The following is a 55,396-nucleotide window of genomic DNA, read 5'->3' on the forward strand; positions in this document are numbered from 1 at the left end:
GCCTGCGCTCGCGCGGAGTGAAGGTCGCGCTGCAGACGGGCTACCCCGCCGAGATCGCCGACGCGATCCTCGAGGGCCTCGGCTGGCGCGTCGGCTCGGGGGGCGAGGCCACGGTCGACGCCGTCGTCACCTCCGACCGGGTCGCGGCCTCGCGGCCGGCGCCGTACCTGGTCTTCCACACGATGGAGGCGACCGGCGTCACCGACGTACGTCGCGTCCTCGTCGCCGGCGACACCCCCAACGACCTCGGCGCCGGCACCCAGGCGGGCGCGGGTTTCGTCGTCGGCGTGCTGTCCGGCTCCTTCGACGAGACCGCGCTGGCCGCCGAGCCGCACACCCACGTGATGGCCTCCGTCACCGGGATCGCCGACCTGCTCTGAGCCCGGCGGGCTCGCTTCCCACGACGAAGTCGCACTTCCCACGGTGGGTACGCCGTGGGAAGTGCAAGCTCGTCGTGGGGAGTGGCGGGATCAGGTCGCGCCCCTCGCGGGAGCCACCCAAGGCCCGAGCAGACAGGCACATTGACGATTCTCCTGAGTGAGGACAATCGCTCGAGTACCAGCGCCTAGGGCTGCTGGATGCTGACGCGGAAGACGACGCTGGTGAAGTCGGGGTCGTAGCCGATGTCGTTGCACCGGTAGCGGCGTGACCCGTCGGGCAGGTCGTCGATCAGCACCCCTGAGGTGGCGCTCTGCGACTCCATGCCCTTGCCGCGGTCCGAGTCCCAGATGTTGTGTACGACTACCTGTCCTTTGGTCTGGAGAACGTCGATCTCGATGGTCTCGGGCGACGTGTCGCTCCACAGGCGAAAGGCGCGCGCGATCGTTCCGTTGGTCTCCAGCTCGCCGTTGGTCACTACAAAGACGCCCTGTCGCCAGCGGTCACCGACCGATTCGAACGTAATCTGAAGCCTCGATCCCGCCGAGACACCTAGCGAGTCGACGTTGAATGCTGGCTCGCCGTCCGGTCCGGCTACGCGAGGGTTCTCGGTAGCTGGCGGTAGCCACGTATCGTCTGATTGCTCCATTGCTTCCCTCGCGCCCGCCTCAACGGGCGGACGTGGTCCGGTGTGGTGATGGAAACGGTCGTGAGTGACCGCTAGGTGCTCTGCGCGAACGCTCGGGGCGATCGGTGCTTGCCAAGTTGAACGTCCTGGTCGCGGGAGCCACCCGAGGCGCGACCAAACAGGCACATTGATGATCCTCCCGAGTGAGGACGATTGCTTCATGTGCCAGCGATGCCGCTCCAAGCCAGATGGTCGGCCCGTGAAGTGTGGTCTACGGCTGCTGGACGCTGAGGCGGAAGACGACGCTGGTGAAGTCGGGGTCCCGCCCGATGTCGTTGCACCGGTGGCGCCGCGACCCGTCGGGCAGTTCCTCGATCAGCATGCCCGAGGTGTAGCTCAGCGACTCGCGTCCCTTTCCCCGGTCGGAGTCCCAGACGTTGTAGACCAGCACCCTTCCCACCGACTCGCGGGCGAATATGTCACCGCCCAGGGGTTGCTCGTCGGCCCAGATGGTCACGATGCGGTCGGCAATACCGTCGATCTCCAAGACGCCGTTAGTCGCTATGAGCACACCTTGGCGCCACCGAGGTCCGACAGACTCGAAGGCGATCGAGACCGTTGACCCGTCGGCGACGTCGAGGGAGTCCATCTTGATTGCTGGTTCGCCGTCGGGGCCGCGCAGGTGTGAGTTCTCCGTGCGTGGCGGCAGCCAGGCGTCTGTCGAGTGACTCGTCAATTGCTTGCTCCTACCCAGCAGATGGGCCTTCGAGCGATCTGGAATGTCCATTGTCACGTCTGCGCGCGGGTGGATCGAATTCACGCCGGCGGTCGCGTCTGCACGGTTCGGCACCGCACGAACCTGCAGTCGTTTGGCGTGCGGAGTTGTCCACAGGCGTGCTGGAACTGATTGCCGTGGAGGTCGCCGGCGTCGCAAGATGTCCGAATCGTCGAGGCGTACGGCGCTACCGCTCGGGAGGTGGTCGTGTGAGCAGTCAGTCGGTGGCACGCCGCCGCGGTGCTCCGCCCGCGTCAGCGGTGGGGGTGGCGTCGGCGGAGCTGGTGGAGCGCCTCGACGGTGCGGTGCGCGAGCTGGTGCGCCGTGACGGCGTCGATCCCCAGCGTGACCCGGGCCTGGTGCGCCGGTTGGCCGAGCAGGTGGTGCGTGGTCACGACGAGCGGAGCCTGACCGGGCAGGTCGCGCCGGTGGAGGACGTCGAGGCGCTGGTGGGCGAGATCGTGGCCAGGGTGTCGGGGCTGGGGCCGTTGCAGCCCTACCTGGACGACCCGGAGGTCGAGGAGAACTGTACGCCCCAACTACCTCGGAGTCCGGGCTCAGAGACAGCGGCGAATCAGACCGTTGGCGTTCACCGTGGTTCGACCCAGTCCTCCCAGCCAGGAGGATAAAGAAGTCCGTCGCGCCGGGCTTCTACCCAGTCTCGGAAGTAGCGAACGCCCGGATAACCGTTGTCGGTGCCGAAGTCGAAGCGACCGGGCGGCCTCGGTGAAATTGAAAGAAACTCTTGCACCGAGATGCCGAGGATCATTGCCGCCTCGTTCTCGTCTATGTAGCAATAGGCCCACTCCCGCTCGCTGACTACGCCAGCGCTTCGTCGTGCTGCCCTCAGGTCCTCGGCTAGCCAGTCGACCCGGACGCCGGACACCTCGGTCAATTCATTTCCCATACTTGAGTGCGATAGTCCCGGCTCATGTTCAGAGGACAGAGAGCGCCACTTGTTACCCGCCCGGTCAGGCGCGCCGCGCGCGGGAGCGTCCCAGTGCTCGACGTACTCGCGCCACGCTCGGAGTTCCTGCTGCTGGCGGAAGGGAGGCATCGCTTCGCCGCGCTGTTCGAGCACCCACGCAGCCTTTAATGCTTGCCGCGCGGCGAGAACGAAGAAGGCCAGATCGTCGTCAAACTGTTCTTGAAGATCTGTGACGGATTCCGGCAGGAACCGTGGAACTCCGGCGTCGACCACTCTTTGTAACTCCGCGTGTTGTGCTGAGTAGGCCGTCTGAAGCCGATCGTGTTGTCGGAGCGCCCGGTCTATCCGTGCTATGCAGACGTTGGCCCATCTGAGAGATGTGGCGAGCGGCTCGGCCATCCCTAGACCGTAGTTGCAAGAGGTCCCGATGACGTGCGCTTGGGTGACCGTGCCGCGTGCGGGGCGGCGGTCCAACGGCCGGTGATTCGGTCGGGTACGTTGCGTGAACCCTTGGATCCAGTGAGGAGGCTGAGCCGAGTTGAGCCAGCCGTTCTTGCCTATGGACGTACCTGCCGTCCGAGCGCAAGGCAACAACACGACGACCTTTACCGACAACATGCGTCTGCCGGTGCACCGCTGGTTCCGCTATAGCGCGGGCTTCTCGGCCGGCTGGGCCGAGACGGTTGTCGAGGCGACAGAGGCGCGTCGCGTTCTAGACCCGTTTGGTGGCTCTGGAACGACGGTGCTTGCGGCAGAAGCGGTGGGCGCGGAGGCAGTGGGCGTAGACGTTCACCCGTTCGTGACCCGGGTTGCGCGCGCGAAACTCGCATGGCGTTCGGACCCCGAGGTGCTCCTCATGAGGGCGGCCGATGTGCGGCTGGAGGTGAAGCAGCAGCGCGCTGTTGCCGAGCCGACCTCCCCTCTCGTGGTGAAGTGCTTTCCTGATCGCGGTGCGCTGCTCGATCTACTTCGCTTGCGTGACGCGGTGGAGCGGCTGCGCCAGGGCGACGACTACGACGAACTTCTCTGGCTGGCCTTCATCAGCATTATCCGTGCGTGCTCACCCGCAGGTACCGCACAATGGCAGTACGTGTTGCCGAACAAAACGAAAGCCCGGGTCGCCGAGCCCGTGTCGGCGTTCGAATCACGTGTGGAGTTGTTCGCCCAAGACATGTTTACGATGCGCGACCACGTCGGCTCCCCACGAGGGCAAGTTTACGAGTCTGATGCGCGAACGCTGGACACTTTGAACGACGGTTGGGCAGACCTAGTGCTCACGTCCCCCCCGTACGCGAACAACTTTGATTATGCAGATGCGACCCGCCTAGAGCAGTCAGTTCTTGGTGAGGTCAATGGGTGGGGCGACCTAAAACCTCTTCGCAAGCGGCTGATGAGATCAGCCACTCAGCATATGAGTGGGTGGGACGCCGCGGAGGCACTCGAGTCACCCCTGCTGCAAGCAGTCCGAGGCGAGTTGACGCAAACTTTCCAAACGCTCGCGCAAGTCAAACAAGAGAGAGGTGGAAAGAAGGCGTACGATCTGATGGTCGCAGGCTACTTCTTCGACTCGGCGCAGATATTTCAGGCGCTACGTCGCGTCAGTGCGCCAGGCGTGACCGTCTGCTATGTCGTGGGGGACTCTGCTCCGTACGGTGTGCACGTCCCGGTGGAGCGCTGGCTGGGCGAACTAGCGCTTGCTTCGGGCTTCCGTAAATGGCGTTTCGAGAAGGTGCGCGACCGTAATACCAAGTGGAAAAATCGCAAGCACACGCACCCGCTTCACGAGGGCCGACTTTGGATCGAGGGCTGAGGTTTGGCTAGAAGTCCGGCGCACCGCATCGGCCAGATCATCGGCTACGCAATGGAGCAGTCTGTAGAGCCCTTGCTACAAGCGGTCGCGGAAGAGCATGGCTTGTACCTTGACACCATTGGTCCGCGCCCTGCGCGAGACGGTAAACGCCTTGTCACTTGGGAAAATGACTCTGGCGGTAAGAACAATCTCGACTTCGTTCTTGAGCGGGGTGGCACACCCGAGAATTTCGGGGAACCGGTTGCCTTCATCGAATCGGCATGGCGTCGTTACACAAAGCACTCGGTCAACAAGGCAGGTGAGATCACGGCGGCCCTCTTGCCACTGCTTCAGCGACACTCGCGCTCGCGGCCGTTTCTTGGGGCGGTCGTCTCTGGAGTGTGGACCGAGGGCGGGATAGGCCACATGGTGGGGCAAGGGGTTCGGGTACTCCATATCCCACGCGAGGTGATCGTTGATTGCTTCGCGAGGTTTGGAATAGATGCTGACTACGACGAGCACACGACGATCGACCACCTCCAAATGCAGGTCGACGCGTGGGACGCGCTGAGCGATTCCGAGCGACAGTCGCTGTCTCGGTCGCTTATGCAGGAAAGTCCAGATCGATATGCCATATTTCGCGAAACGCTCGACCGTCACCTACGCCGCCGCGTGAGCCGCGTATTGATTCTCGCTCTGCACGGTGAGCAAGCATTCTTCAACACAGCGGCAGAGGCTGTGCAGAGTCTACGCGAATACGAGAACACGACGCACGAGCCGATGCTTCTCGCTCGAATCGAAGTGCAGATCTACTACACAAACGAGGACCGGATCGAGGCGCAATTTTCCGAGCCGGTAGAAGCGATCGCGTGGCTCGAGAGCCAGGCGTAATCGCGAGTCGAGAAGCGATGCCGGGCGTGAGTGGCGCACTGTTTCTCGCCCGGCTGCCTAACTAGGCGTCATGCGGTCCGCGCGGCGCTCGGCATGATCCCGCACCTCGGTCACGCAGGCCCCCGTTTCGTCATGTCCTGTTTCATGCGCGAGCGAACTCGCCGCCGCTGAGGCGTCGCGCAAGCCGCAACGGGGCACGATCAAATTCTTACGCACTTGTTCGCGCTGGTCAGAGCGTCGCTGGGATTCTTACGGTTCTCTCCTCTTGACCGAGGCCGGTTGTGGGCTAACGGTCTCCCCATGAATGCATACGAGACTGCCACAAATCGGACCGCCGAGATCCTTCACGCCGCGATCGGGGAGGCTGTGGAGGACGTCGCCTTCGCGGACCTTGTCGACTCGGTCGTCGACGCGAACGCGGGCGCGTTCCTCGACCCGATCGAGCCGGCCCTCCGGCTCGCCAGCCGGGTAGCGGCACGCACAAGAGCCCCGGTCCCTCGCGAGGAGGGCCGGGGCCTCGTCGTGCTCAGGTGAGCGTGTCGTAGGCGATCGCTCTCGCGACTGCCTGTTCGCGTTCGCGGAGGGCGGCCTCGTCGACGTCGACGTCGCCGTTAGCGTGGTCGAGGATCTCTTCGTCTACCGGGGGTAGGCCGAGCCGCTCGCGGATGTCGTCCTCGATGAGGCATGCGGCGCGGAAGATGACGTCGGCGTACTCGCCGCCGGGCTCCAGACTGAGCGCGTCGGCGTAGGAGGTCGCCTTCTCCGAGATCGTGGCGCCGAGGAGTGACTCCGGATCGAAGCGCGGGTAGCCCGGGAGACCTTCGTCCGCGAGGTCGAGGCGACCGCTGCCGGTCGCGCTGTGCTGTTGCTTGCGTCGGGCCATACGCTCAGCGCCTCCCGTTCGCGGCGCCCCAGCGGGTTCGCGCGGCCTTGCGAGCAGCGCGGGAGACGCCGGTACCTCCGGCGGAGGGGCGCTCGTCGTCGTCGGTCGGGAGGTCAAGGAGCCCGAGGAGCCGGACGAGGATCGCGCGCTGCTGCCGTGCCTCGACGACCGCAGGAGAGACCTTCCCCGCGTCGGTGACGTGTCCGTCACGACGGACCGCCGCGTCGAGCGCGGCCAGGGTGTCCAGGGTCCGCGCGACCTCTGCGAGCGCGGGCTCCTCGACGGCGCCGAGGTCGAACTCCTCCGCGACGCGGAGCCAGTACGTCCGGCCAGCGTCGCCTAGGTCGGCCGGAGGCTCCGGCCGGGTGTCTTCTTCGGTCTCCGTCATGCGGGAGACCTCCTCTCAGGGTGTTGAAACGTCGTGAGCGGGCCGGGTCCCGTTGAACACGGCATGCATCCAGACCGCGTCGCGCTATGCCTCCCGGGCTTGCGGGGGAGAGGGGGAGGGGGAGTCCCTCCCCACCCCATCCCGTCGCGAGGATCACCCGATTGAACCGGGGTGCGGACGTCAGGGTCTCCTGCGCTGTTGCGTACACGCTCATCGTCGCTCGGCTGTGACGCTCGACGATGCTCGGGCCGCTGTGGTCGCACGCGCGCCGAGCCGTCGATCGTCGTGGACTCTCGCTCGGTCGTGGGCGTGTCGACCAGCACGAGGACGAGGTCGCGTGACGGTAGCCCTGCCTGTGGCTCGTGCGGCATGCGCTGTGTAGTGCCTGTCTGCCCGACCACGGGTGCGCCGAGGGCGAGCGATCCACCGGCACGCCGGGCACGAGAGACAGTGCCCGCGTCGGGGTGCAGTCGAGGAGACCCCCGGTGGTCCTAGACGAGCGAGCCGAGGGGGCAGGGTGCGCGAGGACACGGGGCCGGGAGGGTCGTCGTCGACTTGACCCGGGCCGTGTCCTCGCGCCCTGTCCGCCGCTGCTACTCCTCGTCGGCGCCCTCACGCTGGCGGGCTGCCTGTGAAGAGATCGCGTCGAGGGTGCTGCCGACCGGATCAGCGGGATCGAAGCGGGGCCGGTGTGCTGCTTTCCCGCTCCTGCCGATCCGGCGTGCGCCTGTCCGTGCGCGCCTGTCCCTGCCCGTAGGACTGTTCACGATGTAGTCGGAGGCCGGTCGTATTCCGGGGCCGGTCACGTGTCTTCACGGTCCTCGACCCGCTCAACGGTGCCGTGAGGCTCGCCGGTCGACTCCTCGGAGAGTCCGCCGATCTCGCGTACGAGCCATGCCGGGAGCCGGTCCGGCGGTAGTGCTCGCGGCATCATGCCCTCCCTTGCTGGCGCCGGATCTGCTCCAGGATCGCGTTCTCGTCGGCGTCACGCTGGATCAGTTCGGTGGCCGCGCTCGCGACGTCGTCGTCTTCGGATCGTGAGAGTTCGACCAGTACGAGATCGTGGATCGCTTCGCGCTCCATCACTTCTCCTCGCTTGTCTCGTCGGCGCGCGTCCAGGTGGCGTCGTGGGTCCGGGTTCGGGTGTCGCAGATCATCGCGGCCCGCTTCTCGGTGGTGAAGAAACGGCCGAATGTGCCTGACGTGGCGCGTACCTCGACGAGCCCGGCATCGGTTCCCGCGACCTCGACCATCCACGGTGTGTTCTCGCGGTCGGTGTCCGCGAGTAGGTCAGCGACACCGACTGCGCCGAACTGCCCGCTCGCCGGATCCCACGGAGACTCCATCCGGCTCGGGGGCGCGCTGAGCCCGCCGGGGTCGTTGTTCTCCGCCTCCAGCGCCAGGATGAGTGCGTCGACCTTCGCCGCGTGCGCCTCCAACATGAGACGCGCCTCGACTGCGCGGATCTCCTCGTGAGCATCCTCTATAGCCGAGAGGAACTCCTCAGCGGCTCGTCGTGCTGCGCTGGACGCACGCCCCGCAATCGCCCTCTCCTCCCGCGTCGCTGCCTCGATCTCTAGGCGCCGGTCCTCGCTACCCCGTGCGCGGGTCGAGTGATGTCCGGCGACGCTCTCTGCGCGGGAGAGGGCGTCCTGAGCGGCCTGAGACTGCTCGTTCGCCGTGTCGAGTGCCTTCGCCGTCTTCTCGACGCTCTTGGGGAGGGTCTTGTCCGAGAGCACTCGGTAGCCCGGCGCGTCCTCCACGATCGTCTTACACGAGCCCTGTCCGCGCCCGCGAAGCCTCATCTTCTGCATCTCTGATTCCTTCTCTTCAGTCGGTGGTGTCGGTGGTGTCGTCGAGGTCGAACCGGGGGAGACGTTCGGCGTGGTCGACCTCGCAGCGGATCCGCTCCTGGACGTCGCCGGGAATACCCGTGCTCTGCGCCGCCCGGCAGGTATCGACCGCCGCCCGCGAGTGCGCCAGCATCGCCGCATGCGGGGTCCAGCCCATCCCGATAGCGGAGATCGAGGAGTAGAGCGCGGCCCTGTACCGCGCGCGGTACTCCTCGACCCCGCCACGCGATGCCGACCCGAACGGGATCGGACCTGCGACGTCGGAGGCTGCGTGCCTGCCCGAGCGGCGACCAAGCGCATTAAGGGCGTCGCGTCGAGGTCCTCGCCGGGCATGGTTGCCACTCGCGGGGCCGCGCTCCCGTGGCCGTGAGGGTCGTGACGTCGAGTCCATAGGCTCGACCTCCTTATGAGCCGCCGCCGAACGATTCGACGTGCGGAGTCCTGCACCGCACGCGCTCTAGGTCGAACACGTCCGGAAGAGATCCCCGACCGGGCACGGGCGCGCGGTGAGCGCGCTACTCGCCAGCGCCGCGCCTACTGAGAGCGCGACTAGACGAGCCCAGGGCAGTGCCCGGCCAGGGGGAGACCGCCGGGAGCCACGCGTCCGGACCTGAATCCGAGGTGCTCGACCAGGCAGTCAGCCCCGCTCGATTCCGGAAGCAGGACCGGGACGAGCGGGAGATCAGATATCAGCTGGAAAGGGTGCGCGGCTCACCCGCGCCGCCTACGCGGCTGCGCCGCGAGGTCGAGAGCGACTCCAGGCGGGTCGCGTGCAGCCCGCGACCGCCGCGCCGTGCGTCGGCCCCCAGGCCGTACGCCGGGGCGGGTTGGCAGGGCCCGGCCATGTGGATAGGAAGGTCTCCAGGCCGGGTCCTGCCGATCGGGGGTCGGACAGCCGCGCAGGCGGGCGCGCTCGACTCGACGCGAGCCAGATGCGGCGGAGCCGCTAGACCGCGCGGGCGAAGTCGACCGCGACGACGTTGTCCGGCAGCGGCTCCGCACGCCGGGGGAGTCGAGCGGTAGGTGCCGGAGCCGGAGCCGGCGACTCCGCTCGGACGCGCCGGGCGAGAGCATCTGAGACGGTCCGCGCGAAACGCGAGTCTCGCTCGATCCGCTCCGCCGCGAGCGCGAGCCGTGCTCCGGCCGCGCGGCGGTCCGCTTTGGTCGCGGTGTGTGCCGTCTCGTGGACGAAGTAGCCGAGCGTGAGCCGGAGGTCTTCGCCGTCGAGGTCGCGGGTCGCGGTGTGCGCCTCGCGGTCGAGGACCTCCGCGACGTCGTCCGCGCTCAGGGTGTGTCGGTCGCCGTGAACGATCATGCGCTCTTCCTCTCCTCGTGCGGGTCGGTGGTGGTTGTCGCTTCGTCGTGGATCCACGACGGGACCGCGTATTCGCGATCGCGGATCCGGGGACCGATCGAGTCCTCCAGGAGTCGGAAGAAGTCCGGCTGTGGCAACGCGCGAGGAGTGTCGCGGTAGGCGAGCCAGACGTCGGAGGACTTCACTCGTCCGCGCGGGCCAGAGCCCCAGCCCTCCGCGCGAGCGGTCTGCGCGAACCATGCGCCGACGTGCTCGACCAGCGCGGTCGACGGCAGACCGAACCGGTCGGGGTCCTCGCGCAGCACGCGCGCGGTCTCCCCGAACCGGGACGGTCCGCCCGCGAGGAGCCCGGAGAGCGACGAGGCGGACGCTTTCACCGCGCCGCGCCGGATCTGCTCCTCCTCCGCCTGCTGTAGTCGGGTCCGGTGGTGGCGTAGCGGTGGCTCTTCGGCGCGGATCGCGAGGACAGTCGCGTTCGACTCGCGCGCCAGGCGTTGCGCCTCGACGAGGAGTGCGTCCGCGACCTCCGAGAGTGCCGTCACAACCTGTCCGAGCGAGACCGGAGCCCAGGGCTCCGAGGCCTCAGAGCGAGCCCACCATCCGGCCGAGCGCGCGGAGTCGTTGCCGCGCGGGCGTCCGTCGTGTGCGACGCGGCCACTGAGGAGCGGCTCCAGGTAGCGCGCGAGCCGGACCGGCTTCGGGAAGCCGCGCGCCTTCCGGAAGACGCCGAAGTCGTCGTCAAAGGAGATCGCCTCGCGCCAGGCCGGGCCGTAGAGGATCGCCGGGACGTCGTGGGCGGGGTCGGCCAGGCCGACCGCGAGGTCTTCGTAGTCGTCGGTATGCAGGAACGAGAGCATCGGGAAGTCTTTCGTCGTCGGTGTCGCTGTCAGGTTGAGAGCCGGGGCCGTGCGGCCGGGTTCAGTGGTCGCGCGGGAGGTTCAGGGGCGGGGTCGCGGGCGGTGCCCGCCCCGGTCCAGGCCCGCGCGTGGCGGGTGAACCGGGGCGGGATGCCTCGACGACGCGGACCGGGGAACCAGGCCGGTCCGTGCTCACCGCGAGGACTCTCGATCTCGCGGAAGATCAGGGGGACGGGGAGAGCGTCGGGATCCGTGTAGACCTCTCTCCCCGCGCAAGAACATCAATCGAGAAGAGGGTCACTAGCGACACTCCCGTCACGGTCCAGGCGCTCCAGCGTCACGATCCGTGTAAGGGAGCACGGATCTCGTCAGGTTGCGGGCTCCAGGCTCGCGAGGATCGTGCCGTGCGTCTCGCGGAAGGCCGGGACCGTGGCGACGAGCGCCGCGTACGCCGCGCGCTCTTCGGCCGTGCCGTGCTCGCGGACCAGGTCCTCGAAGGTCGCCAGCGAGTCGCGCTCGCGGCGCGCGCAGCGGTCACGCGAGAGAGCGACCCGGCATCGCGGCGAACACGTCCGTCGATCCGACCGAGCACCCGGGTCGAGGAGACCCCCACACCACGCGCACACGCGCCTTCGTCTCGTACTGCTCACGGGCTCTCCTCTCCTCGCATCATTCCCGGCCGGGACGGTCCCGGACACGGGTCGCGCGCTAGGCGCTTCGTTGCGTGTACTGAAGGTGGAGTCGGCCTGAGACCCCCTCGCTGCTCACTCACCAGCCGTCGGGATTCGTGTAGACCTCTCTCCCCGCGCTAGAACATCAACCGAGAAGACGGGTACTGCCGTCACTCTCGTCACGGTCGGGCCCGCGAGACCGAGACCGCGAGCGCCTCCAGGAGCGCCCGAGAGGAAGCGACCGGGCCCGGGAGGCTTGGCTCTGCTCAGCGCGCCTCAGTGGAAACGAGAGGGCCCCACCGGAGGAAGTCTCCAGCGGGGGCCCGCGAAGGTCGAGGCGATCAGTCACCCACCCAAGACACGCGCATCCGACTCGATGGATCGAAGCGCGTCCCTCGCTTCGGTGCGCGGCTGACTTCGACCCTCTCGATCGCGAGGCGAAGCAGATCGCGCTGCTCCGGAACGCTTGCGGTCGTGAACGCCGGGAGCGACAACTCCGGATCGAGGAGTGCGCCGAGATCCGCCTCCGGCTGAGGTAGTTCGGCCAGCCGAAGCACGAGACGCGCGCGCTGCTCTTCCAGTCGCGCTGAGACGCGTGCGTACCGCTCTATGTCGAGCGTGGCCTTGACGTAGTGGTCGTCATCCGCACTCGCGAGACGCGTCTTGACGTCCTCCAGGTCGGACCGAAGCCGCTCGCGCTCGCGCAGCGGAGCCGGGTCGAACTTCTGCAGCCAGCGGTCCGCGACCGCCGCGAGCAGCGGGGACTCCGGCTCGTCGTGGAGTTGCGCCAGACGCCCCACCCAGGCACGGACGACGGCCTCCTCGACGGCCTCGACCGACACGCTGAGCGGGGCTGCACAGTCGCTCGCGTCGGCCTTCCACTTCCGGCATCGGTACGAGTTGCCGAACGTGTGCGCGGTCCGACCACATGAAGCGCAAACCAACAGCCCGCCGAGGAGGCTCTTCGGCTGCCGTACGGGGCGCGAGCCCCGCCCGTACTGGCGAAGCCGCGAGTCCATGACGGAAAGGAGTCGAGCCTGTTCGGCCTCGCTTGCGATGGGCTCGCGGCCCGGTGCCATGAGCGAGACGGTCTCGCCCGTGTCTGGATGCCGCCAGGCGACTACTGCGGCCTTCCATCTACCATGCTCATCGGTCGTCTTCTCCGGCATGAGGCCGGCGAGTCCCGGGGAGCGGAGCGCGGCGGAAAGCGCGGACGGTCGCCAGAGGCTCTCCTTGCATGGCTTCTCATCCGTCCCGCAGTCGCAACCCGGCCCGGGGAGCCGGTCGCGCTTGGCCAGGTGCTTCTTCGCGCGCTGCGTCAGGACGCCGCGCTCGTTGAAGTCGCGGCAGATCGTCATGAGCGACTCGCCCTCCAGCACCCGCCACACGACCTCGCGCATAGACGAGAACTCAGGCTCCAGCGGCACGAAGTGTCGCGCGTCGTCGACTGCGTACCCATACGGCGGAAGACCGCCGAGGTATTGCCCGGCGAGGCGGTCCGTGTGCTTGCGACTCTTCACCCGAAGTGACGTGTTCGCACTCTCTGCGCGAGAGATCTCGCTCATGGTGACGATCGGGAGTCGTGAGGCGTTGCCGCTGCTCGTGTCCAGCCCGTCGCGGAGAAACACGAGGCGACCGCCGACGCGTTCGACGTCGTCGAGGACTACGCCGATCTGTCCCGCTCCGCGCCGCGAGAGACGATCGAGTTTCCAGACGGCAAGTGTTCGGACCTCTGCATTTGCGAGTGCAGCGAGAGCGCTCTCGAAGCCCGCGCGTTTGACGTCCCGATAACCCGATCGACCCGCGTCGCTCCAGACTTCGCGGACCCTGAGCCCTTCACGATCCGCCCAGGCGCGGAGGTCCCGTTCCTGACGTTCGATCGAATCCGCGCCTTCAGCGTCAACACTGAGCCGCAGGTAGAGGTCGACTTCTTCGCCGGTCGTGCTCTTGTCCATATGTCCTCCTCGTTGGTCGGGGAGGGAGTCGGCCGGGCCATGCCCTATTGCTCACCGAAGTTCGGCGCAATGTCCACTCCCGCGAGGAGATCTGGATCAACGATCCCTCGCGGGTCTTCGTGGCCCGGGCGGGCCGGCACGAGCTGACCTCCACGATCCTGACCAGTGGCCAGGTCGCGGAGCTGGTGGAGCGGATGCTGAAGACCTCGGGTCGGCGCATCGACGTCAGCCAGCCGTTCGTGGACGCGATGCTGCCCGACGGGCACCGGTTGCACGTGGTGCTGGAGGGGATCTCGCGGGGGTTCTCGGCGGTCAACATCCGCAAGTTCGTGCTCCGTGCGGCGCAGCTGGGTGACCTCGTACGCCTGGGCAGCCTGACCCAGCAGGCGGCGGACTTCCTGTCCGCGGCGGTGCTGGCCGGGCTCAACATCCTGGTCGCGGGAGCCACCCAAGCCGGCAAGACCACCATGCTCAACTGCCTCGCCGCCGCGGTCCCGGGCGGCGACCGCATCGTCTCCGCCGAGGAGGTCTGGGAGCTCCGCTTCGCCCACGCCGACTGGGTGCCGCTCCAGTGCCGGCAGGCCGGGCTCGAGGGCACCGGCGAGGTGACCCTGCGCGACCTCGTGCGCGAGGCGCTCCGGATGCGACCCACGAGGGTGATCGTCGGGGAGGTGCGCTCGGCCGAGGCGCTCGACCTGATCCTCGCGCTGAACTCCGGGCTGCCCGGCATGGCCACCATCCACGCGAACTCCGCCCGCGAGGCCCTGGTGAAGCTGTGCACGCTGCCGCTGCTGGCCGGCGAGAACATCTCCTCACGGTTCGTCGTCCCCACCGTCGCGGCCTCGACCGACATCGTCGTCCACCTCGGCCTCGACACCCGCGGGGTGCGGCGGGTCAACGAGATCGTCGCCGTCCCCGGCCGGGTCGAGCACGACATCATCGAGACCGAGCCGCTGTTCGTCCGGGGCGCCGAGGGCCTGGTCCGTACCGCAGGGATGCCCGGGCGGCTGGACAGCTTCGAGCGCGCCGGGATCGACGTCCACGCCCTGCTGCACGACGAGCGCGTGCGCTGATGGGCGTCGTCGTCGGGCTCGGGCTGGGCACCGGGCTGCTGCTGATCTGGTCGGCGTTCGTCGTACCGCTCACCCGGCAGGAACGTCGTACGAGGGGCCGCGTCGACGAGCTGCTCGCGACCGCCGGGCTGGGCGGGGTCTCGGCAGCCAGCTTCGTCGTGCTGTGCGCGATGTGCGGGCTCGTGGCGCTCGCGGCGGTGCAGGTCGCCTCACGGACGCTGCCCGTCGCGGTGGCGTTCGGTCTGATGGGTGCCTACCTCCCGGTCGCGATCGTGCGCGGCCGGGTCCGCCGCCGTCGCCGGGAGTTCGCCGAGGTGTGGCCCGAGGCCGTCGACAACCTGGCCAGCGCGGTGCGCGCGGGGCTGTCGCTGCCCGAGGGGCTGGCCGCGCTCGCCGTACGCGGACCCGAGCCGCTCCGCGAGTCGTTCGACGGGTTCGCGCTGGACTACCAGGTCACCGGCCGCTTCGGGGAGAGCCTCGACCGGCTCAAGGACCGGCTGGCGGACCCGGTGGGGGACCGGGTCGTCGAGGGGCTGCGGGTGGCGCGCGAGGTCGGCGGGGGAGACCTGGGCCGGCTGCTGCGCAACCTCTCGGCGTACCTCCGCGAGGACGCCCGCACCCGCTCGGAGCTGGAGTCCCGGCAGACGACGACCGTCAACGGCGCTCGGCTCGCGGTCGCGGCACCGTGGCTCGTCCTGCTGCTCCTGTCGTTCCAGGGCGACGTGATCCACCGGTACGCATCGGCGGGCGGGGTGGTGGTCCTGGTCGGCGGAGCGGTGGCGTGCGCGGTCGCGTACCGCCTGATGCTCTGGATCGGCCGGCTCCCGGCGGAGCGGCGGGTGCTCGGATGAGCCCGGCGCTGTGGGGAGCCCTGCTCGGCGGGTCCTTCGGGCTCGGGGTGGTGCTCGTCCTGCAGCGACGGCTGGCGGCGCGTCGTACGCCGATCGACCTGCGGGTGCTGCCGTACCTCCGCGACCTGCCGCAGCTCGGTGCGGTGCGGTCCACGACGCCGGAGACCTCCGCGCTGGTCGGCGTGTTCGGCCCGTTCCTGCGCGGCGCGGCGGACCTCGTCGAGCGGGTCCTCGGTGGCTCGGCGTCGATCCGACGGCGGCTGGAGCGCGCCGACCTCGAGCTCTCCGTCCACGACTTCCGGGTGCAGCAGGTGGTCTGGGGGCTGTCGGCGTTCGCGCTCGCCGCCGTGCCGTCGCTGCTGATCTCGCTGCGGGCACCGGACCGAGCCGTACCGCTGCTGATCTTCTGCCTCGCCGCGCTGGCGACCGGCGTCCTCGTCCGCGAGAACCGCCTGACCGCGCAGGTCGCCGCTCGCGAACGACGCATCCTCGAGGAGTTCCCGACCGTCGCCGAGCTGCTCGCCCTCTCGGTGGCGGCCGGGGAGAGCCCCGTCGCCGCCCTCGACCGCGTCGTACGACGCACGCGCGGCGCGCTCACCTCCGACCTCGGGCGGGTGCTCGCCGACGTCCGGACCGGTGTCCCCGTCACCCACGCCTTCGACGCCCTGGCCAGCCGGACCGGAGTCCCCGCGGTCGCCCGGTTCGCCGAAGGGCTCGCGATCGCGGTCGAGCGCGGCACCCCGCTCTCGGAGGTGCTGCACGCGCAGGCCGCCGACGTCCGCGAGGTCGGCAAACGTGCGCTGATCGAGGCCGGCGGCCGCAAGGAGATCGGGATGATGGTCCCCGTCGTCTTCCTGGTTCTCCCGGTCACCGTCGTGTTCGCGTTCTGGCCCGGGCTGGTCGGCCTGCGGTTGGTGAGCTGATCCGAAGAGACCTGACGAAGGAGACGAGGATGATGTGGATGTGGGCGCGCTGGCTGGACCGGCGCGACGATGAGAGCGGTGACGTGCCCGGCTGGGTGCTCATCACCGTGATGACGGCCGGTCTGGTGGGCGTGCTCTGGGCGATCGCCGGCAGCCAGCTGAGCGCGATGCTGCGGCAGGCGCTGCAGTCGGTCTCCGGCTGAGGATGTCCGAGCGCGCCCGGCGTCGCGACCGCCGCGCCGAGGAGTCCGGGGCGGCCGTCGTCGACTTCGTGCTCGTCAGCCTGGTGCTGATCCCGCTCGTGCTGGGGATCATGCAGGTGGCGCTGGTGATGTACGTCCGCTCCACGCTGGCCTCCGCCGCCGCGGAGGGCGCGCGCTACGGCGCCACCATCGACCGCGGACCGGGTGATGCCGTCGTACGCACCCGCAGCCGGATCCGTGGAGCGATCGCCGACCGGTTCGCCGGCAACGTCAGTGCCGACCGGGCGCGGGTCGACGGGGTGGCGACGATGGCCGTCCGGGTCAGGGCGAAGGTGCCCGCGCTGGGCCTGTGGGGCCCGGGCGTCTCCCTCGACGTGCAGGGGCACGCGGTGCAGGAGGTCGTGCCGTGAGTGCCGTACGCACCCTCGTGCGGCGGCTGCAGGAGCGTCGTACCGACGAGGCCGGCACCGCGATCGTCGAGCTCGTCTGGCTGGCGATCCTGCTGCTGGTGCCGCTGGTCTACATCGTGGTCGCGGTCCTGCAGACGCAGCGGGCCTCGTACGCCGCCACGACCGCGGCTCGCTCGGCCGGACGCGCATTCGTCACCTCCGAGACCGAGGCGGCCGCGCCGGGACGCGCCCGTGCCGCTGCCGCGCTCGCCTTCCAGGACCAGCACGTGCCGTCCGGGCGGATGCGGCTGACCCTCACCTGCCGGCCCGATCCCGCCAACTGCCTGGCGCCCGGCTCGGTGGTCCTCGCCGATGTCCGTACGTCGGTGCTGCTGCCGCTCGTGCCCGACGCGCTCGGCGGCAACGCGCCGCGCATCCGGGTCGAGGCGAGCAGCCGCTCGCCGTACGGCACCTTCCGCGAGGACCGGCCGTGACCGGCCGCTCGACCAGGAGAGGCGACGAGGGCGGCAGCGTCACGCCGCTGATCATCGGCTTCGCGCTCGTGCTGGCCGTGCTGGTGGCCGTCGTGGTCGATGCGTCGGCGGCCTACCTGCGACGGCAGAGCCTGGACCACCTGGCCGACTCCGCGGCGCTGGCGGCCACGGACGGCATCCAGGGACGCGAGGTCTACACCGGTGGTCTGGGGGCGGTCGCCGAGATCGACGAGGCGACCGCGCGCCGCTACGCCGCCGCCTTCGTGGCCGCCTCGGGTGCCGAGCGGCGCTACCCGGGACTCCGGATGAGCGTGACCGCGCGGGACGACGTCGTCGTCGTACGCCTCGCCGCGCCGATGGACCTGCCGCTGAGCGTCCCCGGCGTCAGCACGCCGAGGGTCACCGGGTCGGCGTCCTCCGAGGTCCGGGTCGCGCCGTGATCAGGGACCCCCGGCCGGGCGCTGCGGGTGCTCGTCCTCGTCGGGCTCCTCGGGGTCCTCACCCTCGCCACGTGCTTGCGAGCCCTTCTTCTCCTGGTCCTGGGTCAGCGAGGTCCGCGCCCGGTCGGCGCCCGGGTTGAAGATCGCGTCCATCGCCCCCAGCGCGTTGCCGCCGGCGCTCGCGCCCCCGCCGCCCTTGGTCATCCGGTCGGAGAAGTACGGCAGTCCGAGCACGATCAGGACGACCACGATCACGGTCCCGACGACCCAGGCCAGAGTTCCCACACGGCCCAGTGTGCCCCAGCGCACCCGAGCCTCCTCGCGGGCGCATGAACGCACGCGCTGCGGGTACTTGTCTTGTGCACAAGATATTTCGCCGACTCGAGGAGAGCTGATGACCGACGTATCCGTCGCCCCGAACCAGAACGTGCACGTCGAGGACACCGGCGGTGCCGGCCGCCCGGTCGTGCTCATCCACGGCTGGCCGCTGTCCGGGCAGGCGTGGACGGACCAGGTCGCCGCACTCACCGCCGAGGGGTTCCGCGTGATCACCTACGACCGGCGCGGCTTCGGCGACTCCGACGCGGGCGGCCCGTACGACTACGACACGCTCGCCGCCGACCTGCACACCGTCCTCACCGACCTCGACCTCACCGACGTCACGCTCGTCGGCTTCTCGATGGGCGGCGGCGAGGTCGCCCGCTACGTCGGCAACCACGGTGAGGACCGGCTGCACTCCGTGGTCTTCGCCAGCGCGGTGCCGCCGTACCTGCTGCAGAGCGACGACAACCCCGACGGCCCGCTCACGCAGGACGCCGCCGGCGACATGAGGGGCGGCCTCGAGGCGAGCCGCGAGGAGTTCTTCCCGGGGTTCTGCGAGGGCTTCTTCACCGCGGGTGAAGAGCTGAAGGCCACCGACCAGCAGGTCCAGGACGCGGTCGCGCTGTGCCACCGGTCCGACCAGGACGCCGCGCTGGGCTGCATGGACGCGTTCGGTACGACCGACTTCCGCGGCGATCTGCCCAAGATCACCGTGCCGACGCTGGTCCTGCACGGCGACTCCGACGGCATCGTCCCCTTCGAGGGGTCCGGTCAGCGCACCGCGGCGGCGATCGCGAGCAGCGAGACCCACGTCATCGCCGGCGCCCCGCACGGCTGCAACACCACCCACGCCGAGGAGTTCAACGCGGCGCTGCTCGCGTTCTGCGCGAAGTAGACGCGTCATGATGGCGGCATGAGCGACCGATCACCGACCGGCCACCCCGTCGCCGCCTGGCTCACCGACATGGACGGTGTGCTGGTCCACGAGGAGCACGCGATCCCGGGGGCCTCGGACTTCATCGAGGCGCTGAAGGCCTCCGGGACCGCGTTCCTCGTGCTGACCAACAACTCGATCTACACCCCGCGCGACCTGCGCGCGCGGCTGCTGGCCAGTGGGATCGACGTCCCCGAGGAGCTGATCTGGACCTCGGCCCTGGCCACCGCGCAGTTCCTCCACGACCAGCGGCCCGGCGGGTCGGCGTACGTCGTCGGCGAGGCCGGGCTGACCACCGCCCTGCACGAGGTCGGCTACGTGATGACCGAGCGCGAGCCGGACTACGTCGTGCTGGGGGAGACGCGTACGTACTCCTTCGAGGCGATCACCCGGGCGATCCGGCTGATCGAGGGCGGTGCCCGCTTCATCGCCACCAACCCCGACGTGACCGGTCCCAGCCCGCAGGGCTCGCTGCCCGCGACCGGGTCGGTGGCCGCGCTGATCACCGCCGCCACGGGGCGGACGCCGTACTACGTCGGCAAGCCCAACCCCCTGATGATGCGCAGCGCGCTGAACCGGATCGAGGCGCACTCGGAGTCCGCGGTGATGGTCGGGGACCGGATGGACACCGACGTCATCTCGGGGCTCGAGGCCGGGCTGCGGACGGTGCTCGTCCTGTCCGGGTCGACCCGGTCGAGCCAGGTGGAGTCCTTCCCCTACCGGCCGACCCACGTCGTCGACTCCATCGCCGACCTCGTCGACGCCGCCGGGCAGGCCGACCCGGTCTGACCCGCCTTGGGGGTCCTTGTCACGGTATGGGCTTCGTGGTGCGATGAGGCATGGACCGTCGCTCCTTCCTCCGCTCCTCTCTCGCCGTGCCCGCTGCCGGAGCCGTCGCGCTCGCCGTCGAGTCGCCGGCGCGTGCGGGCATCGCCACGCAGACCACCCTCGCCTCGGGGATGACCATCCCGTGGGGGCTGGACTTCCTTCCCGACCACTCGGCCCTGGTCACCGAGCGCGACTCCGCCCAGGTCTTCCGGATCCTCCCGTACGGCGCGAAGCAGGCGGTCGGGTCGGTGCCCGGGGTCCAGCACGGCGGCGAGGGTGGGCTGCTCGGGCTGGCGGTGTCGCCGACGTACGCCCAGGACAAGCGGGTCTACCTCTACTACACGACGGCCTCCGACAACCGCGTCGTGTGGACGACGTACGACGCGGGGCGACTCGGCACGACCTTCACCCCCGTCGTCACCGGCATCCCGCGCGGCACCATCCACAACGGCGGCAGCCTGCTGTTCACCTCGTACGGCTCGCTGCTGGTCGGCTGCGGTGAGACGGGCAACCGGGCGTACTCGCAGAATCTCGGCTCCCTGGGCGGCAAGATCCTGCAGGTCACCCGGGACGGGCGCGCCTGGGGCAGCAACCCGCTGGTCGGCCGGGCCGGCGACGACCGGATCCTGACCTGGGGACACCGCAACCCCCAGGGCCTGGCACAGAACACTGACGGTCTCCTGTGGTCCGCCGAGCTCGGCCAGGACACCTACGACGAGCTCAACCAGATCCGTGGCGGGCGCAACTACGGCTGGCCGAACGCGGAGGGCTCCGACGGGAAGGGCGGCTACACCGACCCGCTGGCGCAGTGGACGACCGCCGAGTGCTCGCCGAGCGGGGTCGCCTGCCTCGGCGGCCGCGCCTGGATCGGTGGGCTCCGAGGGCAGGCGCTGTGGTCGGTCGACCTCGGGGGAGCGCGCCGCGGCCGCAAGGTGCGCTTCCTGCAGGGGACGTACGGGCGGATCCGCAACGTCAAGAAGTCGTGGGACGGCGCGCTGTGGATCACCACCTCCAACGGCGGCAGTGCCGACCGGGTGGTCCGGCTGGCGTTCTGATCCCGCGTAGGGTTGCTCATCGTGGCAGGCCCCGACTTCGGATCAGAGATCAAGCAGCTCACGGCGACGATGGGCACCATCGGCAAGGTGCTCGACGTCGAGGAGATGCGGCGCGAGATCGCCGACCTGGGTGAGCAGGTGGCGGCCCCCGACCTGTGGGACGACCAGGCCAACGCCCAGAAGGTGACCGGTCGGCTCTCGATGCTGCAGGGCCAGCTCGAGAGGTTCACCTCGCTGAGCAGTCGGATCGAGGACCTCGAGGTGCTCGTCGAGCTCGCGCAGGAGGAGGGCGACGAGGAGTCGCTGGCCGAGGCGGCGACCGAGCTCGAGCGGCTGCACAAGTCGACGGAGTCGCTGGAGGTGCGCACCCTCCTGTCCGGCGAGTACGACGCCCGCGAGGCGCTGGTGACGATCCGCTCGGGTGCCGGTGGGGTCGACGCCGCCGACTTCGCGGAGATGCTGATGCGGATGTACACCCGCTGGGCGGAGCGCAACAAGTACTCCGTCGAGGTCTTCGACACCTCGTACGCCGAGGAGGCCGGCCTGAAGTCGGCCACCTTCGCCGTGCACGCGCCGTACGCGTACGGCACGCTGAGCGTCGAGGCCGGGACCCACCGGCTGGTGCGGATCAGCCCCTTCGACAACCAGGGTCGCCGGCAGACCAGCTTCGCCGCCGTCGAGGTTGTGCCGGTGCTCGAGCAGACCGACGAGATCGACATCCCCGAGGAGGACGTCCGCGTCGACGTCTACCGGTCGTCGGGCCCCGGCGGTCAGTCGGTCAACACCACGGACTCGGCGGTCCGGCTGACGCACATCCCCACCGGCACCGTCGTCTCCTGCCAGAACGAGAAGTCGCAGCTGCAGAACAAGGCCTCGGCGATGGTGATCTTGAAGGCCAAGCTCCTCGCCCTGAAGAAGGCCGAGGAGAAGGCCCACCTCGACGAGCTGCGCGGCGACGTCCAGGCCAGCTGGGGCGACCAGATGCGCAACTACGTCCTCAACCCGTACCAGATGGTCAAGGACCTGCGCACCGAGCTGGAGTCGGGCAACCCGCAGTCGGTGCTCGACGGCGACATCGACGCCTTCCTCGAGGCCGGCATCCGCTGGCGCCGGGGCGCCGAGGCCGCGCCGGCCTGACCGGTCGCCTCAGCGCGTCGTGTTCGTCGCGTTCGCGACCTGGACGCACCAGGCCGCCGCCCGGGAGCGGACGGCGCTCTTCGTCGACCCGGACGGTCCCTGGACCTCGCAGGTGAGCCAGGTGTCGTCGAACAGGCCGGCGTAGCGCTCGCGCAGCGAGCCGTCCTCGAGACGGCAGGACTGGAGCTGCGAGGGGTTGCCGAAGTCCGGCCCGGGGGCGACCGTGCAGCCCTTCTGGCGGCCGGCGGCCCGCATCACCTCTCGCGCCTGGGCGGTCGTGACCGGGTCGGCGAACAGCCAGGCGGCGGCCGAGTAGCCGTCGGCGGACCAGCGGCAGCCGTTCTCGTGCACGACGTCCTTGCCCGCCGCGTCCGCCTCGCCGGAGCCGGCGTCACCGGAGACGGCGACCTCCTGGCCGCTGCGCCAGCGCTCGCCGGAGCCCCGGCGGCCGTCGAGCGCCGTCTTCACGGCGGAGGAGGGCAGCAGCGAGCAGAACTCGATCCGCACCAGACGCATCGCGTCCGTGTTGAGCCGCGCGATGGGGGTCGGCGGGGCGGTGGCCTGCGACGTGGGGGGAGCCTCGCCGCTGCACGCGGTGAGCGCCGCCACGGCACTCAGCAGCACCGCAGCCGCGCGGGCGGACGTCGTACGGCGGCGGGGGAGAAGCACGGCGACCACCCTAGGGCGTGGCCGGTCACGACGCCGACGGCTCGTGGTCGTACGACGCGAAACGCGCGGGAAGCAGCGGTGCGGGGGGAGCCTTGGCCGCTCTCCTAGAGTGGGCGCGGCCGGACGTGCCCGATCATCGACGGGGCACCACGAGACCCCGACCGCCGGCCGCCCCTCACCGTGATCCGATTCGAGAACGTCACCTCGGTCTACGCCCAGCAGCAGCGCGCTGCGCTGGAGGACGTCAACGTCGACATCGACAAGGGCGAGTTCGTCTTCCTGGTCGGTGCCTCCGGCTCCGGCAAGTCGACGTTCCTGCGGCTGGTGCTGCGCGAGAACCGTCCCACCCAGGGCCGCGTCTACGTCGCCGGCAAGGAGATCAACCGGCTGGCCAGCTGGAAGATCCCCTCGCTGCGGCGCGACATCGGCACCGTCTTCCAGGACTTCCGGCTGCTGCCGAACAAGACCGTCGCGGAGAACGTCGCGTTCACCCTCCAGGTGATCGGCAAGCCGCGCGGCACCATCAACCGCGCCGTGCCCGAGACCCTCGAGCTCGTCGGGCTGGAGGGCAAGGGGCAGCGCATGCCCGACCAGCTCTCCGGTGGTGAGCAGCAGCGGGTCGCCATCGCCAGGGCATTCGTGAACCGGCCGATGATCCTCATCGCCGACGAGCCCACCGGCAACCTCGACCCGAACACCTCGGTCGGGATCATGAAGCTCCTCGACCGGATCAACCGCACCGGAACGACGGTCGTCATGGCCACCCACGACGCAGGCATCGTCGACCAGATGCGCAAGCGCGTCATCGAGCTCGACCAGGGCCGGGTCACCCGCGACCAGGCCCGCGGCGGCTACGGCTACCAGCACTAGCCGGGCTCCCCGACCGCACTTCCCCGCCCCCCAGCAAGGACCGCTCATGCGACTCAGGTACGTGTTCTCCGAGACCGGCACCGGTCTGCGACGCAACGTCTCGATGACCGTCGCACTGGTGGTGACGATGTTCGTCTCCCTCACCCTGGTGGGCATGGGCCTGCTGCTCAACACCCAGGCCGACAAGGCCGAGCAGCGGTGGGGCAGCCGCCTGCAGATCACGGTCTACATGTGCAACGACATCTCCAAGTCGGCCAACTGTGCGGGTGGGGAGGTCACCGGCGCGCAGCGGTCGACGATCGAGGATACGCTGAAGACGCACCCCGAGGTCCGCTCGACCGACTACCGCAGCAAGAAGACCGAGTACGCCGCGCTCCAGGAGCTCGCGAAGTCCCAGGACTCCAGCCGTCAGGACCTGTACTCCGCGGTCAAGGTCGAGGACATGAACACCGCGTACCGCGTCACGCTCAAGGACCCGCAGAAGTACCAGGGCGTCGAGGGTGCCGTACGCGGGCTGCAGGGGGTGGACTCCGTCCAGGACCTGCACCAGATCCTCTCGCCGATCTACGCCTTCCTCTCGGCGATGAAGTGGGGCGCGATCGGGATCGCGGTGTTCCTGCTGATCGCGGCCGTGCTCGAGATCGGCAACACGATCCGGCTGACCGCGTTCGCCCGGCGCCGCGAGATCGGCATCATGCGGCTGGTCGGTGCCAGCTCGCTCTACATCCAGCTGCCGTTCCTGATGGAGACGCTCGTGGCCGCCCTGGTCGGTGTCGCGCTGTCGGGGGTGGCAATCGCCCTGTTCACCTACCTCGTGGTCTACCGGCTGCTGCGGGAGAACTCCGAGGTGGTGGCCTGGATCGGCTGGGCCGACGCGGGGCAGGCGATCGGGCTGATCGCCGTCCTCGGCATCGTGCTCACCTTGATCCCGACACTCGTGCTCACGCGCAAATACCTCAAAGTCTGACCGCCCGGGTTTACCGTCGAGGGGTTCACCTTCCCCCTTGCGAACAAAGGCAACACCTGTGGCTCACTTCCCCGTGCCCTTCCGTCCTGCCCACCTGCGCCACCGGGCGCTCGTCGCCTCCGCACTGCTGGCCCTGACCGCCGGCTCCGTCGCGACCGGTCTGCCCTCCGGCACCCCTGCCGCGCGCGCCGACGACCTGAAGGACAAGCACGGCAAGGTACGCAGCCAGATCAAGGCCGCCGAGTCCGATCTCGAGGACACCTCCGCCGCCTCCGTACGCGCCCACCGCGCGCTGAGCGCCGCCCAGGCCAAGCTCGACGCCGCCCAGGGCGCACTGGCGACCAGCCGCGCCAAGCTCGCCGAGGCCCAGCAGCTCGACGCGGCCCTGCAGACCCAGCTCACCCAGGCCGAGGCTGCCGTCACCAAGGCGAAGGCCGAGCTGGCGCGCCAGAAGGAGGTGGTCGAGGAGCAGCGTCGCGACATCGGGCGCCAGGCCGCCGCCAACCTGCACCAGACCTCGCCCCAGCTCGTCGGGCTCTCCACGATGCTGCGCTCGCAGGACCCGGCCACGCTCCCGACCGGGATGCAGGCCGTCGACAACATGATGACCGAGCAGAACACCCTGCTGGACAAGATGAAGGCCCTGCAGTCGCAGCTGGACCGCAAGAAGGACGCGCTCACGAAGGCCCAGGAGCAGGTGCGCGCCAAGCGCGAGGCCGCCGCGGCGAACCTCACCGAGATGGCGCGCCTCGAGGGCCAGGCGCGTACGGCCGAGGCGTCGGTGGCCGCGCTGGTCGGGCAGCGTACGACCGCCCAGCAGGCCGCCGACAAGGCCAAGGCCTCCGACCAGGCGCAGCTCAGCTCGCTCAACGCCGAGGACGCCCGGATCTCGGCGCAGCTGAAGAAGCGGGCGGCCGCCGCCAAGGCGGCCGCGGCCCGGGCGTCGACAAGCGGTCAGGGTGGCGGCTCGAGCAGCAGCAACGGCAGCGGTCCGCTGCTGCGGCCGGTCTCGGGCTACGTGACCTCACCCTTCGGTTACCGGGTGCACCCGATCTACGGCTACTACAGCCTGCACAACGGCACGGACTTCCACGCGCCCTGCGGCACGCCGATGAAGGCGGTCGGCAACGGCAAGGTGATCGAGAAGTACTACCAGTCGGCGTGGGGCAACCGTCTGCTGATCGACCTCGGTCAGGTACGGGGCCACAACGTCGTGGTCATCTACAACCACGCCCCCGGCTACCGGGTCGGCGTCGGCGACCGGGTGAGCCGCGGCGAGATCGTCGGCTACTCCGGCACCACCGGGTGGTCCACCGGCTGCCACCTGCACTTCACGGTCATGGTCGACGGCGTCCCGAAGAACCCGCTGGACTGGATGTAGCCGCCGCTCTGGGACACTGGTCCCGTGGCCAGGGAAGTCGGGCGGAAGCTGATCGCGCAGAACCGCAAGGCGCGTCACGACTACCACATCGACGACGTCTTCGAGGCGGGCCTGGTGCTCGTCGGCACCGAGGTGAAGTCGCTGCGCGCGGGCCGCGCGACCCTGACCGACGGGTTCGGCGAGATCGACAGGGGCGAGGCGTTCCTGCACGGCGTGCACATCCCGGAGTACACCGAGGGGACCTGGACCAACCACCAGCCCCGCCGGGTCCGCAAGATGCTGCTGAACCGCGCCGAGATCGACCGGATCGACACCCGTGTCAACGAGCGCGGCTACACGCTCGTCCCCCTCGCGCTCTACTTCAAGGACGGCAAGGCCAAGGTCGAGATCGCGCTCGCGCGCGGCAAGAAGACCTACGACAAGCGTCGGTCGCTCGCCGAGAAGCAGGCCAACCGTGAGAAGCAGGAGGCGCTCGGCCGCCAGCTGAAGGGCATGGGCTGAGTCGTGCCCTGGTCCGACGACGACGTTCCCGCGTTCTGGCGCGAGCTCGGCATCCCGGGCCTGTACGACGTCCACGTCCACTTCCTGCCGCCGCGCATCCAGGCGGCGGTGTGGAAGGTGTTCGACGACGCCGGCCCGAAGATCGGCCGCCCGTGGCCGATCCGCTACCGAGGGTCGTACGACGAGCGGGTCGCGCAGCTTCGCGGGCTCGGGGTGCGTCGCTTCGGCACGCTGCCGTACGCCCACAAGCCGGGCGTGGCGACGTTCCTCAACGACTGGGCCCGCGACTTCGCCGCGGAGGTTCCCGAAGCGCTGTGGTCGGCGACGCTCTACCCCGAGCCGGAGGCGGCGACGTACGTCCCCGAGACGATCGCCGCCGGGGCTGAGGTCTGGAAGGTGCACGTGCAGGTCGGCGAGTTCGAGCTCGACGACCCGCTGCTCGACCCGGCCTGGGGCGCGCTGGCGGACGCGGGCACTCCGGTGGTCATCCACGCCGGCTCCGGGCCGGTGCCCAACGAGCACACCGGCCCTGCTCCGCTGGCACGTGTGCTGCAGCGGCACCCTCGACTCACGGTCGTCGTCGCGCACATGGGCGCGCCGGAGTACGCCGACTTCCTCACGCTCGCGGAGACGTACGAACGCACCCACCTGGACACGACGATGGTGTGGACCGAGTTCTTCTCCCAGATGGGGGAGAGCGCGCCGTTCCCGGACGACCTGCTGCCCCGACTGGTGGATCTCGGCCCGAAGGTGCTGCTGGGCAGCGACTTCCCGACCATCCCGTACCCCTACGCCCACCAGCTCGAGGTGCTCACCCGGCTGCGCGAGCGCGAGCCGCGCCTCGACGACGACTGGCTGCGCGACGTCTGCTGGCGCACGCCCCGGCGCCTACTGGGGGAGTAGGTCTCGACCCGCGGCGTTCCGGCCGGGCGTGAGTCTCACCGGGTCTCGACGCGCTCCTCGCTGGCGCTCGTCGCTGCTCGACCACCTGCGGTGGTCGAGCCCGATGCGAGCGCAGCGAGCGAGGACGTCGAGACCCCCGCACCGGCAGCGTCCGCCGTTCGCATGGTGGTCGAGCAGCCGGCGAGCGTGTCGAGACCGTGCCGGCTCCGGGGAACACGCGGGCCTGCGTCGGTGCTGTGGCGTACCCTGGAACGCACAACTCAAGAGGGGCTGATTGGTTTCGACTGGGGACGCTAGTCCCAGGAGAAGCGGGTCGAGAAGCCAGCGTCATCTCGTAAACGTTCGCTGGAAACCACAAGTGCCAACTCCAAGCGCACTGACTTCGCTCTCGCTGCCTGAGCAGTGATCGAAGGGTCAGACCGGGCATCCGTCTCCGTCCCGGACCCTGGCCTCATCTAGGAGACTTGCTGGTCACTCCCCGTCGGGAGGGGTGATCGGGACTCTTTCCCGACTGGGCCCGTCGGCGAGCTGTTCGTGGCAGCGCCGGGGCCGAGAAAAGCGATCTCACGAACTACACCCGTAGAAGACCTGGGTCGGCGCTCGAGGACGCGGGTTCGATTCCCGCCAGCTCCACCGTGCACCGCTCACGACCGGCCCACCTGCTTTGAGCAGGTGGGCCGGTCGTCGTCTGTCGGGCGCCAGGGCCGACATGTGACAGTTGCTTGGCAAATGCGTCGGCCACGTGTAGAACGTAAGGGTCCATCCCTGACGAGGAGACCCTGCGATGACGACCACTGACGACCGCACCGGTGCGGCACCGGAGCCGACCGGGCCGCTGAGCACGATCGACTACTCGGAGCGGATCCCCAACAACGTCAACCTCAACGAGGACCGGCGCCTGCAACGCGCGCTGGAGGGCTGGCAGCCGAAGTTCCTCGACTGGTGGCGCGACCTCGGGCCGCAGCTGCCGACCGAGAACGTCTACCTGCGTACGGCGATCGCCGTGGGCCGCGACGGGTGGGCGCACTTCGACCACGTGCCGATGGAGGAGTACCGCTGGGGCATCTTCCTGGCCGAGCAGGACCCGGACAAGACGATCAGCTTCGGCAAGCACAAGGGCGAGCCGGTCTGGCAGGAGGTGCCCGGCGAGCACCGCGCCGACCTGATGCGCCTGATCGTCATCCAGGGCGACACCGAGCCGGCTTCCGTCGAGCAGCAGCGGGTCCTCGGCGCGACGGCGCCGAGCATCTACGACATGCGCAACCTGTTCCAGGTCAACGTGGAGGAGGGCCGCCACCTGTGGGCGATGGTCTACCTGCTGCACGCGTACTTCGGCCGCGAGGGGCGTCAGGAGGCTGAGCAGCTGCTCAAGCGCAACTCCGGCGACCTCGACGCCCCGCGGATCCTCGGTGCCTTCAACGAGGAGACCACCGACTGGCTGCAGTTCTTCATGTTCACCTACTTCACCGACCGCGACGGGAAGTACCAGCTCGGCACGCTCAAGGAGTCCGCGTTCGACCCGCTCGGGCGCACCTGCGAGTTCATGCTCAAGGAGGAGGCCCACCACATGTTCGTGGGCACCACCGGCGTGCAGCGCACCGTGGAGCGCACCGCCGAGGTGATGAAGGCGAAGGGCGGTCCGGCGAGGTTCGAGGACGGAGTGATCCCGCTGCAGGTGATCCAGCAGTACCTCAACTTCCAGTTCTCGGTCTCGATGGACCTCTTCGGCTCCGAGCAGTCCACCAACGCCGGCAACTACTACTCCTCCGGGCTCAAGGGCCGCTGGCAGGAGACCCGGCGCAAGGACGACCACGTCCTGCTCGACGACACCCGCACGATGCGTCACGTCGTCGACGGGCAGATCGTCGAGAAGGAGGTGCCGATGCTCAGCGCCCTCAACCTCGACCTCCGCGACGAGTACGTCGCCGACTGCGAGAACGGCGTACGCCGGTGGAACCAGGAGCTCGAGGACGCCGGGCTCGAGGAGCGGCTGGTCCTCCCGCACGAGGGCTTCAACCGCAAGGTGGGGACGTACGCCGCGCACAGGATCAGCCCCGACGGCCGGGTGCTGAGCGAGGACGAGTGGGCCGCGTCAGTCGACGAGTGGCTGCCCTCGGAGGAGAGCCGCCGGGCGGTCGCGGACCTGATGGTGCCGGAGTACGAGTACGGCAAGTTCGCCGCCTGGATCGCGCCGCCCAAGACCGGCATCAACGACCAGCCGGTCGAGTTCGACTACGTCCACCTCGCCGAGGAGGGCCTGGCCTGATGGCTCTCGCCTGGGTGCGCGAGGACGACCCGGTCTGGGACGCCGACAAGCGGCGCGTGATCGGCGGCGCGCCAGAGGGCGCATTCGTGCTGCCCTTCGCCGACGGGGACCCGCTGCCGGGGGAGTGGTGGTCGGCCCGCGACGCAGGCGCCGACGGCACCGTCCTGGGGTACGGCCGGCTCGACGTCACTTGGGGCGGCGACGCCGAGATCCTGCTCGCCGTCGATCCCGCCGGGCAGGAGAAGGGGGTGGGCAGCTTCGTCCTCGCCCGCCTCGAGGACGAGGCCGCCGCCCGCGACCTCAACTACGTCCACAACCGGATCCGCGAGCACGCCGACGCCGACCGGGTGCACGACTGGCTCGTGGTGCGTGGCTTCCGCGGCTCCACGAGCGAGGACCTGCGCAAGCGCGTCGGTGCCGGCGGTGGGCGTGAGCGGCCCGCGAGCGCGAGTACACCGGCCCGCCCGCAGCCCTCGCGCGCCGCCTCCGGCGGCAGCGGATCGTCGCGTGCGCCCGGCCACGAGGAGCAGGGCGGCTACGTCGACGTGGACGAGCACCAGTACTGAGCGAGATGAGGTGGTCGAGCCCGACCGAGCGCTAGCGAGGGAGGACGTCGAGACCACCGGCACTGGCGGGGGTGAGTGGTCGCTTGCCGGGTCTCGACGCGCTCGCTGGCGCTCGCTGCTCGACCTCCTCGGTGCGCTCAGGTGCGCGCGTCGGCCTCGGCCTGCATCCGGGCCCACTCGTGCTGCGCGGGCTCGTGCCACGCGGCGTGGCGGGAGTGGAACAGCTCGGCGGCGCGCGGGCCGGGCCAGTCGTGGTCGAGGAGCTCGTGGGGCAGCGCGGGGTCCAGGAAGGGGAACCGTCGCCAGTCCTGCACCAGCGCCACCTGGGCGGCGAGGGCGTCGGCGGGCGAGGTGGTGTCTCGTACCTCGAAGGTGTCGAGGAACTCCAGGTAGCGCTTCTCGACGTCGGCCAGGTCCCAGGCCGCGCCGACGAGCCGGGCCTCGTCGCCGACCCCCGAGGTCGGGCCGAGCCAGGCGAAGGACTGCTCGACGAGACCGAGCGAGGCGACCACCTCGGCAACCGCCTCGGACTGCTCGGCGTCCGGTGTCACCCACAGGCCCGAGGACGGCGAGCCGAGGCCGAGCCAGGTCAGCCGCGTCCGCAGCCGGTGGCGCAGCTTGCGCTGGGACTCCGGGATCGAGACCGTCAGCACCAGCCAGCGCCCGTCCCACGCGCGCGGCTCGCGCATGAAGCCGTAGATCCGCGACGTCCCCTCGGTCAGCAGCTCTCGGCCCTGTGCCGTCAGCGACCAGGAGGTACGACGACCGTGCCGGGCGGAGTCGAGCAGCCCCTCGGCGCCGGTACGCGCCAGTGCCTGCCGGGCCGCGCGCTGCTCGACCTCGAGCAGGGCGAGGGCGTCGAGGATCGTCGAGGTCCACACCGGCTCGCCGCGCGGCAGCACGAACTCGCCGAGCACGGTGAGCAGCAGCGACCGCGCGCTCTCGGAGCCGATCTCCCGGCGCCTGGTCAGCGGCCCGGTCCCGGCCTCGGTCTCGCTCTGGGTCACGCTCCGCCTCGTTTCGTGGACACGCAGAGGGTACGACGACTTAAGTTCCACATCGTGTTGACGGATCACGACGACAACGTAGAGTGTTATGCGTCACGGTTCCCGACGCAGGAGGCGAGCACCCCCGATGACCGCAGTGCGTGACGAGGAGCAGACCGAGCAGGGCGCCGACGGGTCCACGGGCGCTGCGAGCGGGGCCGAGGTCCCTGTCGTCGACTTCGCGACCTCGCCGGACCGGTACCGGCACTGGACCCTCGAGATCGACGGTGAGGTGGCCACGGTGACGCTGACCGTCGACGAGGCGGGGGGCCTGGTGCCCGGCTACGAGCTGAAGATGAACTCGTACGACCTCGGCGTCGACATCGAGCTGTACGACCTGACCCAGCGCCTGCGTTTCGAGCACCCCGAGGTCAAGGCGGTCGTCATGACCGGCGGCCTGGAGCGGATGTTCTGCGCGGGTGCCAACATCCGGATGCTCGCGCGGTCCAGCCACACCTGGAAGGTAAACTTCTGCAAGTTCACCAACGAGACCCGCAACGGCATCGAGGACGCCACCGCCCACGGCCAGACCTGGATCGCGGCGCTCAACGGCACGGCCGCCGGCGGCGGGTACGAGATGGCGCTGGCCTGCGAGGAGATCATCCTCCTCGACGACGGCTCGTCGACCGTGTCGCTCCCCGAGGTCCCGCTGCTCGGGGTGCTGCCGGGGACCGGCGGGCTGACGCGTGTCGTCGACAAGCGGCACGTGCGCAAGGACCGCGCCGACCTGTTCGCCACCAAGTCCGAGGGGTACCGCGGCGAGACCGCCGTCGAGTGGGGTCTGGTCGACGCGACGTACCCGATGCGCGAGTGGGAGGAGAGGGTCGCCGGGCACGCCGCCGCGGCGGTCGCGCGCTCCACCCGGTCGGGGGAGCGCGGCGTCGAGCTGATCCCGCTCGAGGTGAGCGTCGAGGACGGCACCATCCGCTACCCGTACCTCGAGGCGCGGACGTCCGAGACCGGTCGCAGCGTCGACATCACCGTCGTCGGACCCGACCAGGCCGCTCCCCAGGACGCGGCCGCTGCGCTCGCCCAGGGTGTCGACTACTGGCCGATGGCGCTCGCCCGTGCCCTGGACGACCTGGTGCTCCGGCTGCGCACCAACGAGCCCGACCTCGGCACCTGGGTGTTCCGCACCCGGGGCGAGAGCGACCTCGTCCTCGGCTACGACGAGCAGCTGCGCGACGGCGGCCACTGGTACCTCGAGGAGGTCCGTGCCTACCTCGCCCGGGTGCTCAAGCGTCTCGACGTGACCAGCCGCAGCCTGATCAGCGTGATCGAGCCCGGGTCGTGCCTCGTCGGCGTGCTGCTCGAGGTGAGCCTGGCCTGCGACCGGCAGTACATGCTGGACGGGGTCTACGAGGACGTCGACCCCGACGCCACGCCCGCCGCGCTCACTCTCACCGCGTCCAACGACGGCACCTACCCGATGGGCAACGGGCTCTCCCGGCTGGCCAGCCGGTTCTGGGGCCAGGAGGATCAGCTCGAGTCGGCCCGGCAGCACCTCGGCGAGCCGGTGGAGGCCGTGGCCGCCGAGGAGGTCGGCCTGGTGACGATGGCGCTGGACGACATCGACTTCGAGGACGAGCTGCGGATCGTGCTCGAGGAGCGGGCCTCGCTCTCACCCGACGCGCTGACCGGCATGGAGGCCAACCACCGCTTCGTCGGGCCGGAGACGGTCGAGACCAAGATCTTCGGTCGGCTCACCGCCTGGCAGAACTGGATCTTCAACCGGCCCAACGCCTCCGGCCCGGACGGGGCGCTGAGACGCTACGGCTCCGGACAGCGCGGCAGCTACGACCACCGGCGGGTGTGAGCACCGCGATGGCCGAGCCCGAGTTCAACGCCGCGCAGTACCTCCTGCACAGCCGCCTCGACGAGGGGCGCGGCGAGCACGTCGCGGTGCGTACCGCCGCGGGGGAGACGACGTACGCCGAGCTGAGCGCGCTCGTGCTGCGGGTGGCCGCGGCCTACCGCGCCCTCGGTCTGCGCCGCGACGACCGCGTCCTGCTGGTCGCCAGCGACGAGGTCCCGATGCTGGCCTCGATCCTGGCGGCGTTCCACGCCGGGTTGGTGGCCGTGCCGGTCTCGACCATGTTCACCGGTCCGGAGCTCGGCAGCCTGATGTCCGACTCCGGGGCGCGAGTCGTCGTGTGCACCGAGGAGTTCGCCGACGTGGTCGCGGTCGCGCTGCAGGCGGCGCCCGAGGTCGAGCACGTCGTCGCCGTCGGGGACGCGGGCCCGCTCGCCACCACCGGCGGCCGGGAGCTGCACACGTGGAGCGACCTGCTGGCGCTGGGTGGGAACGCGCTCGCCGACGACCCGGGCACGGCAGGGCTCGCGCCGACCGGGACCGACTCGTGGGCGCTCTGGCTCTACACCTCGGGCACGACCGGGTCGCCCAAGGCCGCGATGCACCGGCACGCCAGCATCCGCACCGTCTGCGAGACCTACGCCCACCAGGTCCTCGGCATCACGCCGGAGGACACGACGTACTCCGTGGCGAAGCTGTTCTTCGCGTACGGCATCGGCAACTCGCTGTTCTTCCCGCTCTCGGTGGGCGCGACGACCGTGCTGGAGCCGCGGCGGCCGACACCCGCGGTGGTCCACGAGCGGCTGGCCGAGCAGCGGCCGACGCTGTTCTTCGGCGTGCCGACCTTCTACGCCGCGCTCGTCGCCAGCGACATCCCCGCCGACGCGTTCGCGTCGGTACGCCTGTGCGCCTCGGCCGGCGAGCCGCTGCCGGCACCGCTGCAGCGCCGGTTCACCGAGCGGTTCGGCGTGGAGATCCTCGACGGCATCGGGTCCACCGAGGCCCTGCACATCTTCTTGTCGAACGCGCCGGACGACATCCGCCCAGGCACGACCGGTCGCGCCGTCCCCGGCTACGACCTGGAGGTACGACGTGCCGACGGCACCGTCGCCGACGTCGACGAGCCGGGTGCGCTCTTCGTCCGCGGCGACTCCAACGCGCTCGGCTACTGGCGTCGCGCCGACGCCAGCCGGCAGGTCTTCCAGGGCGCCTGGCTCTCCACGGGCGACACCTACGTGCGCGACGCCGAGGGCTACCACCGCTGCCTGGGCCGCAACTCGGACATGTTGAAGGCTGGCGGCATCTGGGTCTCCCCGGCCGAGGTCGAGAGCCGGCTGCTCGAGCACGCGGGCGTGCGCGAGGCGGCCGTGGTCGGGGTCGCCGACGACGACGGGCTGGACAAGCCGGTCGCCGTGGTGGTGGCCGAGGGCGTGACGGCGGCCGAGCTGGTGGCGTGGTGCCGCCAGGGGCTCGCGCACTTCAAGGCGCCGCGCCAGGTGGTGTTCGTCGAGGAGCTGCCCAAGACAGCGACCGGCAAGCTGCAGCGTTTCAAGGTGCGCGCCCTGCTGGTCGAGGGGCGCGTCCCGGAGGACGAGGCGTCCGTACCCGCCGCCGACGTCGCCGGCGCCACCACCTGAGGTCCCGCACCACCAACGAGAAGGAGGCCCCGTGCCGTACGTGATCGCCAGCGCCTGCATCGACGTCAACGACAAGGCGTGCGTCGACGAGTGCCCCGTGGACTGCATCTACGAGGGCAGCCGCAAGAGCTACATCAACCCGCGCGAGTGCATCGACTGCGGTGCGTGCGAGCCCGTGTGCCCGGTCGAGGCGATCGCCCAGGACCGCCGGCTAGAGGACGAGGACGAGCAGTTCATCGGCGACAACGCGGCCTTCTTCACGGTCACGCTCGAGGGACGTGAGGAGCCGCTCGGGGACCCCGGCGGCGCGGCCAAGGTGGGTGACCTGGAGACTGACACCCCGCTGGTGATCGGCTGGTGACTCCCTGATGCTCGACGGCACCCTCTTCGTCGACGCGCACGTCCACGTGCCGGTGCTGGGCAGCCTGAAGCCCGCCTGGCTGGAGTGGATGCACGAGTTCGGCGCGCCCGGCCTCGTCGACCGGGTGTGGGACGCGGACGGTCGCCCCCGCCCGGCGGCGCTGCGCGAGCTCTTCCTGGCCGAGGGGCTCGACCACGCGATGCTGTTCTGCGAGTACAGCCCCAAGGCCACCGGCTACCAGCACTTCGACGACCTGCTGCCGGTCGTCGAGCACGACCCCGTGCTGTTCCGGCCCGTCGCCAACGTCAACCCGCACCTGCACTTCCCGCTCGCCGCCGAGCTCACCCGTCAGCTCGACCACGGGGCCGCCGCCCTGAAGCTGCACCCGGTGCACGGCGGCTTCCGTTGCGACGACGCCGCGCTCTACCCGGCGTACCAGGTCCTCGTCGAGCGCGGCGTCCCCTTGGTCGTGCACTGCGGCACCTCGAGCTTCCCCGGCTCGCGCAACGAGCTCGCCGACCCGGCCACCCTGCTGCCGGTCGTCCGCGACTTCCCCGACCTGCACGTCGTCCTCGCCCACGGCGGACGCGGCTGGTGGTACGACGCCGCCGCCTCGATGGCCCTGGCCAACCCGCGGGTGTGGATCGAGCTGTCCGGCCTGCCGCCGAAGCGGCTGCCGGACTACTACTCCCGCTTCTCCCTGCCCCGGCTGGCGCGCACGTGGATCTTCGGCACCGACTGGCCCGGCGTGCCCGGCACCGCCGCCAACGCCCGCGCGGTCGTCGGGCTCGGCCTGGACGACGAGACCGCGGCGCTCGTCCTCGGCGGCAACGCGCAGCAGGTGTACGCCGGGCTCTGAGTGCGGCGAAGCCACGACGTCGTACGAGCTGGCTGCTCGGGCGACCGGTTCGTATGACGTCCCGCGCCGGGCCGGGCCGGGCCGGTGAGTCCTAGGTGCGTGCAGGCTCGCGCACGACCCCGCGGACCGGCTCGTCGTCGACCTCGCCGGTCACGAGGGCCGGTCGCCAGCCCACGTGGTTGCCGGTGCCCAGCGCCGCGATCCACATCCCGGCGGTGCCGACGAGGACCCCGCCGACGGTGTCGATCGCGAAGTGCCAGCCGAGGTAGACCGTGCCCAGCGAGGTCAGCCCGAGGAAGGCCCAGGCGGCGATCTTGTACGACCGGCGCCGGCTGGCCAGCTGCACCACCAGGCACATCGTCATCATCAGGCCGACGTGCAGCGAGGCGAAGGCGGCGATGGACTGCAGGGTGTGGGCGCCGACCGGGTCCGCGAGCACCTCGATGCGCCCGTCGAGCAGACCCTGCTCGAGGTCGGTGACCATCGTGTGCGGCAGGCCGGCGAAGGTGCCGGCGTCGGAGTAGATCGGCCCCAGGGTGGGGAACGCGAAGTAGGTGATGGCGCCCAGCGCCCAGTCGACGGCGATCGCGGTGACGAACCAGGCGGACGCCGAGCGGTGGCGGGTGAAGACCAGCGCCCAGGCCAGCGACACGGGGATCAGCACGATCCAGGCGACGTAGACGAACGAGAAGAAGTGCGCGACGAGGCTCGAGGTGCCGAACAGCGAGTGCAGGACCTGGGCCGGGTCGTGGCCGAAGAACAGCCAGCGGTCGATGCTCGCGAAGGTCGAGTCCCACAGGGTGTCGTTGACGAAGGGGACGGCGTTCTTGAGGTTGCGGAAGGTCGCGTACGTGACGTACCACGCGGCCAGGCCCACGAGCATGAACCGGACCTGGCGTGGGGTCCACCGCTCCCGCAGCACCCCGCGCACCGTCGCCCGCAGCCCGACCGGCTCCGCGGAACCTCGCGCGCGGCCCCAGCGCAGCGCCACGCGGGGCACGACGTCGACGAGGAACGCGGCCAGCAGGATCAGCGGGAACCGGACGTACGCAGGCCCCGTGGCGTCGTCGTCGGGGTCCAGCAGCGGCAGGTCGACGGAGCTGCTGACCAGCACGGTCGCGACCACCATGACGCCCGCGAGCACCACGAGGAAGCGGAACCGGGACTCGACCACGCCCCGACGATAGTCGCCATCCCGCACCGAGGCCGCATCGCGGTGGTCATATCGTGACCTGGATCCCAGCAACGGGACCTCCACGAGCTAAGGAGCACACAGGTATGGCCAACACAGGGCGCTACGAGGGACGAGTGGTCATCGTGACCGGGGCGGCGCAGGGCATCGGCGCCGGCACCGCCAAGCGCTTCGCCGAGGAGGGCGCCGCCGTCGCGGTGCTGGACCTCGACGAGGGCAGGGCCGCCGAGACCGCCGCCGGACTGGGGGCGACCAAGGCGGTCGGCATCGGCTGCAACGTCACCGACAAGGCCTCCGTCGACGCTGCCGTCGAGCGCACGGTCTCCGAGCTCGGCGGCCTGCACGTGCTGGTCAACAACGCCGGCATCACCCAGGACGCGATGCTGTTCAAGATGACCGAGGACCAGTGGGACGCCGTGCTCGGTGTCCACCTCAAGGGCTCGTTCCTGATGAGCCAGGCGGCGCAGAAGGTCTTCGTCGACCAGAAGTACGGCAAGATCCTCAACACCTCCAGCACCTCGGCGAACGGCAACCGCGGCCAGGCCAACTACTCCGCCGCCAAGGCCGGACTGCAGGGCTTCACCCGGACGCTCGCCCTCGAGCTGGGTCGCTACGGCATCAACGTCAACGCGATCGCGCCGGGCTTCATCGAGACCGAGATGACCGACGAGACCGCCAAGCGGGTCGGGATGAGCGTCGAGGACTTCCGTGCGGCCGCCGGCGACCGCAACCCGATCAAGCGCACCGGCAAGCCCGAGGACATCGCGGCCGCGGCGGCGTTCCTGTGCAGCGACGAGGCGTCGTACATCACCGGCCAGATCCTGTACGTCGACGGCGGCGCCAAGATCTGACCACGGACCTCTCCACCAGGCTGGGCCCCGTCGGGTCGGCGACACGCTCGCCGCCCGGTGGGGCCTCGTCGGTTGCGGGGACCGCGTCCCTCATCATGGTCGGCATGTCTCACCCCCGCCTGCTCGCGCCCGCCCTCGTCGTCGCCCTCGCCCTGGGGGTGAGTGCCTGCGGCAAGGACGAGAAGCAGGCGGCCCCCGAGCCCTCCTCCTCGGCGACGCCCACGGCACCCGCCAAGCAGTACTGGCCCCTGACCGGGCAGGAGATCACCGGCGCGCTGCCCACGCACCCGCCGGTCGCGGTCAAGATCGACAACACCGAGAGCTCGCAGCCGCAGATCGGGCTGAACAAGGCCGACCTGATCACCGAGGAGCTGGTCGAGGGTGGGATGACCCGCCTCGCGGTCTTCTTCGACACCACGATCCCGCGGCTGGTCGGACCGGTGCGCTCGATGCGCGCCTCCGACATCGGTCTGGTCAAGCCGGTGAAGGGCGTCGTGGTCACCTCCGGCGCCGCGCCGGCCACCATCTCCCGGCTCAAGCAGGCGAAGGTGAACTTCAAGTCCAACGACGCCGGGAACGCCAAGGGCTTCTACCGCGCCGGCGACCGCACGGCGCCGTACAACCTGATGATGCGGCTGCCCGATCTGGTGAGGACCCTGGCCAAGCCGACCGCGCTGTCGCAGCCGTACCTGCCCTGGTCGAACCCGGCGAGCTTCGCGGGCACGGCGCCGGCGACGAGCGTGTCCGCGCAGTTCGGCGGGTCGCACACGACGCGGTGGGCCCTGCGCGGCCAGAAGTACGTCAACACCAACTCCAACGCCGCTGCCGGCACGGGTTTCAAGGCCGACACGATCGTGGTGGTCCGGGTGACCACCAAGGACGCGGGCTACCGGGACCCCGCGGGCAACTACGTGCCCGAGTCGGTCACCACCGGCGGCGGCAACGCGGCGGTCTTCCACGGCGGCAAGGCCCTCGTCGCGACGTGGGCCAAGAAGTCCCCGACCGCTCCGTTCACCTTCACCGACGCCAAGGGCGCGAAGCTCGGCATCCCCGCCGGGCACACCTTCGTCGAGGTGCTGCCGCGCAACGACAAGGGCGGTCGGCTGACCTACTCCGGCTGAGCCTCGGGGCCGTCCGCGCGGGCGAGGTCGTACGGGTCGGGCACGTGCAGGCCCTGCTCGCTCAGCGTGGCGAGCCCGGTGAGGATGAACCCGATCGCCGACTCCACCCGGGCCGCGGCCAGCGCCTGGTCCTCGGCCTGGCTCACGCTCTCGCCCGCCGAGGTCATCGCGCCGAAGAAGATCCGGCTGAACGTCTCCACCATCGCGTCGTCGAGCTCGGTGAGGGAGGACTCGAGGACGCCGCGGACGGCTTCGAGGACGATGCCGAACGCCGAGGCCTCCTCCCGCTCCCGGAACCGCTCCCAGCCCAGGACGGCGGGCCCCTGCTGGACGACGACGCGGGAGTACGCCGGGTCGCGGACCTCCTCGAGGAAGGCACGCAGCCCGTGTCGGGCCCGGTCGAAGGGGTCGGTGTCCGTGCGCAGGGCCTCGAGGATCCTGACCTTGGCCCGCTCCTCGACCGACTCGAAGACCGACTCGAAGAGCGCCTGCTTGCCGGAGAAGTGGTGGTAGAGCGCGCCCTTCGTGACCTCGGCCCGGGCCACGACGGCATCGAGGCTGGTGCCGGCGTACCCCTGCGCGGTGAACAGCTCCTCGCCCGCGGCGATCAGCGCGCGACGCGTGCTCCCGGACGAGAAGCGCTGCCGTCGGGTGCCCGACTTGGCCACCTCGAGCAGCTTCTCGGTCGGACGACGGGGCATCGGGTCAGCATAGGTGCGGCGCGGGCGGGGTGTGGGTGAGGTCACCGCCGAGGTGCTTGGTGGGTCCGTCGGGCTTCTCCATACTGGGAGTACGTACTGGCGGTATGACAGTGCCGCCGGTCCCTCCCAGAAGGAGCAGACCATGACCTGGAAGGCCTACCACCGCCGCGCCGAGGTCCTTCGTCAGGTGGCTGCCGCAGTCGACCTGCGCCGCGACGGCACCTTGCCCACGGACGTCCCCGGCGTCGCCGAGACCTTCACCGACGACCTGGACCTGATCGGCGCGCTCCACCTGCGCTGGCACCAGCGGCTCGTCGGACAGATCGAGCAGCACCAGCAGCACCACCCGACGGACCTCGAGGCGAGCGTGCGCGACGGCTGGCTGGCTGCCGCCCGCGCCCTCCCCGGCATCCGGCTCGTCGTCGACGAGGCGATGGCGCACCCGAGCGACGAGCGCACGGCCCGGGCGCTGGCCCGGGCGACCCTCAAGGAGCGCTCGCAGCTGGCTCTGCTGGCCGGCCTGGCCAGCCCGACCAGCGCCGGCGACGAGCGTGCCGCCGTCGTGGGCGCGCGAATCGAGCGTGACGCCCGCGAGCTGTGGGCGCCAGGGGCCCCGATGCCCACCGCGCCCGCCGCACCGGCGGCGGCACTGCACCGGCGAGCGGTCGGTGACGTACCCGACAGGCCGGCGCGGCCGGCCCCCGCCGCCAAATCGGCTCCGGCGAACGTGCCCGCCGGCTCGCCGGCCTTCGCCCGGCGGCTCCGGGCGGCGCTGTCCGCCTGAGTCCGGTCGAGGTGCGCGCCGTGACGCCGCGCGCCTGAGACGATGACCGGCATGGAGCCGATCGACCTGGGGGCGGCGAGCCTCGAGCCGCTCGCCGGGCGGCTGCTGGTGGCCTCGCCCTCGCTGGTCGACCCGAACTTCGCCCGCACCGTCGTGCTGCTGCTCGACGTCGACGACGACGGCGTGCTCGGGGTGGTGGTCAACCGCGCGGGCCACCTGCCCGTGGCCGACGTGCTCGAGCCGTGGGCCGACGTCGTGGTCGCACCGCCGGTCCTGCTCCCGGGCGGTCCGGTGGGGACCGACTCCGCGCTGGCGATCGCCACGCTGCGGACCGGGGTCGGGGAGCCGCTCGGCTGGCGGCGGCTGTACGACGACGTCGGTCTGCTGGACCTCGACAGCCCGCGCGAGCTGGTCACCCCGGCGCTGGACCGCGTGCGCGTCTTCGCGGGCTACGCCGGGTGGTCCCTCGGCCAGCTGGAGGACGAGCTCGCCGAGGGCGCGTGGTACGTCCTCGAGGGCGATCCCGGTGACGCGTTCGCGCTCGATCCCGCCACGGTGCGCGCCACGGTGCTGCGCCGCCAGCCCGAGCCGCTGAGCTGGCTGGCGTCGTACCCCGAGGACCCGACGCAGAACTGACCGTGGCCCCGGCTCCCTGACGTCGCGGCGTTAGGGTGGCGCGGTGACCCAGCAGACCGGCAGCGATGTCCTCGAGGACCGGCGCACCGTCCCGACCGAGGACGGCGACCACGAGCGGTTCTCGCACTTCGTCCCGAAGGACAAGCTGATGGACGCGATGGTCAACGGGACGCCCGTCGTCGCGCTGTGCGGCAAGGTCTGGATCCCTGCGCGCGACCCCGAGCGCTACCCGACGTGCCCGACCTGCCAGGAGATCTGGGAGAGCCTCAAGGAGGGTGACGAGTGACCCTGCGGGAGCCCGCACCGACCCCCACCCGCCGCGCCGCGTGACCCGCGAGGACCCACCCGCTCCCGTCGACCTCTCCCCGGCCTGGCCCGCTCGCGCCGCCTGGGGGACCGCGACGAGACTGCGTGCCTGGCAGAGCGCCGCGCTCGAGCAGTACTTCTCCGACGAGCCGCAGGACTTCCTGGCCGTCGCCACCCCGGGCGCGGGGAAGACCACCTTCGCGCTGACGGTCGCCTCCGAGCTGCTCGCCCGGCGGGTGGTGGACCGGATCACCGTCGTCGCGCCCACCGAGCACCTCAAGACCCAGTGGGCCGAGGCCGCCGAGAAGGTCGGCATCCCGCTCGACCCGTCGTACGCCGGTCGTGCCGGCAAGACCTCCACCGACTACGTCGGTGTGGCGGTGACGTACGCCGGCGTCGCGGTGAACCCGCTGGCCCACCGGATCCGTACGGAACGCTGGCGCACCCTGGTCATCCTCGACGAGGTGCACCACGCCGGGGACGCGATGAGCTGGGGCGAGGCGGTGCACGAGGCGTTCGACCCGGCCGCCCGTCGGCTCGCCCTGACCGGGACGCCGTTCCGCTCCGACGTGAACCCGATCCCGTTCGTCCGCTACGAGGACGGGCCCGACGGCGTCCCGCGCAGCGCCGCCGACTACACGTACGGCTACGCCCACGCGCTCGCCGACCACGTGGTGCGGCCGGTCCTCTTCCTCGCCTACTCCGGCGAGATGGCCTGGCGCACCCGCGCCGGCGACGAGGTGTCCGCGAGGCTGGGCGAGCCGCTGACCACGGACCTCACCGCGCAGGCGCTGCGTACGGCGCTGGACCCCCGAGGGTCCTGGATCCCGTCGGTGCTGCAGGCCGCGGACCGCCGACTCTCGGAGGTGCGCCGCCACGTCCCGGACGCCGGCGGGCTCGTGATCGCCGGAGACCAGGACTCGGCGCGCGCGTACGCCGCCCTCCTGGCCCAGGTCGCGGGGGAGAAGCCGGTCGTCGTGCTTTCGGACGAGAAGTCCTCCTCCAAGCGGATCGCCGACTTCGCCGCCGGCGAGCAGCGCTGGATGGTCGCGGTCCGGATGGTCTCGGAGGGGGTGGACGTCCCGCGCCTGGCGGTCGGGGTGTACGCCACCACCATCTCGACGCCGCTCTTCTTCGCCCAGGCGGTGGGGCGCTTCGTCCGCGCCCGCTCGCGCGGCGAGACCGCGTCGGTGTTCGTGCCGTCGGTGCCGGCCCTCCTCGGCTTCGCCTCCGAGCTGGAGCTGGAGCGCGACCACGTGCTCGGCCGGACCATCAGCGACGAGGACGACATCTTCGCGGCCGAGGACGAGCTGCTCGCCCGCGCCCAGCAGACGCAGGACGAGGTCACCGACGACGCGCTGCCGTTCGAGGCGCTGAACTCCCAGGCGCGCTTCGACCGTGTGCTCTACGACGGGGGCGAGTTCGGGCACGCCGGGGAGGTGCACGTCGGCTCGGAGGAGGAGATGGACTTCCTCGGCATCCCCGGCCTGCTCGAGCCCGACCAGATGCGCTCGCTGCTCCAGCAGCGCCAGTCCGACCGGGCGAGGTCCCAGCAGGCACGGGACCGGGCGGCGGCCAAGGAACGTGCCGAGCGGGGCGAGCCCGAGCCCGTCGCCGAGGTCAGCACCCACGAGCGGCTGGCCGTCCTGCGGCGCGAGCTCAACGGCCTGGTCGCCGCCTGGCACCACCGCACGGACCAGCCGCACGGCGTGATCCACAACCGGCTGCGGCGCGAGACCGGCGGACCGGCCGCCTCGGTCGCGACCGCCGAGGAGCTGCACGCGCGCATCGACAAGCTCCGGGACTGGGCGCAGGCGGCGTCCTGAGCAGCGACGAAGGAGCGCGTCGAAGGGAGGCCTGAGCGGTCCGTCGCGGTGGCAGACTCTCCCGCCGTGAGCGAGATCGGCGAGCGTCCCCCGCTTCCTCCAGCCGGCTGGTACGCCGACCCGCAGGCGCCCACCGGTCCTACCGGGCGCCGCTACTGGGACGGCACCGGCTGGACCGGGCACGTCGTCGCCGACCCCGTCGCCGCGGTCCCGCTCAAGGCCGAGACCACACCCGACGGTCAGCAGCTGGCCCGTTGGGGGAGGCGGCTGGCGGCGTACGCCGTCGATGCGGCGATCACGTGGGCTCTCGCCGCCGTGCTCGGCTTCCCGCTGCTGCGCAGCATGATCGAGGAGTACGTCGACCTCTTCCGTCGCTCGGTGGACGCCGCGGAGTCCGGCGGGCGACCGCCGGGCCAGCTGGACATCTACCGGGAGGTCTACCCCGAGCTGCTCGGGTACGCCGCGATCGCGCTCGTCGTCGTGCTCGTCTACCACTCGTTCTCGCTGCGCGCGTGGTCCGCGACGCCGGGCAAGCTGCTGCTCGGACTCCGCGTACGCCCGCTCGAGGGGCCCGGACGGCTGTCGTGGTCGATGATCGCGCGCCGGGTCGGGTCCACCTGGGTGCTCGGCATCGTCGTGGGCACCGTCCCGGTCGTGGGGTCCCTGGGCGGGCTCTACCTGTGGCTGGACGGGTTGTGGCCGCTGTGGGACCAGCAGCGACGTGCCCTGCACGACAAGGTCGCCGGGACGGCCGTCGTACGGGTCTGACTCGGGTCCCGTCTCAGCCGCGAGCGCCCTGCGAGCGCCAGTAGGCGTTCAGCGCACCGTTGGTCTTCACGAACCACACGATCGCGCCGACGAAGAAGAACCAGCCCAGCAGCAGCGCCCACAGGCCGGTGACCGCGCTCACCGGCTCGCGCATGCCCTTGCGGCGGTACATCGCGCCGACGTCGTTCGGCGTCAGGAACGCCATGACGATCGAGATCAGGATGCCGAGCACCAGGGCGATCGCCGGCTCGGTGCCCTGCCCGGTGTGCCGCTTCATCTCGTCGTGGGTGACGTAGTACCAGTACCAGGTGTAGAAGCCGAGCGTCACGATCGTCAGCAGGATGCACACGCCCGTGCTGCGGACCGTGCCGATCGGGCCGTCGGCGACCGGGGCGCCGGGCGGCGGGAAGGTCGCGGGCACCTGGCCGGCGTACGACGGAGGTGGCGGCGAGACGTACGGCGAGGTGGGTGCGGGCGGCTGCTGCTCGTCGGTCATGTCGCTCCAGTGGGTGAGGCGGACGGTGCGAGTGAAGAGTAGGTGTCCCCGCCGGCGACTCGCAGGGTCTTCGCCGATCGCGAGCCGATCGGCTCAGGTCGGGGCCGACACCCCGGGTCGCTCGGCGCCGACCCGGCCGGTGAGGGTTCGCGACCAGCCCGGCTCCTGCACGACGGCGAGGTCGACGTCGTACCAGCCGCGGTCGGTGGGCAGGACGAGGACGCGGCTCGTGCGCGCCGCCAGGGCCACCCTGCGGCCTCCCACGCGGACGGTCAGCGGGGCGGCGCCGCGATTGTCGAGCTCCACCCGGAGCGTGGCGCGCGCTGCCGCGCGGGCGGCGACCACCAGGCTGCGGGCGGCCCCGTCGGTGCGGCCGGCCAGCCGCGCCCAGAACCGGTCCGGTCCCTGCACCGCGAGGTCGTAGGCACCCCGGGGCGCGTCCACGCGCACCGTCGTGGAGGAGGCGACGTCGTGGTGGGCCGGCTCGGGGAGCTCGCCGGCGTACGGGTAGATCGTGAAGTGCGCGGAGTCGCGACCGTGGCTGCTCAGGTCGAGGCGTACGCCGTCCGCCGTCACCCGCGTGCCGATCGCCGGGCCGTAGTACAGGGGGCGGGTCGGGCGGCGGCCGGGCTCCTGCACGGGCAGCCGCTGCTCGCCCGGTGGGCCGGGCGTCCACCGGCCGATCGGGTCGGGCACCGGGCCGGGGTGGGCCAGCCGCGGCGGACGTCCGGCGCGGTCGAAGTCGAACGCCGAGGTGAGGTCGCCGCAGACCTGGCGCCGCCAGGACGAGATGTTCGGCTCGTCGACGCCGGTCCAGCGCTCGAGGAAGCGCAGGACCGAGGTGTGGTCGCTGACGGTGGAGTCGACGTGCCCGCCGATCGTCCACGGCGAGATCACCGTCATCGGGACCCGTGGGCCGAGGCCGATCGGGCGGCCGTCGTACCAGTCCGGGCCGTTGCCGCTCTCCGGTCGCGGTGCGACCGGCGGCGGCACGTGGTCGAAGTAGCCGTCGTTCTCGTCGAAGTCGAGGAAGGTGGCGGTGGAGTCCCAGGTGGGGCGGTCCGAGGCGAGCACGTCGAGCAGGCGGTAGACGAGGTTCGCCGAGCCCACCGGTGTGCCGGCCGAGGGGTGCTCGGAGTCCGCCGCGGTCGGCACCACCCAGGTGACGGCGGGCAGGGTGCCCGCCGCGACGTCGGCCGCGATCCGGTCGACCAGCGTGCCGGGCTCGCTGCGGTAGATCGCCCTGTCGAACAGGCTCCGCTCGGCGGCAGTCAGCGTCGCGCGGCCGCGTGCGATCTGCGCGACCCGCTGCCGCTGCTCGGCGGCGTCCATGTCGAGCATCGCGGTGTAGAGCTCTTCCGTGGTGCGCCAGGTGCCCTCGACGCTCGCGAGCACCTTGGTGCCGACCCGCTTGAACGGGACGAAGTACTCGACCGGGTTGTCGGTGAAGTTGTCCCACTCCTGGTAGATCTGCCAGGAGGTCCCGGCCGCCTCCAGCCGCTCGGGGTAGGTCGTCCAGTCGTAGCCCGCGTGGTCGTAGTCGTACGCCGCGTTGGTCACCGCCCGTGCGGTGCTCCCCGGCTCGGTCCCGACCTTGCCGGTCCACAGGTAGTTGCGGTTCGGGTTCGTCGACCCGAACACCGAGCAGTGGTAGGCGTCGCAGATGGTGAAGGTGTCGGCCAGCTCGTACTGCAGCGCGAGGTCCCGGCGCTGGTAGAACGTCATCGTCGCCGCGGTCTTCGCGGGGACCCAGGCGTCGTACCAACCGGACCCCCAGGCCTGGGTGGCGTCGGTGAAGCCGTGGGCCAGTGCGCCGAGGTACTCGATGTCGGAGTCCGGGCGCCCGGCCCGTGCGGCGGCGTCGCGCACGGAGAACGGCAGCACGCGGCCGGTGCCGTCCGGCTGGTGCAGCACCGACTCGCCTCCGGGCAGCCTCAGCGGGTCGGCGTCGCCGAAGCCACGCACCCCGCGCAGCGACCCGTAGTAGTGGTCGAAGGCGCGGTTCTCCTGCATGAGGACGACGACGTGCTCGATCGAGCGCAGCCCGCCGGCCGGCATCGGCCGCGCCACCGCGGCGCGGACCGACGGCGGGAGCAGGCTGGTGGCGGCGGTCGCGACGCCGGTGGCGGCAGCGGTGCCGAGCAGGCGTCGGCGGGTCAGGCCTGGGGACGGACGTTCGGGCACGAGGGCACCTCCGGACTGGGGGAGGCTCCATCCGACCCTGCCCGGGCGACCGTGCGGTGACCACCGGATGACCGGCGGGCGACACGCGACGGCTAGGGGGTGTTGCTCAATCGCTGGCCGTCGCGAGCGTCGTCCAGCGCGTGCGATGGCACCTCCGGGGTCCCCGCGGGAGCGCGAGCGCAGCGAGCGGTCTCGTGGGGTGGTGGCTTGGCGCGGGAGCGCAGACGGGCCGGCGGCCCGTCAAGCGAGCGCAACGCAGCCAGCGTGCGTGATGGGCGGCGCGCAGCAGGCCATGGATTGAGCAACGCGCCCTAGAGGACGCCGGCCTCGACCAGGTCCTCGTGCACCTCGAGCAGGTCCGTGCTGGTGGCGGAGGTGAACCACCGGCGAGCCCGGGCCAGCGCCTCCGGGTCGGTCCCCACCAACGGCGACGGGCTGGTCAGCGCGGCCGCGACGTCGCCGCCGTCGAGCGCCACCCGGGTCGCCACGAGCAGGTTGAGCAGCCCGTAGCGGTCGGGGTCGCTGACCGCGCCGAGCCCCCCGGTGCAGGCGTACGGCGTCTCCCGGTCCAGCGCGGCGTCCAGGCAGCGGGCCAGCTCCTCGGGGCTCGGCCGGTCCTCGGGATCGGCGCCGCCGGTGCGGAACCGGAGGCTCAGGTCCGCCATCGCCACCTCGTCCAGGGCGGCCAGCCAGCCGTGCTCGGGGGAGTGGGCGAGCCGGGGCGGCTCGAGGAGGACCTCGGTGTCCTCGGCCAGGCCGCCGGTGCTGCGCAGGTGGTCGACCATCGCCACCGCCCGGCCCGCGTTGTGGGCGAGGTCGGCCTCGTCACGCAGTCGCAGCGCCACCGCGGCGAGCCGCAGACCCGGGGTCCGCGCTGCCCGCGTCGTCGCCGGCTCGAGGGCACCCGCGCCACCGGTGACGACGAGCAGCACGTCGGTCGGGTCCTCGGGGTCGAGGTACGGCGCCACCTCGCTGATCCGGGCGTCGGTGAGCGCCAGGCGCCCGACCAGGCCGCCGTGGTCCGCGGCGCGGTGCTCCCGGTGCTGGGCCACCGCCTGGTCCAGCGGCATCGAGACCGGGGGGAACGTCGCGGCGTCGTCGACGAGTCGCAGGAGGTGGTCCGGGATCATCGTCGTCGAGGTTAACGAATCCCGGTGCGGTACATCAGCCACAGGAAGTACGGCGCCCCGATCGCCGCGGTCAGCAGGCTGGCGGGGAGCTGCACCGGCGCCAGCACGCTACGTCCGACCAGGTCGCTCAGCACGACCACCGTCGCACCGAGCAGGGCAGCGACCGGGACGACCCGGGTGTGCCGGCGTCCGACCAGCGAGCGGGCGGCGTGCGGGGCGACCAGCCCGACGAACGCGATGGGTCCGATCGCGGCGACCGACAGCCCGGTGAGCAGCACGGCGACGGCGAGCAGCCCGAACCGGACCCGCGGCACGTCGATCCCGAGCAGCACCGGGGTGTCCTCGTCGACGGAGAGGAGGTCCAGCCGGCGGGCCCACAGGCTCGCCAGCGGGACGAGGACGAGACAGCCGAGGAGCAGCGGCACGAGGTGGCCGTAGACGCGGCCGTACGTCGACCCCGAGAGCCAGGTCAGCGCCTTGGCCTGGCCGAACGGGTCGGTCGCGACGATGACCGTCGTGGTCACGGCGTCGGTGGCGATGCCCAGCCCGAGACCGATCAGCAGCAGCCGGTCGGTCGCGAAGCCGGTACGCGCGGCGAACCCGAAGACCACCGCACCGGCGAGCACCGCGCCGAGGACCGCCGCGCCGGCCAGGGTCCAGAACCCGGCGTCGGGTGCGAAGGTCACCACGAGCACACCGAGGACGGCGCCGCCGCCGGTGATGCCGATGACCCCGGTGTCGGCGAGCGGGTTGCGGGTCACGCCCTGCACGAGGGTGCCGGCCGCGGCGAGCGCCGCCCCGGCGAGCAGTGCCGCCAGCACGCGCGGGAGCCGCGTGTCCATCACCCCGCTCACGATCGGGCCGGCGTTGCCGGAGGCCCAGACTCCCAGGTCCCCGGGGAGCAGAACCCGGTCGCCGAGCAGCGCGGCGAGCACCACGCAGAGGACCAGGACGACCGCCGCCACCGCGACGACGGCCAGGAAGCGGCGGGCGCCGGTGCCCCGGACGTCCAGGTCGCTCGTCGCGCTCCCGAACCCCTGGGCGCGCAGGCGCACGGCGAGGACGACGAGGAAGCCTCCTCCGAGCAACGAGGTGGCGACCCCGGTGGGCACCTGCACGGCCGCCTGGGCCCCGACCACCGCGCGGACCGCGACGTCGGCGGTGAGCAGGAGGGCCACGCCGGCCAGGGCGGCCACGGGCACGAGCAGCCGGTGCCGGTGCAGCCCGGGGACCACTCGAGACAGCAGCCGGACGAGGGTCGGTGCGACGAGTCCGACGTACCCGATGGGTCCCGCGAGCGTCACCGCCACCGCCGCGAGACCGACCGAGAGCACGAGGAGCTGTCGCTGCGTACGACGGACCGGCACTCCCAGCGACGCCGCCTCGTCGTCGCCGAGCCGCAGCAGGTCCAGCCTCCGGCCGAGAACCAGGACCCCCAGCACCGCCACGACGACGACCGGGGTGAGGCCGACCAGACCCGAGGTCGTGCTCTGCCCGAGCGAGCCGGCCGACCAGGCGAACAGCCCGCGTGACTCGTACGGGTGCGTGATGATGAGCGCGGTCGTCGCCGACGTGCAGACGAGCCCGACGGTGATGCCGGCGAGGATCAGCCGGACCGTGCCGTACGCCGCGCCCGCCAGCGCGAGGACGAGCACGGCGCCGAGCAGCCCGCCGACCAGCGCGGTCGCCAGCTGGCCGGCGACGGTCCCGGCGAGCCCGAGCACCGCCGCGACGGTGAGCGCGAGGTAGGCGCCCTGGTTCACCGCCAGGGTGTCCGGGGAGGCCAGCAGGTTGCGGCTGAACGACTGCATCACCGTGCCGGCCGTGCCCAGCGCCGCGCCGACGACCAGCCCCGCCGCCAGCCGCGGGAGGCGCGAGGCCTCGATGACGGCCGAGGCCTGCGGGTCGGCGCGACCGAGCAGCCACGACCACAGGTCGCCGGAGTGGACCGCGGCCGTGCCCTGGGAGACGTGGACGGTCGCGACCAGCGCGATCCAGGCGAGCAGGGCCAGCACCGTCGTGCCGACCCCGAGCCCCGCTCGTGGGCCGCCCGCGGCCGGGGGTGGCGCGGCGTCGGCGGTCCTCGGCGGCTCCTCGGCGACGGCGGTGGCCGGTGTCACGGGTGGTCCCGGGTCACGGGCGAGCCGCTGGTCAGGCCCGGACGGACTGCTGGACCGCGTCGAGGAACTGCTCCATCGCCGCGGGTCCGCCGAACATCCAGATCCGGTCCGGGATGCGCTGGACCGCGCCCGCCTTCACGAAGGGCAGCGAGCGCCACACCTGGTTGCCCGCCAGCGACCCGGAGAAGGGGCTGGAGGAGGCGTCGTCCTCGTTCTCGATGTACCAGAAGCGGGTGTCGTCGGGGAGCTTCGTCAGACCCTCGACGTCGGTCTGCCCCAGGCCGTACGCCGGGTCGAACTCCAGCCCGGGCACCGAGGACCAGGCACTCGTCAGGCCGACCTCCTTCATCACCCCGCCCAGCAGCGAGCCCTCGCCGTACGGGCGGATGGTGACCTGCCCGGCGTCGCTGTAGCCGTCGGCGAAGGCGACGGGAGCGTCGGCCGCGCCGCTGTCGGCCACGACCTTCGCGGTCTGCGCGACCTTGTCCTCGAAGTCGCGCTTCAGCCTCGCGGCCTCGTCCTCGGTGCCGGTCGCCCTCGCCACGATGTCGACGTTCTTCCACATCGCCGCGACGGGGTCCTTGCTGTCCCCGCCGTCGAGCAGGACGACCGGGGTGCCCTGGTCCTCGATCTGCTGGACCGCCTTGCCGGCGAGGCTGTCGGTGACGAACAGGACGTCGAGGCCGGCCGAGGCGACCGAGTCGGTGCTGGGCTCGCCGCGGGTGCCGAGGTCGGTCGTCCCGGAGGGGAGCTTCTCCGCGCCGTCCCACGTGGCGTAGCCCTTGACGTCGGAGGCGGCGACGGGCGCGACCCCCAGGGAGAGGGCGTACTCGGTGGCGTTCCACTCGGTCGTGCCGACCCGCTTCGCCGGCCCGTCCAGCGTGATCTCCTTGCCCCGCGCGTCGGTGAGGGTGATCTTCTCCCCGGAGCCGCCCGTCGAGTCCGAGGCCGGGTCCTCTGTGGTTCCGCAGGCGCTGAGCGTGGCGACCAGCGCCAGGGCCGCGGCCGAGGAACCGAGGACGGTGCGGCGGGACAGAGGCTTCATCGAGGGTCTCCTGTGAGGGTGCGGTGGTGGTGACGGGCGCGGGCGCGGGTGCGCAGGTGCCCGGTGTGCGGGTCCCGGTCCACGTCGACCGGGATCTCGTAGGCGGTGGTGAGGTGGTCGGCGGTCAGCACCTCGTCGACGGGCCCGTACGCGTGCACGCGGCCGGCGACCAGCAGGACGACCTCGTCGGCCAAGGCGGCGGCCTGGTCCAGGTCGTGCAGCACGACCCCGACGGCGATGCCGTGGTCGTCGGCCAGGTCGCGGACGATGTCGAGGAGCTCGACCTGGTAGCGCAGGTCGAGGAACGTGGTCGGTTCGTCGAGGAGCAGGACCCGGGTGTCCTGGGCCAGGCAGCTGGCCAGCCACACCCGTTGCAGCTGGCCACCGGACAGGGTGTCGACGGCGCGCTCGGCCAGCGGGGCCACGCCGGTCAGGGTCATCACACGGTCGACGACGGCGGCTCCGTCCGCGTCCCCGCCGCCCCAGCGGCCGCGGTGCGGGTGGCGCCCGTACTCGACCACCTCGCGAACGGTGACGCCGCCGGGCGCCTGGCGGTTCTGCGACAGCAGCGTGAGCCGCCGGGCCAGGTTACGAGGAGAGAGGGCGGAGACGGGCTCGGCGTCGCGCAGGGTGACGTGCCCGCTCTCCGGGGGGTGCAGCCGGGTGAAGGCGCGCAGCAGCGTCGACTTCCCGGACCCGTTCGGGCCGATCAGCGCGGTGACCCGGCCGGCGTGCAGCTGCACGCTCACGTCGTGCACGACCCGCGTGCGCTGGTAGGCGACGCTGACGCCGGAGGCGTCGAGCTCGACGCGGTGCGCGGCGGTCGGAGGCATGTGATGAGGTTAGCCTGACCTAAGTCGCCGCGGGCGGCCGGGGGGATGATGGGTCGCGTGGCCACGCACCTCGTCTTCCTCCGCTCGGTCAACGTGGGGAAGCGGGCGTACCCCATGGCCGAGCTGCGCGCCGTCGTCGAGGGCGCCGGGTACGCCGACGTCGCCACCCACATCCAGACCGGCAACCTGCGGCTCGGCTCGCAGCGGTCGGCGGCCGAGCTCACCGCGGCGCTGGAGCCGCTGCTCGAGGCCGACCGAGGCTTCGAGGTGCCCGTGGTCGTGATGTCGCCCGAGCAGCTGGTCGCCGTCGTGGAGGACGCGTCGGCGCTGGCCGAGGACGCCGTCACCCGGCAGTACGTCGAGCTGCTGCGCGCCGCGCCGGAGACGGAGGACGTCCCAGTGATCGAGGCGCAGAGCCGCGCGGGCCAGCGCTTCGTCGTCCGTGGGCGCGCCGTGCACCTGCTGCTGGAGGACGTGTCGTTCCACGAGGTGAAGGCCGCTCCGGCCGCGGTGCGCCGGGCGATGGGGGTCAGCACGAACCGCAACCGCACGGTCCTCGAGGCGATCGCTGCGAAGTGGTGCTGAGGGTCGCTACGCGTCGGGTGTGGCGGGCGTCACCTGAGCACTAGTCTCGGGCCATGTACCCCGGCACCTGGGCGCGCACGGACCCCGACAAGCCAGCGCTGGTGATGGCCGGAAGCGGCCGCACCACGACGTACGCCGAGCTCGACGAGCGCAGCCTGCGGCTCGCGCACGTGCTCGCCGACGCCGGGCTGCGTGCCGGCGACGTGGTGGCGATGGTGAGCGACAACCAGCCCGAGGCCTTCGAGGTCTACTGGGCGGCGATGCGCTCGGGGCTCTACGTCACCGCGGTCAACCACCACCTGTCGGTGGGCGAGGCGGCGTACGTCCTCGCCGACTGCGGAGCGAAGGCGCTCGTGGTGTCCGCGGCGAAGTCCGAGCTCGCGAGGGACCTGCTGGACCACGGTGTGCCGGAGCGGCGCCTGGTCTTCGGTGGCAGCGTGGAGGGGTACGACGACTACGCGGCGGCGCTCGCCGGGGCCGGCACCGCGCCGCTCGCGGAGCAGCCGCACGGCGACGACCTGCTCTACTCCTCGGGCACCACCGGTCGTCCCAAGGGCATCAAGCAGCCGCTGCCGGCGATCGCGGTCGACGAGCCGGGCTACTCCTACGTCACGATCTTCGGGGGTCTCTTCGGCTACGGGCCCGAGACCGTCTACCTCAACCCGGCACCCGTCTACCACGCCGCCCCGCTGCGGTTCATGGGCACGGTGCAGGCGCTCGGCGGGACCGTCGTGATGATGGAGCGCTTCGAGCCAGCGGCGTTCCTCGACGCGGTGCAGCGCTTCGCGGTCACCGACACCCAGGTGGTGCCGACGATGTTCGTCCGACTGCTGAAGCTGCCCGAGGAGGTCCGGCGGGGCTACGACACCTCCTCGCTGCGGACCGTCGTGCACGCCGCCGCGCCGTGCCCGGTGGAGGTCAAGCAGGCGATGATCGACTGGCTCGGCCCGGTCGTGCACGAGTACTACGCCAGCACCGAGGCGAACGGGGCGACCTACGTCGGCCCGCAGGACTGGCTCGCCCACCCGGGCACGGTGGGCCGACCGCTCATGGGCACCCCGCACGTGTGCGGCCCGGACGGTGCGGAGCTGGGGACCGACGAGGTCGGCACGGTCTACTTCGAGCCGGACGAGGGCCGCGTGCCGTTCGAGTACCACGCCGACCCGGAGCGCACCGCCGCGACGCGGCACCCCGACCACCCGTCGTGGAGCACCGTCGGCGACCTCGGCCGGCTCGACGCCGACGGCTGGCTCTTCCTCACCGACCGTGCGGCGTTCATGATCATCTCCGGCGGGGTGAACATCTACCCGCAGGAGATCGAGGACCTGTTCAGCCTGCACCCCGAGGTGCTCGACGTCGCCGTGATCGGGGTGCCTGACGACGAGATGGGGGAGCGGGTCGTGGCGTACGTCCAGCCCGCCGACGGCGTCTCGCGCGACGGGCTCGCGGACCGGTTGCGCGAGTACGCGCGCGAGCGGATCGCGCGGTTCAAGGTGCCGGCGGAGTTCCTCCTGGTCGACGACCTGCCGCGGACGCCGACCGGCAAGCTGGTCAAGGGCCGGCTGCGCGACCGCTACCAGGCGGAGGCGGGCCAGGGGGTGGTCCGGTGACTCTGCGGGTCGAGGAGGACGGGGTCGTCCTGCGGCTGACGCTGGACTCGCCGTCGACGTACAACGCGCTGACGGGCGAGACCATGGTCGATCTCGTCGAGGCGCTGCACGGCGCCGCCGTCCGCGAGGACCTGCGGGTCGTCGTGCTGACGGGCACGGGGCGCGCGTTCTCCGCAGGCGCCGACCTCAGCGGCGAGGGCGCGACCGAGCGGTACGACGGCGACTCCGTCGACGGTGCGAACACCCTCGTCCGCGCCGTCACCGACCTCGACAAGCCGGTCGTGTGCGGGCTCAACGGCGTCGCGGCGGGCGTCGGCGCATCCCTGGCGATGGCGTGCGACCTGGTCGTGGCCGCGGCGTCCGCCTCGCTGACCCTCGGCTTCAGCCGGATCGGCCTGATGCCGGACGGCGGGGCCAGCGCGCTGCTGCCCGCAGCCGTCGGCCGGCTGCGGGCGATGCGGATGGCGCTCCTCTCCGAGCGGATCGGGGCCGAGGAGGCGCTCGCCGCAGGCCTGGTCTCGCACGTGTTCCCCGACGAGGAGTACGCCGACGGCCTCGCCGGCGTCGTGGGGGCATGTGCCGCCGCTGCTCCGCTGGCCTTCGCCGCCACCAAGAAGGCGATCAACGCAGCGACCCTCGACGGCCTCGGCGCCGCCATGGACCGCGAGCGGGCCGGCCAGCCGGTGCTGCTGCGCACCGAGGACGCGGCCGAGGGGATCACCGCCTTCGCCGAGCGGCGCGTGCCGCGGTTCCACGGCCGCTGAGGCGGGGTCAGCCGACGTCGACGCCGGCCTGCGCCATCTCCTCCAGCGCGGACCCCGTCGACTCCTGGGCGACACCGGCGACGAGGTCGGTGAGCAGCCGGGTCGCGAAGCCGGCGGTCACGGCGTCCAGCGCGGTGGCGCGTACGCAGTAGTCCGTGGCCAGCCCGCACACGTCGACGGCGTCGACGCCCCGCTCGCGCAGCCACGGCGCGAGGGCGGACCCGTCGTACGCACCCTCGAAGCCGGAGTAGGCCGCCTCGTACTCGCCCTTGAGGAACACCGCGTCGAAGCGGGTCGGGTCCACGTCGGGGTGGAACTCCTCGCCTGGCGTCCCGACCTCGCAGTGCACCGGCCAGGAGTGCACGAAGTCGGGCTCGCTCGACCAGTGGTCCCCGGGGTCCACGTGGTGGTCCTTCGTCGCGACCACCACGTCGTACGCCGTGTCGCCGGCCAGGAGCGACGCGACGCCGGCCGCGACCGCGGCCCCGCCGGTGACGGCCAGCGAGCCGCCCTCGCAGAAGTCGTTCTGGACGTCGACGACGATCAGGGCGCGGGTCATGGCCCCGAGGCTATCGCCCGGGGACCGGGACACTCGCGCGCTGTGCGAGGCTGCCGCCATGCCGCAGCGGGACGCGATCCACGACCT

Annotated in this window: 60 protein-coding genes and 1 other RNA gene (2 of these 61 only partly in view); 37 read left to right on the forward strand and 24 right to left on the reverse strand. The window is 71.2% G+C overall.

All coding sequences use genetic code 11. The annotated features are described in order from the left end of the window. On the forward strand, positions 1-380 hold the 3' portion of the coding sequence (locus IEX42_RS16815; protein ID WP_188781248.1) for a phosphonatase-like hydrolase. The gene continues 319 nt to the left of window position 1, outside the view; 380 of the gene's 699 nt are visible here — the last part of the coding sequence; the start codon falls outside the window, past its left edge; its stop codon occupies positions 378-380. Between the two features lie 185 nt (positions 381-565). On the opposite strand, the gene IEX42_RS16820 is transcribed toward IEX42_RS16815, so the two are convergent. The 4 genes from IEX42_RS16820 to IEX42_RS16835 all read right to left on the reverse strand — a co-directional run bounded on the left by IEX42_RS16820 (position 566) and on the right by IEX42_RS16835 (position 3,108). Then, on the reverse strand, positions 566-856 hold the full coding sequence (locus tag IEX42_RS16820) for a hypothetical protein (protein ID WP_188781249.1): 291 nt from the start codon (positions 854-856) through the stop codon (positions 566-568). A gap of 421 nt (positions 857-1,277) precedes the next feature. Continuing rightward, positions 1,278-1,856: a hypothetical protein gene (locus IEX42_RS16825; protein WP_188781250.1), complete on the reverse strand. Its 579-nt coding sequence runs from the start codon at positions 1,854-1,856 to the stop codon at positions 1,278-1,280. Positions 1,857-2,035: 179 nt separating this feature from the next. Continuing rightward, complete coding sequence (locus IEX42_RS16830; protein WP_188781251.1) at positions 2,036-2,176, reverse strand: hypothetical protein; 141 nt, start codon at positions 2,174-2,176, stop codon at positions 2,036-2,038. A gap of 194 nt (positions 2,177-2,370) precedes the next feature. Continuing rightward, positions 2,371-3,108 carry a hypothetical protein gene (locus IEX42_RS16835; RefSeq protein ID WP_188781252.1) on the reverse strand — a complete coding sequence of 246 codons (738 nt, stop codon included), beginning with the start codon at positions 3,106-3,108 and terminating at the stop codon, positions 2,371-2,373. Positions 3,109-3,247: 139 nt separating this feature from the next. On the opposite strand from IEX42_RS16835, the gene IEX42_RS16840 reads away from it, so the two are divergent. Both IEX42_RS16840 and IEX42_RS16845 read left to right on the forward strand, forming a co-directional pair. Beyond that, entirely contained in the window at positions 3,248-4,519 is a 1,272-nt protein-coding gene (locus IEX42_RS16840) for a DNA methyltransferase (RefSeq protein ID WP_229661010.1), read from the forward strand. A gap of 51 nt (positions 4,520-4,570) precedes the next feature. Beyond that, the gene (locus tag IEX42_RS16845) at positions 4,571-5,389 is read left to right on the forward strand and encodes a hypothetical protein (RefSeq protein ID WP_188781253.1); all 819 of its coding nucleotides are present in this window, start codon (positions 4,571-4,573) and stop codon (positions 5,387-5,389) included. A gap of 526 nt (positions 5,390-5,915) precedes the next feature. On the opposite strand, the gene IEX42_RS16850 is transcribed toward IEX42_RS16845, so the two are convergent. The 8 genes from IEX42_RS16850 to IEX42_RS16885 form a co-directional block, all read right to left on the reverse strand. Beyond that, positions 5,916-6,272: a hypothetical protein gene (locus IEX42_RS16850; protein WP_188781254.1), complete on the reverse strand. Its 357-nt coding sequence runs from the start codon at positions 6,270-6,272 to the stop codon at positions 5,916-5,918. A gap of 4 nt (positions 6,273-6,276) precedes the next feature. After that, positions 6,277-6,660, reverse strand: a complete 384-nt coding sequence (locus IEX42_RS16855; protein ID WP_188781255.1) for a terminase — start codon at positions 6,658-6,660, stop codon at positions 6,277-6,279. Between the two features lie 930 nt (positions 6,661-7,590). Further along, positions 7,591-7,743, reverse strand: coding sequence for a hypothetical protein (locus IEX42_RS16860; RefSeq protein ID WP_188781256.1), 153 nt, complete (start codon positions 7,741-7,743; stop codon positions 7,591-7,593). Continuing rightward, on the reverse strand, positions 7,743-8,474 hold the full coding sequence (locus IEX42_RS16865; RefSeq protein ID WP_188781257.1) for a hypothetical protein: 732 nt from the start codon (positions 8,472-8,474) through the stop codon (positions 7,743-7,745). Before IEX42_RS16865 ends, IEX42_RS16860 begins: the two co-directional genes overlap by 1 nt. Positions 8,475-8,490: 16 nt before the next feature. Beyond that, positions 8,491-8,670, reverse strand: coding sequence for a hypothetical protein (locus tag IEX42_RS16870; RefSeq protein WP_188781258.1), 180 nt, complete (start codon positions 8,668-8,670; stop codon positions 8,491-8,493). Between the two features lie 789 nt (positions 8,671-9,459). Beyond that, positions 9,460-9,828 carry a hypothetical protein gene (locus tag IEX42_RS16875; RefSeq protein WP_188781259.1) on the reverse strand — a complete coding sequence of 123 codons (369 nt, stop codon included), beginning with the start codon at positions 9,826-9,828 and terminating at the stop codon, positions 9,460-9,462. Beyond that, positions 9,825-10,685 (reverse strand): hypothetical protein, encoded by an 861-nt coding sequence (locus tag IEX42_RS16880; protein WP_188781260.1) that lies wholly within the window; start codon positions 10,683-10,685, stop codon positions 9,825-9,827. Before IEX42_RS16880 ends, IEX42_RS16875 begins: the two co-directional genes overlap by 4 nt. A 1,012-nt stretch (positions 10,686-11,697) precedes the next feature. Then, a complete protein-coding gene (locus IEX42_RS16885) occupies positions 11,698-13,311 on the reverse strand; it encodes a recombinase family protein (protein ID WP_188781261.1) in 1,614 nt (537 codons plus the stop codon). Positions 13,312-13,358: 47 nt separating this feature from the next. Between IEX42_RS16885 and IEX42_RS16890 the strand changes: the two genes are divergently transcribed. The 7 genes from IEX42_RS16890 to IEX42_RS16920 are packed head-to-tail and all read left to right on the forward strand — an operon-like array spanning position 13,359 to position 17,684. Then, positions 13,359-14,384, forward strand: coding sequence for a TadA family conjugal transfer-associated ATPase (locus tag IEX42_RS16890; RefSeq protein ID WP_188781262.1), 1,026 nt, complete (start codon positions 13,359-13,361; stop codon positions 14,382-14,384). Further along, positions 14,384-15,235 carry a type II secretion system F family protein gene (locus tag IEX42_RS16895; protein ID WP_188781263.1) on the forward strand — a complete coding sequence of 284 codons (852 nt, stop codon included), beginning with the start codon at positions 14,384-14,386 and terminating at the stop codon, positions 15,233-15,235. Before IEX42_RS16890 ends, IEX42_RS16895 begins: the two co-directional genes overlap by 1 nt. Next, the gene (locus tag IEX42_RS16900; protein ID WP_188781264.1) at positions 15,232-16,158 is read left to right on the forward strand and encodes a type II secretion system F family protein; all 927 of its coding nucleotides are present in this window, start codon (positions 15,232-15,234) and stop codon (positions 16,156-16,158) included. The genes IEX42_RS16895 and IEX42_RS16900 overlap by 4 nt, the downstream gene beginning before the upstream one ends. Positions 16,159-16,187: 29 nt before the next feature. Continuing rightward, positions 16,188-16,361, forward strand: coding sequence for a hypothetical protein (locus IEX42_RS16905; RefSeq protein ID WP_188781265.1), 174 nt, complete (start codon positions 16,188-16,190; stop codon positions 16,359-16,361). A 2-nt stretch (positions 16,362-16,363) separates the two neighbouring features. Next, the gene (locus tag IEX42_RS16910; protein ID WP_188781266.1) at positions 16,364-16,771 is read left to right on the forward strand and encodes a TadE family protein; all 408 of its coding nucleotides are present in this window, start codon (positions 16,364-16,366) and stop codon (positions 16,769-16,771) included. Next, positions 16,768-17,244, forward strand: coding sequence for a hypothetical protein (locus IEX42_RS16915; protein WP_188781267.1), 477 nt, complete (start codon positions 16,768-16,770; stop codon positions 17,242-17,244). The genes IEX42_RS16910 and IEX42_RS16915 overlap by 4 nt, the downstream gene beginning before the upstream one ends. Then, positions 17,241-17,684, forward strand: a complete 444-nt coding sequence (locus tag IEX42_RS16920) for a pilus assembly protein TadG-related protein (RefSeq protein ID WP_188781268.1) — start codon at positions 17,241-17,243, stop codon at positions 17,682-17,684. Before IEX42_RS16915 ends, IEX42_RS16920 begins: the two co-directional genes overlap by 4 nt. Here IEX42_RS16920 and IEX42_RS16925 read toward each other — a convergent pair whose 3' ends face one another. Continuing rightward, positions 17,685-17,969: a hypothetical protein gene (locus IEX42_RS16925; RefSeq protein ID WP_188781269.1), complete on the reverse strand. Its 285-nt coding sequence runs from the start codon at positions 17,967-17,969 to the stop codon at positions 17,685-17,687. A gap of 109 nt (positions 17,970-18,078) precedes the next feature. Here IEX42_RS16925 and IEX42_RS16930 point away from each other — a divergent pair, with 109 nt between their 5' ends. Genes IEX42_RS16930 through prfB form a run of 4 tightly spaced genes read left to right on the forward strand, consistent with a single transcriptional unit; the run spans position 18,079 to position 21,959 of the window. Continuing rightward, positions 18,079-18,900 (forward strand): alpha/beta fold hydrolase, encoded by an 822-nt coding sequence (locus tag IEX42_RS16930; protein WP_188781270.1) that lies wholly within the window; start codon positions 18,079-18,081, stop codon positions 18,898-18,900. Between the two features lie 18 nt (positions 18,901-18,918). Continuing rightward, a complete protein-coding gene (locus tag IEX42_RS16935) occupies positions 18,919-19,728 on the forward strand; it encodes an HAD-IIA family hydrolase (RefSeq protein ID WP_188781271.1) in 810 nt (269 codons plus the stop codon). A gap of 50 nt (positions 19,729-19,778) precedes the next feature. Beyond that, entirely contained in the window at positions 19,779-20,822 is a 1,044-nt protein-coding gene (locus IEX42_RS16940) for a PQQ-dependent sugar dehydrogenase (RefSeq protein WP_188781272.1), read from the forward strand. Positions 20,823-20,843: 21 nt separating this feature from the next. Further along, positions 20,844-21,959 (forward strand): peptide chain release factor 2, encoded by a 1,116-nt coding sequence (gene prfB, locus IEX42_RS16945; RefSeq protein ID WP_188781273.1) that lies wholly within the window; start codon positions 20,844-20,846, stop codon positions 21,957-21,959. A 9-nt stretch (positions 21,960-21,968) separates the two neighbouring features. On the opposite strand, the gene IEX42_RS16950 is transcribed toward prfB, so the two are convergent. Beyond that, positions 21,969-22,628: a hypothetical protein gene (locus IEX42_RS16950; protein WP_188781274.1), complete on the reverse strand. Its 660-nt coding sequence runs from the start codon at positions 22,626-22,628 to the stop codon at positions 21,969-21,971. A gap of 180 nt (positions 22,629-22,808) precedes the next feature. On the opposite strand from IEX42_RS16950, the gene ftsE reads away from it, so the two are divergent. The 8 genes from ftsE to IEX42_RS16990 all read left to right on the forward strand — a co-directional run bounded on the left by ftsE (position 22,809) and on the right by IEX42_RS16990 (position 30,082). Further along, complete coding sequence (ftsE, locus tag IEX42_RS16955; protein WP_188781275.1) at positions 22,809-23,498, forward strand: cell division ATP-binding protein FtsE; 690 nt, start codon at positions 22,809-22,811, stop codon at positions 23,496-23,498. A 46-nt stretch (positions 23,499-23,544) separates the two neighbouring features. Continuing rightward, positions 23,545-24,465: a permease-like cell division protein FtsX gene (ftsX, locus tag IEX42_RS16960; RefSeq protein ID WP_188781276.1), complete on the forward strand. Its 921-nt coding sequence runs from the start codon at positions 23,545-23,547 to the stop codon at positions 24,463-24,465. 58 nt (positions 24,466-24,523) lie between these two features. Beyond that, positions 24,524-25,846: a peptidoglycan DD-metalloendopeptidase family protein gene (locus IEX42_RS16965; protein WP_188781277.1), complete on the forward strand. Its 1,323-nt coding sequence runs from the start codon at positions 24,524-24,526 to the stop codon at positions 25,844-25,846. Between the two features lie 24 nt (positions 25,847-25,870). Further along, the gene (smpB, locus tag IEX42_RS16970) at positions 25,871-26,347 is read left to right on the forward strand and encodes an SsrA-binding protein SmpB (protein WP_188781278.1); all 477 of its coding nucleotides are present in this window, start codon (positions 25,871-25,873) and stop codon (positions 26,345-26,347) included. Positions 26,348-26,350: 3 nt separating this feature from the next. Then, entirely contained in the window at positions 26,351-27,250 is a 900-nt protein-coding gene (locus IEX42_RS16975) for an amidohydrolase family protein (protein ID WP_188781279.1), read from the forward strand. 266 nt (positions 27,251-27,516) lie between these two features. Then, positions 27,517-27,886, forward strand: a transfer-messenger RNA (tmRNA) gene (ssrA, locus tag IEX42_RS16980). 148 nt (positions 27,887-28,034) lie between these two features. Next, positions 28,035-29,516 (forward strand): benzoyl-CoA 2,3-epoxidase subunit BoxB, encoded by a 1,482-nt coding sequence (gene boxB / locus IEX42_RS16985; protein ID WP_188781280.1) that lies wholly within the window; start codon positions 28,035-28,037, stop codon positions 29,514-29,516. Beyond that, on the forward strand, positions 29,516-30,082 hold the full coding sequence (locus tag IEX42_RS16990) for a GNAT family N-acetyltransferase (RefSeq protein WP_188781281.1): 567 nt from the start codon (positions 29,516-29,518) through the stop codon (positions 30,080-30,082). The genes boxB and IEX42_RS16990 overlap by 1 nt, the downstream gene beginning before the upstream one ends. A gap of 137 nt (positions 30,083-30,219) precedes the next feature. On the opposite strand, the gene IEX42_RS16995 is transcribed toward IEX42_RS16990, so the two are convergent. Next, positions 30,220-31,089: a PaaX family transcriptional regulator gene (locus IEX42_RS16995; RefSeq protein ID WP_229661011.1), complete on the reverse strand. Its 870-nt coding sequence runs from the start codon at positions 31,087-31,089 to the stop codon at positions 30,220-30,222. A 127-nt stretch (positions 31,090-31,216) separates the two neighbouring features. Between IEX42_RS16995 and boxC the strand changes: the two genes are divergently transcribed. Genes boxC through IEX42_RS17015 form a run of 4 tightly spaced genes read left to right on the forward strand, consistent with a single transcriptional unit; the run spans position 31,217 to position 35,798 of the window. After that, positions 31,217-32,944 carry a 2,3-epoxybenzoyl-CoA dihydrolase gene (gene boxC, locus IEX42_RS17000; RefSeq protein ID WP_188781282.1) on the forward strand — a complete coding sequence of 576 codons (1,728 nt, stop codon included), beginning with the start codon at positions 31,217-31,219 and terminating at the stop codon, positions 32,942-32,944. Beyond that, positions 32,941-34,578, forward strand: a complete 1,638-nt coding sequence (locus tag IEX42_RS17005) for a benzoate-CoA ligase family protein (RefSeq protein WP_229661012.1) — start codon at positions 32,941-32,943, stop codon at positions 34,576-34,578. Before boxC ends, IEX42_RS17005 begins: the two co-directional genes overlap by 4 nt. A 31-nt stretch (positions 34,579-34,609) precedes the next feature. Further along, positions 34,610-34,939 (forward strand): ferredoxin, encoded by a 330-nt coding sequence (gene fdxA, locus IEX42_RS17010; RefSeq protein WP_188781283.1) that lies wholly within the window; start codon positions 34,610-34,612, stop codon positions 34,937-34,939. Positions 34,940-34,946: 7 nt separating this feature from the next. Further along, complete coding sequence (locus tag IEX42_RS17015) at positions 34,947-35,798, forward strand: amidohydrolase family protein (RefSeq protein WP_188781284.1); 852 nt, start codon at positions 34,947-34,949, stop codon at positions 35,796-35,798. 91 nt (positions 35,799-35,889) lie between these two features. Here IEX42_RS17015 and IEX42_RS17020 read toward each other — a convergent pair whose 3' ends face one another. Then, positions 35,890-36,972, reverse strand: a complete 1,083-nt coding sequence (locus IEX42_RS17020; protein ID WP_188781285.1) for a phosphatase PAP2 family protein — start codon at positions 36,970-36,972, stop codon at positions 35,890-35,892. A 104-nt stretch (positions 36,973-37,076) separates the two neighbouring features. Between IEX42_RS17020 and IEX42_RS17025 the strand changes: the two genes are divergently transcribed. Continuing rightward, positions 37,077-37,841, forward strand: a complete 765-nt coding sequence (locus IEX42_RS17025; RefSeq protein ID WP_188781286.1) for an SDR family NAD(P)-dependent oxidoreductase — start codon at positions 37,077-37,079, stop codon at positions 37,839-37,841. 104 nt (positions 37,842-37,945) lie between these two features. After that, a complete protein-coding gene (locus IEX42_RS17030; RefSeq protein ID WP_188781287.1) occupies positions 37,946-38,962 on the forward strand; it encodes a DUF3048 domain-containing protein in 1,017 nt (338 codons plus the stop codon). Here the strand turns inward: IEX42_RS17030 and IEX42_RS17035 are convergent. Next, positions 38,950-39,663: a TetR/AcrR family transcriptional regulator gene (locus IEX42_RS17035; protein WP_188781288.1), complete on the reverse strand. Its 714-nt coding sequence runs from the start codon at positions 39,661-39,663 to the stop codon at positions 38,950-38,952. The two genes, IEX42_RS17030 and IEX42_RS17035, sit on opposite strands and share 13 nt — an antisense overlap. A gap of 142 nt (positions 39,664-39,805) precedes the next feature. On the opposite strand from IEX42_RS17035, the gene IEX42_RS17040 reads away from it, so the two are divergent. From IEX42_RS17040 to IEX42_RS17060, 5 genes are all read left to right on the forward strand, one after another. Continuing rightward, entirely contained in the window at positions 39,806-40,447 is a 642-nt protein-coding gene (locus IEX42_RS17040; protein ID WP_188781289.1) for a hypothetical protein, read from the forward strand. A gap of 51 nt (positions 40,448-40,498) precedes the next feature. After that, positions 40,499-41,083, forward strand: coding sequence for a YqgE/AlgH family protein (locus tag IEX42_RS17045; protein WP_188781290.1), 585 nt, complete (start codon positions 40,499-40,501; stop codon positions 41,081-41,083). Positions 41,084-41,126: 43 nt separating this feature from the next. Continuing rightward, on the forward strand, positions 41,127-41,369 hold the full coding sequence (locus tag IEX42_RS17050; protein WP_188781291.1) for a DUF3039 domain-containing protein: 243 nt from the start codon (positions 41,127-41,129) through the stop codon (positions 41,367-41,369). A 40-nt stretch (positions 41,370-41,409) separates the two neighbouring features. After that, positions 41,410-43,215, forward strand: a complete 1,806-nt coding sequence (locus IEX42_RS17055; RefSeq protein ID WP_188781440.1) for a DEAD/DEAH box helicase — start codon at positions 41,410-41,412, stop codon at positions 43,213-43,215. Between the two features lie 66 nt (positions 43,216-43,281). After that, positions 43,282-43,983, forward strand: coding sequence for an RDD family protein (locus IEX42_RS17060; RefSeq protein ID WP_188781292.1), 702 nt, complete (start codon positions 43,282-43,284; stop codon positions 43,981-43,983). A 13-nt stretch (positions 43,984-43,996) separates the two neighbouring features. Here IEX42_RS17060 and IEX42_RS17065 read toward each other — a convergent pair whose 3' ends face one another. The 6 genes from IEX42_RS17065 to IEX42_RS17090 form a co-directional block, all read right to left on the reverse strand. Then, complete coding sequence (locus IEX42_RS17065) at positions 43,997-44,479, reverse strand: DUF4234 domain-containing protein (protein ID WP_188781293.1); 483 nt, start codon at positions 44,477-44,479, stop codon at positions 43,997-43,999. A 93-nt stretch (positions 44,480-44,572) separates the two neighbouring features. After that, entirely contained in the window at positions 44,573-46,663 is a 2,091-nt protein-coding gene (locus IEX42_RS17070; RefSeq protein ID WP_229661013.1) for a phosphocholine-specific phospholipase C, read from the reverse strand. Positions 46,664-46,974: 311 nt separating this feature from the next. Continuing rightward, a complete protein-coding gene (locus IEX42_RS17075; RefSeq protein WP_188781294.1) occupies positions 46,975-47,793 on the reverse strand; it encodes a hypothetical protein in 819 nt (272 codons plus the stop codon). Between the two features lie 11 nt (positions 47,794-47,804). Continuing rightward, positions 47,805-49,913: an iron ABC transporter permease gene (locus IEX42_RS17080; protein WP_229661014.1), complete on the reverse strand. Its 2,109-nt coding sequence runs from the start codon at positions 49,911-49,913 to the stop codon at positions 47,805-47,807. Positions 49,914-49,944: 31 nt separating this feature from the next. Then, positions 49,945-50,958 (reverse strand): ABC transporter substrate-binding protein, encoded by a 1,014-nt coding sequence (locus IEX42_RS17085; RefSeq protein WP_188781295.1) that lies wholly within the window; start codon positions 50,956-50,958, stop codon positions 49,945-49,947. Next, positions 50,955-51,791, reverse strand: a complete 837-nt coding sequence (locus IEX42_RS17090; protein ID WP_188781296.1) for an ABC transporter ATP-binding protein — start codon at positions 51,789-51,791, stop codon at positions 50,955-50,957. Before IEX42_RS17090 ends, IEX42_RS17085 begins: the two co-directional genes overlap by 4 nt. A gap of 57 nt (positions 51,792-51,848) precedes the next feature. On the opposite strand from IEX42_RS17090, the gene IEX42_RS17095 reads away from it, so the two are divergent. Genes IEX42_RS17095 through IEX42_RS17105 form a run of 3 tightly spaced genes read left to right on the forward strand, consistent with a single transcriptional unit; the run spans position 51,849 to position 54,750 of the window. Next, on the forward strand, positions 51,849-52,376 hold the full coding sequence (locus IEX42_RS17095) for a DUF1697 domain-containing protein (RefSeq protein WP_188781297.1): 528 nt from the start codon (positions 51,849-51,851) through the stop codon (positions 52,374-52,376). Between the two features lie 53 nt (positions 52,377-52,429). Beyond that, positions 52,430-53,986, forward strand: a complete 1,557-nt coding sequence (locus IEX42_RS17100) for an acyl-CoA synthetase (protein WP_188781298.1) — start codon at positions 52,430-52,432, stop codon at positions 53,984-53,986. Continuing rightward, positions 53,983-54,750: an enoyl-CoA hydratase-related protein gene (locus tag IEX42_RS17105; protein ID WP_188781299.1), complete on the forward strand. Its 768-nt coding sequence runs from the start codon at positions 53,983-53,985 to the stop codon at positions 54,748-54,750. Before IEX42_RS17100 ends, IEX42_RS17105 begins: the two co-directional genes overlap by 4 nt. Before the next feature lie 7 nt (positions 54,751-54,757). Here the strand turns inward: IEX42_RS17105 and IEX42_RS17110 are convergent, their stop codons facing one another. Beyond that, positions 54,758-55,309 (reverse strand): isochorismatase family protein, encoded by a 552-nt coding sequence (locus IEX42_RS17110; protein ID WP_188781300.1) that lies wholly within the window; start codon positions 55,307-55,309, stop codon positions 54,758-54,760. Between the two features lie 58 nt (positions 55,310-55,367). On the opposite strand from IEX42_RS17110, the gene IEX42_RS17115 reads away from it, so the two are divergent. After that, positions 55,368-55,396: the beginning of a nuclear transport factor 2 family protein gene (locus tag IEX42_RS17115; RefSeq protein ID WP_188781301.1), read on the forward strand. Its footprint extends 346 nt past the window's final position; only the first 29 of its 375 coding nucleotides appear in the window; the start codon lies at positions 55,368-55,370; its stop codon lies beyond the right edge, outside the window.

This window comes from Marmoricola endophyticus, assembly GCF_014644415.1.
GTDB classification, from domain to species: domain Bacteria; phylum Actinomycetota; class Actinomycetes; order Propionibacteriales; family Nocardioidaceae; genus Marmoricola; species Marmoricola endophyticus.

Excerpts from the sequence above, each read along its gene's own strand:
- IEX42_RS16835 (WP_188781252.1), bottom strand. The coding sequence starts at position 3,108 with ATGGCCGAGCCGCTCGCCACATCTCTCAGATGGGCCAACGTCTGCATA.
- IEX42_RS16845 (WP_188781253.1), top strand. The coding sequence starts at position 4,571 with ATGGAGCAGTCTGTAGAGCCCTTGCTACAAGCGGTCGCGGAAGAGCAT.
- IEX42_RS16850 (WP_188781254.1), bottom strand. The coding sequence starts at position 6,272 with ATGGCCCGACGCAAGCAACAGCACAGCGCGACCGGCAGCGGTCGCCTC.
- IEX42_RS16855 (WP_188781255.1), bottom strand. The coding sequence starts at position 6,660 with ATGACGGAGACCGAAGAAGACACCCGGCCGGAGCCTCCGGCCGACCTA.
- IEX42_RS16860 (WP_188781256.1), bottom strand. The coding sequence starts at position 7,743 with ATGGAGCGCGAAGCGATCCACGATCTCGTACTGGTCGAACTCTCACGA.
- IEX42_RS16865 (WP_188781257.1), bottom strand. The coding sequence starts at position 8,474 with ATGCAGAAGATGAGGCTTCGCGGGCGCGGACAGGGCTCGTGTAAGACG.
- IEX42_RS16870 (WP_188781258.1), bottom strand. The coding sequence starts at position 8,670 with ATGGGCTGGACCCCGCATGCGGCGATGCTGGCGCACTCGCGGGCGGCG.
- IEX42_RS16875 (WP_188781259.1), bottom strand. The coding sequence starts at position 9,828 with ATGATCGTTCACGGCGACCGACACACCCTGAGCGCGGACGACGTCGCG.
- IEX42_RS16880 (WP_188781260.1), bottom strand. The coding sequence starts at position 10,685 with ATGCTCTCGTTCCTGCATACCGACGACTACGAAGACCTCGCGGTCGGC.
- IEX42_RS16885 (WP_188781261.1), bottom strand. The coding sequence starts at position 13,311 with ATGGACAAGAGCACGACCGGCGAAGAAGTCGACCTCTACCTGCGGCTC.
- IEX42_RS16895 (WP_188781263.1), top strand. The coding sequence starts at position 14,384 with ATGGGCGTCGTCGTCGGGCTCGGGCTGGGCACCGGGCTGCTGCTGATC.
- IEX42_RS16900 (WP_188781264.1), top strand. The coding sequence starts at position 15,232 with ATGAGCCCGGCGCTGTGGGGAGCCCTGCTCGGCGGGTCCTTCGGGCTC.
- IEX42_RS16905 (WP_188781265.1), top strand. The coding sequence starts at position 16,188 with ATGATGTGGATGTGGGCGCGCTGGCTGGACCGGCGCGACGATGAGAGC.
- IEX42_RS16910 (WP_188781266.1), top strand. The coding sequence starts at position 16,364 with ATGTCCGAGCGCGCCCGGCGTCGCGACCGCCGCGCCGAGGAGTCCGGG.
- IEX42_RS16930 (WP_188781270.1), top strand. The coding sequence starts at position 18,079 with ATGACCGACGTATCCGTCGCCCCGAACCAGAACGTGCACGTCGAGGAC.
- IEX42_RS16935 (WP_188781271.1), top strand. The coding sequence starts at position 18,919 with ATGAGCGACCGATCACCGACCGGCCACCCCGTCGCCGCCTGGCTCACC.
- IEX42_RS16940 (WP_188781272.1), top strand. The coding sequence starts at position 19,779 with ATGGACCGTCGCTCCTTCCTCCGCTCCTCTCTCGCCGTGCCCGCTGCC.
- ftsX (WP_188781276.1), top strand. The coding sequence starts at position 23,545 with ATGCGACTCAGGTACGTGTTCTCCGAGACCGGCACCGGTCTGCGACGC.
- boxB (WP_188781280.1), top strand. The coding sequence starts at position 28,035 with ATGACGACCACTGACGACCGCACCGGTGCGGCACCGGAGCCGACCGGG.
- IEX42_RS16990 (WP_188781281.1), top strand. The coding sequence starts at position 29,516 with ATGGCTCTCGCCTGGGTGCGCGAGGACGACCCGGTCTGGGACGCCGAC.
- boxC (WP_188781282.1), top strand. The coding sequence starts at position 31,217 with ATGACCGCAGTGCGTGACGAGGAGCAGACCGAGCAGGGCGCCGACGGG.
- IEX42_RS17015 (WP_188781284.1), top strand. The coding sequence starts at position 34,947 with ATGCTCGACGGCACCCTCTTCGTCGACGCGCACGTCCACGTGCCGGTG.
- IEX42_RS17025 (WP_188781286.1), top strand. The coding sequence starts at position 37,077 with ATGGCCAACACAGGGCGCTACGAGGGACGAGTGGTCATCGTGACCGGG.
- IEX42_RS17030 (WP_188781287.1), top strand. The coding sequence starts at position 37,946 with ATGTCTCACCCCCGCCTGCTCGCGCCCGCCCTCGTCGTCGCCCTCGCC.
- IEX42_RS17035 (WP_188781288.1), bottom strand. The coding sequence starts at position 39,663 with ATGCCCCGTCGTCCGACCGAGAAGCTGCTCGAGGTGGCCAAGTCGGGC.
- IEX42_RS17040 (WP_188781289.1), top strand. The coding sequence starts at position 39,806 with ATGACCTGGAAGGCCTACCACCGCCGCGCCGAGGTCCTTCGTCAGGTG.
- IEX42_RS17045 (WP_188781290.1), top strand. The coding sequence starts at position 40,499 with ATGGAGCCGATCGACCTGGGGGCGGCGAGCCTCGAGCCGCTCGCCGGG.
- IEX42_RS17065 (WP_188781293.1), bottom strand. The coding sequence starts at position 44,479 with ATGACCGACGAGCAGCAGCCGCCCGCACCCACCTCGCCGTACGTCTCG.
- IEX42_RS17075 (WP_188781294.1), bottom strand. The coding sequence starts at position 47,793 with ATGATCCCGGACCACCTCCTGCGACTCGTCGACGACGCCGCGACGTTC.
- IEX42_RS17085 (WP_188781295.1), bottom strand. The coding sequence starts at position 50,958 with ATGAAGCCTCTGTCCCGCCGCACCGTCCTCGGTTCCTCGGCCGCGGCC.
- IEX42_RS17090 (WP_188781296.1), bottom strand. The coding sequence starts at position 51,791 with ATGCCTCCGACCGCCGCGCACCGCGTCGAGCTCGACGCCTCCGGCGTC.
- IEX42_RS17100 (WP_188781298.1), top strand. The coding sequence starts at position 52,430 with ATGTACCCCGGCACCTGGGCGCGCACGGACCCCGACAAGCCAGCGCTG.
- IEX42_RS17110 (WP_188781300.1), bottom strand. The coding sequence starts at position 55,309 with ATGACCCGCGCCCTGATCGTCGTCGACGTCCAGAACGACTTCTGCGAG.